At 73.3% G+C, this 55,827-nt stretch carries 55 protein-coding genes (1 of these 55 only partly in view); 22 read left to right on the forward strand and 33 right to left on the reverse strand.

The window, feature by feature from the left end; genetic code table 11:
• The first annotated feature begins 181 nt into the window (after positions 1-181).
• Positions 182-1,309, forward strand: a complete 1,128-nt coding sequence (locus ACL02O_RS11655; protein WP_412818033.1) for a TOMM precursor leader peptide-binding protein — start codon at positions 182-184, stop codon at positions 1,307-1,309.
• A complete protein-coding gene (locus ACL02O_RS11660) occupies positions 1,306-2,652 on the forward strand; it encodes an ABC1 kinase family protein (protein ID WP_412818034.1) in 1,347 nt (448 codons plus the stop codon). The genes ACL02O_RS11655 and ACL02O_RS11660 overlap by 4 nt, the downstream gene beginning before the upstream one ends.
• 302 nt (positions 2,653-2,954) lie before the next feature.
• On the opposite strand, the gene ACL02O_RS11665 is transcribed toward ACL02O_RS11660, so the two are convergent.
• From ACL02O_RS11665 to ACL02O_RS11675, 3 genes are all read right to left on the reverse strand, one after another.
• Positions 2,955-3,320 (reverse strand): WhiB family transcriptional regulator, encoded by a 366-nt coding sequence (locus ACL02O_RS11665; protein WP_091068617.1) that lies wholly within the window; start codon positions 3,318-3,320, stop codon positions 2,955-2,957.
• A 142-nt stretch (positions 3,321-3,462) separates the two neighbouring features.
• Positions 3,463-3,717, reverse strand: a complete 255-nt coding sequence (locus ACL02O_RS11670; protein WP_412818035.1) for a hypothetical protein — start codon at positions 3,715-3,717, stop codon at positions 3,463-3,465.
• Positions 3,718-3,853: 136 nt separating this feature from the next.
• Entirely contained in the window at positions 3,854-6,004 is a 2,151-nt protein-coding gene (locus ACL02O_RS11675; RefSeq protein WP_412818036.1) for an ATP-dependent DNA helicase UvrD2, read from the reverse strand.
• A gap of 93 nt (positions 6,005-6,097) precedes the next feature.
• Here ACL02O_RS11675 and ACL02O_RS11680 point away from each other — a divergent pair, with 93 nt between their 5' ends.
• Positions 6,098-6,340: a mycoredoxin gene (locus tag ACL02O_RS11680; RefSeq protein WP_412818037.1), complete on the forward strand. Its 243-nt coding sequence runs from the start codon at positions 6,098-6,100 to the stop codon at positions 6,338-6,340.
• Positions 6,341-6,407: 67 nt separating this feature from the next.
• Here ACL02O_RS11680 and ACL02O_RS11685 read toward each other — a convergent pair whose 3' ends face one another.
• Positions 6,408-7,679 (reverse strand): MFS transporter, encoded by a 1,272-nt coding sequence (locus ACL02O_RS11685; RefSeq protein ID WP_412818038.1) that lies wholly within the window; start codon positions 7,677-7,679, stop codon positions 6,408-6,410.
• A 232-nt stretch (positions 7,680-7,911) separates the two neighbouring features.
• Between ACL02O_RS11685 and ACL02O_RS11690 the strand changes: the two genes are divergently transcribed.
• The 3 genes from ACL02O_RS11690 (at position 7,912) to ACL02O_RS11700 (ending at position 9,841) form a co-directional block, all read left to right on the forward strand.
• Positions 7,912-8,889, forward strand: a complete 978-nt coding sequence (locus ACL02O_RS11690; protein ID WP_412818039.1) for a helix-turn-helix domain-containing protein — start codon at positions 7,912-7,914, stop codon at positions 8,887-8,889.
• Positions 8,890-8,963: 74 nt separating this feature from the next.
• On the forward strand, positions 8,964-9,203 hold the full coding sequence (locus tag ACL02O_RS11695; RefSeq protein WP_412818040.1) for a DUF397 domain-containing protein: 240 nt from the start codon (positions 8,964-8,966) through the stop codon (positions 9,201-9,203).
• Between the two features lie 368 nt (positions 9,204-9,571).
• Positions 9,572-9,841, forward strand: a complete 270-nt coding sequence (locus tag ACL02O_RS11700) for a hypothetical protein (RefSeq protein ID WP_412818041.1) — start codon at positions 9,572-9,574, stop codon at positions 9,839-9,841.
• 242 nt (positions 9,842-10,083) lie between these two features.
• Here ACL02O_RS11700 and nudC read toward each other — a convergent pair whose 3' ends face one another.
• The 10 genes from nudC to ACL02O_RS11750 form a co-directional block, all read right to left on the reverse strand.
• Entirely contained in the window at positions 10,084-11,031 is a 948-nt protein-coding gene (nudC, locus tag ACL02O_RS11705; protein WP_412818042.1) for an NAD(+) diphosphatase, read from the reverse strand.
• Positions 11,032-11,068: 37 nt separating this feature from the next.
• The gene (locus ACL02O_RS11710; protein WP_412818100.1) at positions 11,069-12,394 is read right to left on the reverse strand and encodes a M16 family metallopeptidase; all 1,326 of its coding nucleotides are present in this window, start codon (positions 12,392-12,394) and stop codon (positions 11,069-11,071) included.
• A 67-nt stretch (positions 12,395-12,461) separates the two neighbouring features.
• Positions 12,462-13,772 (reverse strand): M16 family metallopeptidase, encoded by a 1,311-nt coding sequence (locus ACL02O_RS11715; protein ID WP_412818043.1) that lies wholly within the window; start codon positions 13,770-13,772, stop codon positions 12,462-12,464.
• A 98-nt stretch (positions 13,773-13,870) separates the two neighbouring features.
• The gene (locus ACL02O_RS11720) at positions 13,871-14,068 is read right to left on the reverse strand and encodes a hypothetical protein (protein ID WP_412818044.1); all 198 of its coding nucleotides are present in this window, start codon (positions 14,066-14,068) and stop codon (positions 13,871-13,873) included.
• A gap of 114 nt (positions 14,069-14,182) precedes the next feature.
• Complete coding sequence (locus ACL02O_RS11725; protein WP_412818045.1) at positions 14,183-15,442, reverse strand: DEAD/DEAH box helicase; 1,260 nt, start codon at positions 15,440-15,442, stop codon at positions 14,183-14,185.
• A gap of 183 nt (positions 15,443-15,625) precedes the next feature.
• On the reverse strand, positions 15,626-15,829 hold the full coding sequence (gene cspE, locus ACL02O_RS11730) for a transcription antiterminator/RNA stability regulator CspE (protein ID WP_007464836.1): 204 nt from the start codon (positions 15,827-15,829) through the stop codon (positions 15,626-15,628).
• A gap of 203 nt (positions 15,830-16,032) precedes the next feature.
• Entirely contained in the window at positions 16,033-19,587 is a 3,555-nt protein-coding gene (locus ACL02O_RS11735) for an ATP-dependent helicase (protein ID WP_412818046.1), read from the reverse strand.
• A complete protein-coding gene (locus ACL02O_RS11740; protein ID WP_412818101.1) occupies positions 19,584-23,159 on the reverse strand; it encodes an ATP-dependent helicase in 3,576 nt (1,191 codons plus the stop codon). The genes ACL02O_RS11735 and ACL02O_RS11740 overlap by 4 nt, the downstream gene beginning before the upstream one ends.
• A gap of 142 nt (positions 23,160-23,301) precedes the next feature.
• A complete protein-coding gene (locus tag ACL02O_RS11745; RefSeq protein ID WP_412818047.1) occupies positions 23,302-23,847 on the reverse strand; it encodes an LOG family protein in 546 nt (181 codons plus the stop codon).
• Between the two features lie 3 nt (positions 23,848-23,850).
• Entirely contained in the window at positions 23,851-24,729 is an 879-nt protein-coding gene (locus ACL02O_RS11750; protein ID WP_412818048.1) for an LOG family protein, read from the reverse strand.
• 156 nt (positions 24,730-24,885) lie between these two features.
• Here ACL02O_RS11750 and ACL02O_RS11755 point away from each other — a divergent pair, with 156 nt between their 5' ends.
• Positions 24,886-25,047: a hypothetical protein gene (locus ACL02O_RS11755; protein ID WP_412818049.1), complete on the forward strand. Its 162-nt coding sequence runs from the start codon at positions 24,886-24,888 to the stop codon at positions 25,045-25,047.
• A gap of 62 nt (positions 25,048-25,109) precedes the next feature.
• Here ACL02O_RS11755 and dapE read toward each other — a convergent pair whose 3' ends face one another.
• Positions 25,110-26,183, reverse strand: coding sequence for a succinyl-diaminopimelate desuccinylase (gene dapE / locus ACL02O_RS11760; protein ID WP_412818050.1), 1,074 nt, complete (start codon positions 26,181-26,183; stop codon positions 25,110-25,112).
• Between the two features lie 138 nt (positions 26,184-26,321).
• Here dapE and dapD point away from each other — a divergent pair, with 138 nt between their 5' ends.
• Positions 26,322-27,281, forward strand: coding sequence for a 2,3,4,5-tetrahydropyridine-2,6-dicarboxylate N-succinyltransferase (gene dapD / locus ACL02O_RS11765; protein WP_412818051.1), 960 nt, complete (start codon positions 26,322-26,324; stop codon positions 27,279-27,281).
• A 136-nt stretch (positions 27,282-27,417) separates the two neighbouring features.
• Here dapD and ACL02O_RS11770 read toward each other — a convergent pair whose 3' ends face one another.
• The gene (locus ACL02O_RS11770) at positions 27,418-27,744 is read right to left on the reverse strand and encodes a hypothetical protein (protein ID WP_412818052.1); all 327 of its coding nucleotides are present in this window, start codon (positions 27,742-27,744) and stop codon (positions 27,418-27,420) included.
• A 36-nt stretch (positions 27,745-27,780) separates the two neighbouring features.
• Positions 27,781-27,918 (reverse strand): hypothetical protein, encoded by a 138-nt coding sequence (locus tag ACL02O_RS11775; RefSeq protein WP_412818053.1) that lies wholly within the window; start codon positions 27,916-27,918, stop codon positions 27,781-27,783.
• A 100-nt stretch (positions 27,919-28,018) separates the two neighbouring features.
• Here ACL02O_RS11775 and ACL02O_RS11780 point away from each other — a divergent pair, with 100 nt between their 5' ends.
• Positions 28,019-28,585, forward strand: a complete 567-nt coding sequence (locus ACL02O_RS11780) for a sugar O-acetyltransferase (protein ID WP_412818054.1) — start codon at positions 28,019-28,021, stop codon at positions 28,583-28,585.
• Positions 28,586-28,667: 82 nt separating this feature from the next.
• On the opposite strand, the gene ACL02O_RS11785 is transcribed toward ACL02O_RS11780, so the two are convergent.
• From ACL02O_RS11785 to fdxA, 5 genes are read right to left on the reverse strand one after another with little or no spacing between them, the layout of a single operon-like run.
• Entirely contained in the window at positions 28,668-29,315 is a 648-nt protein-coding gene (locus ACL02O_RS11785) for a nucleoside/nucleotide kinase family protein (protein WP_412818055.1), read from the reverse strand.
• Complete coding sequence (locus ACL02O_RS11790; protein ID WP_412818056.1) at positions 29,315-29,959, reverse strand: SIMPL domain-containing protein; 645 nt, start codon at positions 29,957-29,959, stop codon at positions 29,315-29,317. The genes ACL02O_RS11785 and ACL02O_RS11790 overlap by 1 nt, the downstream gene beginning before the upstream one ends.
• 37 nt (positions 29,960-29,996) lie before the next feature.
• A complete protein-coding gene (locus ACL02O_RS11795) occupies positions 29,997-31,076 on the reverse strand; it encodes a prephenate dehydrogenase (RefSeq protein ID WP_412818057.1) in 1,080 nt (359 codons plus the stop codon).
• A 7-nt stretch (positions 31,077-31,083) separates the two neighbouring features.
• Complete coding sequence (gene dapC / locus ACL02O_RS11800) at positions 31,084-32,190, reverse strand: succinyldiaminopimelate transaminase (protein ID WP_412818102.1); 1,107 nt, start codon at positions 32,188-32,190, stop codon at positions 31,084-31,086.
• Positions 32,187-32,513, reverse strand: a complete 327-nt coding sequence (fdxA, locus tag ACL02O_RS11805; RefSeq protein ID WP_089005361.1) for a ferredoxin — start codon at positions 32,511-32,513, stop codon at positions 32,187-32,189. The genes dapC and fdxA overlap by 4 nt, the downstream gene beginning before the upstream one ends.
• A 79-nt stretch (positions 32,514-32,592) precedes the next feature.
• Here fdxA and ACL02O_RS11810 point away from each other — a divergent pair, with 79 nt between their 5' ends.
• Positions 32,593-33,555, forward strand: a complete 963-nt coding sequence (locus ACL02O_RS11810; RefSeq protein WP_412818058.1) for a GNAT family N-acetyltransferase — start codon at positions 32,593-32,595, stop codon at positions 33,553-33,555.
• Positions 33,556-33,558: 3 nt separating this feature from the next.
• Here the strand turns inward: ACL02O_RS11810 and ACL02O_RS11815 are convergent, their stop codons facing one another.
• The 3 genes from ACL02O_RS11815 to mshB form a co-directional block, all read right to left on the reverse strand.
• Positions 33,559-34,023, reverse strand: coding sequence for a hypothetical protein (locus ACL02O_RS11815; RefSeq protein ID WP_412818059.1), 465 nt, complete (start codon positions 34,021-34,023; stop codon positions 33,559-33,561).
• 85 nt (positions 34,024-34,108) lie between these two features.
• Positions 34,109-34,582, reverse strand: coding sequence for a hypothetical protein (locus ACL02O_RS11820; protein WP_412818060.1), 474 nt, complete (start codon positions 34,580-34,582; stop codon positions 34,109-34,111).
• A gap of 17 nt (positions 34,583-34,599) precedes the next feature.
• Positions 34,600-35,523, reverse strand: a complete 924-nt coding sequence (gene mshB / locus ACL02O_RS11825) for an N-acetyl-1-D-myo-inositol-2-amino-2-deoxy-alpha-D-glucopyranoside deacetylase (protein ID WP_412818061.1) — start codon at positions 35,521-35,523, stop codon at positions 34,600-34,602.
• An 86-nt stretch (positions 35,524-35,609) separates the two neighbouring features.
• Here mshB and ACL02O_RS11830 point away from each other — a divergent pair, with 86 nt between their 5' ends.
• Positions 35,610-37,751, forward strand: a complete 2,142-nt coding sequence (locus tag ACL02O_RS11830; protein WP_412818062.1) for a S9 family peptidase — start codon at positions 35,610-35,612, stop codon at positions 37,749-37,751.
• Between the two features lie 83 nt (positions 37,752-37,834).
• On the opposite strand, the gene ACL02O_RS11835 is transcribed toward ACL02O_RS11830, so the two are convergent.
• From ACL02O_RS11835 to ACL02O_RS11855, 5 genes are all read right to left on the reverse strand, one after another.
• Complete coding sequence (locus tag ACL02O_RS11835) at positions 37,835-39,577, reverse strand: ABC transporter substrate-binding protein (protein ID WP_412818063.1); 1,743 nt, start codon at positions 39,575-39,577, stop codon at positions 37,835-37,837.
• 100 nt (positions 39,578-39,677) lie between these two features.
• Positions 39,678-40,664, reverse strand: a complete 987-nt coding sequence (locus ACL02O_RS11840) for an ABC transporter permease (RefSeq protein WP_412818064.1) — start codon at positions 40,662-40,664, stop codon at positions 39,678-39,680.
• A gap of 9 nt (positions 40,665-40,673) precedes the next feature.
• Positions 40,674-41,690, reverse strand: coding sequence for an ABC transporter permease (locus ACL02O_RS11845; protein WP_412818065.1), 1,017 nt, complete (start codon positions 41,688-41,690; stop codon positions 40,674-40,676).
• Positions 41,687-42,685, reverse strand: coding sequence for an ABC transporter ATP-binding protein (locus ACL02O_RS11850; protein WP_412818066.1), 999 nt, complete (start codon positions 42,683-42,685; stop codon positions 41,687-41,689). The genes ACL02O_RS11845 and ACL02O_RS11850 overlap by 4 nt, the downstream gene beginning before the upstream one ends.
• On the reverse strand, positions 42,682-43,785 hold the full coding sequence (locus ACL02O_RS11855) for an ABC transporter ATP-binding protein (RefSeq protein WP_412818067.1): 1,104 nt from the start codon (positions 43,783-43,785) through the stop codon (positions 42,682-42,684). Before ACL02O_RS11855 ends, ACL02O_RS11850 begins: the two co-directional genes overlap by 4 nt.
• 229 nt (positions 43,786-44,014) lie before the next feature.
• Between ACL02O_RS11855 and ACL02O_RS11860 the strand changes: the two genes are divergently transcribed.
• The 5 genes from ACL02O_RS11860 (at position 44,015) to ACL02O_RS11880 (ending at position 51,056) form a co-directional block, all read left to right on the forward strand.
• Positions 44,015-45,451, forward strand: a complete 1,437-nt coding sequence (locus ACL02O_RS11860; RefSeq protein WP_412818068.1) for a TldD/PmbA family protein — start codon at positions 44,015-44,017, stop codon at positions 45,449-45,451.
• On the forward strand, positions 45,448-46,845 hold the full coding sequence (locus ACL02O_RS11865; protein ID WP_412818069.1) for a TldD/PmbA family protein: 1,398 nt from the start codon (positions 45,448-45,450) through the stop codon (positions 46,843-46,845). Before ACL02O_RS11860 ends, ACL02O_RS11865 begins: the two co-directional genes overlap by 4 nt.
• 409 nt (positions 46,846-47,254) lie before the next feature.
• Positions 47,255-48,061 (forward strand): hypothetical protein, encoded by an 807-nt coding sequence (locus ACL02O_RS11870; protein WP_412818070.1) that lies wholly within the window; start codon positions 47,255-47,257, stop codon positions 48,059-48,061.
• Between the two features lie 11 nt (positions 48,062-48,072).
• Positions 48,073-49,986: a fumarate reductase/succinate dehydrogenase flavoprotein subunit gene (locus tag ACL02O_RS11875; RefSeq protein WP_412818071.1), complete on the forward strand. Its 1,914-nt coding sequence runs from the start codon at positions 48,073-48,075 to the stop codon at positions 49,984-49,986.
• Positions 49,986-51,056, forward strand: coding sequence for a succinate dehydrogenase/fumarate reductase iron-sulfur subunit (locus ACL02O_RS11880; RefSeq protein ID WP_412818072.1), 1,071 nt, complete (start codon positions 49,986-49,988; stop codon positions 51,054-51,056). Before ACL02O_RS11875 ends, ACL02O_RS11880 begins: the two co-directional genes overlap by 1 nt.
• Before the next feature lie 85 nt (positions 51,057-51,141).
• Here the strand turns inward: ACL02O_RS11880 and ACL02O_RS11885 are convergent, their stop codons facing one another.
• The gene (locus tag ACL02O_RS11885; protein ID WP_412818073.1) at positions 51,142-51,582 is read right to left on the reverse strand and encodes a (deoxy)nucleoside triphosphate pyrophosphohydrolase; all 441 of its coding nucleotides are present in this window, start codon (positions 51,580-51,582) and stop codon (positions 51,142-51,144) included.
• A gap of 184 nt (positions 51,583-51,766) precedes the next feature.
• On the opposite strand from ACL02O_RS11885, the gene ACL02O_RS11890 reads away from it, so the two are divergent.
• From ACL02O_RS11890 to ACL02O_RS11900, 3 genes are read left to right on the forward strand one after another with little or no spacing between them, the layout of a single operon-like run.
• Positions 51,767-52,075: a 4a-hydroxytetrahydrobiopterin dehydratase gene (locus tag ACL02O_RS11890; RefSeq protein ID WP_412818074.1), complete on the forward strand. Its 309-nt coding sequence runs from the start codon at positions 51,767-51,769 to the stop codon at positions 52,073-52,075.
• 33 nt (positions 52,076-52,108) lie between these two features.
• Positions 52,109-52,471: a PH domain-containing protein gene (locus ACL02O_RS11895; protein WP_412818075.1), complete on the forward strand. Its 363-nt coding sequence runs from the start codon at positions 52,109-52,111 to the stop codon at positions 52,469-52,471.
• Positions 52,472-52,489: 18 nt separating this feature from the next.
• Positions 52,490-53,230: a class I SAM-dependent methyltransferase gene (locus ACL02O_RS11900; protein ID WP_412818076.1), complete on the forward strand. Its 741-nt coding sequence runs from the start codon at positions 52,490-52,492 to the stop codon at positions 53,228-53,230.
• Position 53,231: 1 nt separating this feature from the next.
• Here the strand turns inward: ACL02O_RS11900 and ACL02O_RS11905 are convergent, their stop codons facing one another.
• The gene (locus ACL02O_RS11905; RefSeq protein WP_412818077.1) at positions 53,232-53,357 is read right to left on the reverse strand and encodes a hypothetical protein; all 126 of its coding nucleotides are present in this window, start codon (positions 53,355-53,357) and stop codon (positions 53,232-53,234) included.
• 210 nt (positions 53,358-53,567) lie between these two features.
• Here ACL02O_RS11905 and ACL02O_RS11910 point away from each other — a divergent pair, with 210 nt between their 5' ends.
• Positions 53,568-54,269, forward strand: a complete 702-nt coding sequence (locus ACL02O_RS11910) for a SanA/YdcF family protein (RefSeq protein WP_412818078.1) — start codon at positions 53,568-53,570, stop codon at positions 54,267-54,269.
• Positions 54,270-54,364: 95 nt separating this feature from the next.
• Positions 54,365-54,541: a hypothetical protein gene (locus ACL02O_RS11915; RefSeq protein WP_412818079.1), complete on the forward strand. Its 177-nt coding sequence runs from the start codon at positions 54,365-54,367 to the stop codon at positions 54,539-54,541.
• On the opposite strand, the gene ACL02O_RS11920 is transcribed toward ACL02O_RS11915, so the two are convergent.
• Positions 54,522-55,097, reverse strand: coding sequence for a TetR/AcrR family transcriptional regulator (locus tag ACL02O_RS11920; protein ID WP_412818080.1), 576 nt, complete (start codon positions 55,095-55,097; stop codon positions 54,522-54,524). The two genes, ACL02O_RS11915 and ACL02O_RS11920, sit on opposite strands and share 20 nt — an antisense overlap.
• Positions 55,098-55,266: 169 nt before the next feature.
• Between ACL02O_RS11920 and ACL02O_RS11925 the strand changes: the two genes are divergently transcribed.
• On the forward strand, positions 55,267-55,827 hold the 5' portion of the coding sequence (locus ACL02O_RS11925; RefSeq protein ID WP_412818081.1) for an alpha/beta fold hydrolase. Its footprint extends 273 nt past the window's final position; only the first 561 of its 834 coding nucleotides appear in the window; its start codon is at positions 55,267-55,269; its stop codon lies off the right edge, out of view.

The following is a 55,827-nucleotide window of genomic DNA, read 5'->3' on the forward strand; positions in this document are numbered from 1 at the left end:
CCCCCCCCCCCCCCCCCCCCCCCCCCCGCGCGTGTCCGCCCCCTGACTGTCGGCTCGCCGACACCGGTTACCGGCCCGCTGTGGACAACCTCGGGTCTTCCTGTGGACAACCCTGGGCGGGAGCGGGCGCACCTGTGGACAACGATCGACGGATAGCAGGGACACGGTCACGATCCGTGTCATGGCCCAGCCGATTCCGCTCCCCCGCCCCACCCTCCTGCCCGGCCTGATCCGCCTCTGGCGGGACCGGCACACCCTCCAGCTCGGGGTCGAGCCCGGCCGGGCGGTGCTGCTGGAGGTGGCGAACCCGCGGGCCACCCGGCTGCTCGACCTGCTGGACGGCACCCGCAGCGAGCGGGCCGTGCTGGCGCACGCGGCCACGGCCCAGGTGCCGTCCGAGGACGCCCGGGCCCTGCTCGACACGCTCCGGGCCGCCGGCCTCGTCGTGCCGGCACACAGCCTGCTTCCCCGCGACCTCGCCGGTCCGGTCCGGGCGCGGCTCGCCGAGGAGGCGGACGCCCTGGCGCTGGCCGCGCCGGGACCACCCGCGACGCCGGCCCAGGTGGTGCGCCGGCGCCGGGCCGCCCGGGTGCTGGTCACCGGCGCCGGCCGGCTCGGCGCGGCAATCGCCGTCGGGCTGGCCCAGGCCGGCGTCGGACACGTGACGCCCGAGCTGGCCGGTCCGGTCCGCCCGGCCGACCTGGTCGGGACCGGGCTCACCGCCGCCGAGGTGGGGCGGCCGCTGGCCACGGCGGTCCGCGGCGCGCTCGGCCGGTGCGCCCCCGGCACGGCCACCGCCCCACTCCGGCGCAGCCGCCTCGACCTGGTGGTCCGGCTCGGTACCGACCGACCCGCCGCCCTGCTGGCCACCGGGTACGCCCAGCGCCGGCAGCCCCACCTCCTGGTCGACCTGCGCGGCGGCGTACCGGTGATCGGTCCGCTGGTCCGGCCGCCGGTCGGCCCCTGCCTGAACTGCCTCGACCTGCACCGGGTCGACCGGGACCCGGCCTGGCCCCGGCTCGCTGCCCAGCTCGCCGCCGACGACGGTGGACGCGGCTGCGCCACGAGCACCCGACTCGCGGCGGTGGCGTACGCGGTCGCCGAGGCGCTGGCCCAACTCGACGGGGGCACCCCGGAGACCCTCGGCTGCGCGGTCGAGATCGCCGGGGCGGGCCGCTTCCGGCGCCGCCAGTGGCCACCGCACCCGTCCTGCCGATGCTGCGGACGTCGCCCGATCCGGGGCCGCCCCACCCGCTCCCGGCTTCGTAGCAGCAGCGGGCCCACCGAGTCGGTAACAATGACCAGGTGACCGACATCCCGCGCCGGGCCGTGTCCCGGACCGCCAAGCTCGCCGCTCTGCCGCTCGGCTTCGCCGGTCGAACCGTACTCGGCATGGGCAAGCGGGTCACCGGGCTCGCGTCCGACGTCATCTCCGCCGAGATCCAGCAGCGCACGGCCGAACAGCTCTTCAGCGTGCTCGGCCAGCTCAAGGGCGGGGCGATGAAGTTCGGCCAGGCGCTGTCGGTCTTCGAGGCGGCACTGCCGGACGAGATCGCCGCGCCCTACCGGCAGGCACTAACCAAGCTCCAGGAGGCCGCCCCGCCGCTGCCGGCCGCCACCGTGCACAAGGTGCTGCTCGAGCAGCTCGGGCCGGAGTGGCGGGACCGGTTCGTCGAGTTCGACGACACGCCGGCCGCCGCGGCCAGCATCGGCCAGGTGCACCGCGCAATTTGGCGCGACCCCGGTTACGGCCCGGACGGCGCCCCGAACCATCGGGACGTGGCCGTGAAGATCCAGTACCCGGGTGCCGGCGACGCCCTGCTCGCCGACCTGAAGCAGCTCTCCCGGCTGGGCGGCATGTTCCGTGCGATCCAGCCCGGGCTGGACGTCAAACCACTGCTGGTCGAGCTGCGTGAACGGATCACCGAGGAGCTGGACTACGAGCTGGAGGCCGAGTCGCAGCGGGCCTTCGCCGCGGCGTACGCCGACGACCCGGACATCCACATCCCCGCGGTGCTGGACGCCTCGCCCCGGGTCCTGATCACCGAGTGGGTCGAGGGAACGCCGCTGGCGGAGATCATCCGGTCGGGCACGGAGGAGCAGCGCGACGAGGCCGGGCGGCTGATGGCGGAGCTGCACCTCTCCGCGCCGATGCGGGCCGGGCTGCTGCACGCCGACCCGCACCCGGGCAACTTCCGGCTGCTGCCCGACGGCCGGCTCGGGGTGATCGACTTCGGCGCGGTGGCGCGGATGCCGGAGGGCACACCCGAGCCGATCGGCCGGCTGGCAGGGCTGGCGCTGCGCCGCGACGCGGACGCGGTGGTAGCCGGGTTGCGTGAGGAGGGCTTCGTCAGCCAGAGCGAGCCGATCGACGCGCCGGCCCTCCTGGACTGGCTGCAACCGATGCTGGCCCCGGTCGCCGAGGAGGAGTTCCGGTTCACCCGGGCCTGGCTGCGCGGGGAGGCGACCCGGCTGGCCAGCCCCCGGTCGCCCGCGTTCCAGCTGAGCCGGCAGCTCAACCTGCCGCCGGCGTACCTGATGATCCACCGGGTGACGCTCGGCTCGATCGGGGTGCTCTGCCAGCTGGAGGCGAAGGCGCCGTACCGGGCGATCCTGGAGCGCTGGCTGCCCGGCTTCGCCCCGGTGGGCTGAACGACGGACAAGCCGCGGGGGCGGCGGCCATCCGGCCGCCGCCCCCGTCGTGTTCGGTAGTGATCTAGAGAGCGCCCAGGTCGCGAGCCGCCTGGCTGCGGCTGCGCATCGCGACGGTACGGGCGGAACGGGTTGCCTCAGTGCTCGTGGTGGTGCGACCGGCCTGAGGCCGGCGCATTCGAGCCCGGGACAGCGCTTCGTGGATTAGTTGCATCTCGGTTCCGTTCGGCAGGTGCAGCATCGTTTCGACTTTCTCGCTCGGCCGGTGGGATACCGGCGGGACGGATGGAACGCAGGTTGTGTCAGGCTGCCAGCCGGACCGCGCTGCGCGACTCGGACAGCCCGCTGGCCGCCAGTCGCGCCTCGGCCTCGACCCGGAGCTGGGCGTCACGGGCGAGGTCCTCCTTGCGCGGACGGCCACGGGGCCGCTTGCGCGGGACGACCGCGCCACGCTCGAAGATCTCGCCGCCCCAGACGCCCCAGGGCTCGGCCCGCTCCACCGCGCCGGCCAGGCACTCGACGCGCAGCGGGCAGTCCCCGCAGAGCGACTTGGCCAGCTCGAGCTCGGTGGGCGAGTCGGAGAACCACAGGTCGGGGTCGAACTTCCGGCAGGGCAGGTTCGCCTCCACCTCGACGCTCACGTCGAGCGGGGCCAACGCCAGACTCATCCTCCGGTCACCTCTCTCTCACTTCGATCTCGTGGATCGCATTTCCGACGTACTTCGGCACTACGGCGGTGCAAAAAAACTGAGGCCGCGGATCCCGGTGTGCGGGTTCCGCGGCCTCGAGGTGAGCCGGTGGTCTGGTGGATCAGACCGGTCTACCTCGAGGTGGAACACCGCGGACATCCGTACGCTTCTTGGCGACACCGATGCCCATGCCCGTGAAGCCACTGGTCCCTTCGACTCCAGTCAGGAGCGCCACGGTCAGGTTCAGCTCGGCCTGAACCCGGACCTGGTGCACCTGCGGAACCGACGGTCGAGCGGCAAGGGCCACCCGGACAGCCGACAGCGGAGCGCAGGCAGCTGGCATCGCCGCCGGACGCTCGTAGATGTAGGTCTCCATTGATGCCACCTCCCTGACTTTCCTCGTGCCGACCATGGACTCGCCCCCCTTGAGCAGCCAGAATGGCGCTGCTCGCGAGGTGTGCCATGAGGCTATTCCTCGCTCGTGGGCGAGGGCAAACGAATTACGGCCAGATTTAGAAACTTTTCTGCGGGCAGACCTCGTCCACCTCCGCGCCGGCCACCAGGGCCAGCACGGTATCGCCGTAAAGTCCCAGTTTGCGGGGGCCGATGCCGGCGATCGCGATCAGCTCCTCGGTGCGGCCCGGCTTCCGCTCGGCCAGCGCGGTGAGCGTCGCGTCGGTGAAGACCACGTACGCCGGGACCTTCTGCGCCCCGGCCACCCGCTGCCGCCACTCGCGCAGCCGCTCGTACAGCTCCTCGTCGATGTCGGACGGGCAGGTCGGGCAGCGGCCCAGCTTCCGGTCCGCCCCGGCGAGCAGGGTTGCACCGCAGATCCGGCAGGAGACCACCTGGGTGCGCCGCCGCTCGGTCCGCCGGGCCGCGCCGGCGCCGGCCCGCTCGGTGCCGCCGCCCGAGCGGTCGAGCTGCGGCAGGAAGCGGGAGGGTCGGCGGGCCCGGCCACCCGGCGAGCGGGCCCCGGCGTACGACAGCCAGAGCCACTCCCGCGCCCGGGTGATCCCGACGTAGAGCAGCCGCCGCTCCTCCTCGACCTGCTCGGGGGTCTTCGCGTACGTGGTGGGCAGGGTGCCCTCGGCCAGGCCGACCAGGAAGACGGCGTCCCACTCCAGGCCCTTCGCCGAGTGCAGCGAGGCGAGCGTCACCCCCTCCACGGTGGGCACGTGCTGCTGCGCCGCCCGCCGGGCCAGCTCCTCGTTGAAGTCCGCGAGGGTCACCGGCCGCTCGATCGCGGCGGCCTCGCCGATCGGGGTGACCTCCGGCGTCGCCGCGTACTCCTCGGCGAGCTGGAGCAGGGCGGCGAGTGCCTCCCACCGCTCCCGTGCAGCGCCGCCGGCCGGGGGCGCGTCGGGGGCCCAGCCGACCGCACCGAGGCCCTCCACCACGGCGGCCGGCAGCGGGGTCTCCCCCGGGATGGAGCGGGTGGCGGCCCGCAACGCCACCATCGCCTGGCGCACCTCGGGCCGCTCGAAGAAGCGTTCCGCCCCCTGCACCACGTACGGCACCTCGGCCTCGGTGAGCGCCTTCTCGTACGCCTCGGACTGCGCGTTGGTGCGGAACAGCACGGCGATCTCCCGCGCCGGGGTGCCCCCGTCGATCAGCGTCCGGCAGCGGGCGGCGACCGCGTTGGCCTCGGCCGGCTCGTCAGTGAAGATCCGCAGCTCGGGCTCCGGCCCGGGCGGACGCTGGCCGTGCAGCTCCAGCCGCAGCCGGGCCTCGGCGCCCCGGGCCTGCGAGATCACCGCGTTGGCCAGCCCGACCACCTGCGGGGTGGAGCGGTAGTCGCGGACCAGCCGGACCACGGTGGCGCCGCGGTACCGGCGCGGGAAGTCGACCAGGTACGACGAGGTGGCCCCGGTGAACGAGTAGATGGTCTGGCTGGCGTCGCCGACCACGGTGAGATCGTCCCGGCCGCCGAGCCACGCCTCCAGCAGCCGCTGCTGGAGCGGGTTGACGTCCTGGTACTCGTCGACGACGAAGTGCCGGTACTGACCGCGTACCTGCTCGGCGACGTCGGCGTGCTCCTCGATGCCCCAGACGGCGGCGCGCAGCATGTCCTCGAAGTCGATCACGCCATTGCCGCGCTTGAGCTTCTCGTACGCGGCGAAGACCTCGGCCACCTTCGCCGGCTCGTACGGGGTCTCCCGCAGTGCCTTGGCCGCGGCCACCACGTACTCGGACGGCTCGACCAGGGCCGACTTCGCCCACTCGATCTCGCCGGCCAGGTCGCGGGCGGCGGCCCGGTCGGCGCGCAGGCCGACCTTGGCGGCGGCCAGGGTGACCACCCGCACCTTGCTGTCCAGCAGCTCGGGCATGGCCCGCCCCTCCAGCAGCCGGGGCGCGAAGTAGCGGACCTGGCGCAGCGCCGCCGCGTGGAAGGTGCGGGCCTGCACGCCGGCGACGCCCAGCGCGGTGAGCCGGGCCCTCATCTCGGCGGCGGCCCGCGCGGTGAAGGTGACCGCCAGCACGTGCCGGGCGGAGATGTCCCCGGTGAGGGCGCGGTGGGCGATCCGGGAGGTGACCGCCCGGGTCTTGCCGGTGCCCGCGCCCGCCAGGATGCAGACCGGGCCGGCCGGTGCGGTCACCGCGGACCGCTGCTCCGGATCCAGTCCGGCCAGCACCCGTTCCGCCGCTGAGTGAACCACCACAGCCAGGAATCATCCCAGCCCTCGCCGATGTTGCAGCGGTTAGCCTGGCCTGAATCGGACCGGGTGCGAGCCATCCCCTTGGAGGACCTGACCATGTTGACGATGTATTCCACCCCGTGGTGCGGCTACTGCCACCGGCTGAAGTCGCAGCTCGACCGGGAGGGCATCGCGTACCAGGTGGTCGACATCGAGCAGGACATGAAGGCCGCGGAGTTCGTGATGAGCGTCAACGGCGGCAACCAGACCGTCCCGACCCTGCGCTTCGCCGACGGCAGCGCGCTCACCAACCCGTCGATCAACCAGGTCAAGCAGCACCTCGCCGCACTCCCCGGCTGACCCGTTCCGGACCTGCGGAAAGCGGCCGCCCCCCACCGGGCGCGGCCGCTTTTCGTCGCTCGTGGCGTCATCGCGCGTGGCGGCGCGTCCCGGCGACGACGTCCGGATCGACGGCCGCCAGCGGGCGGCGCGGACCCGGGACGCGGACCACGGGGCGCGGCGGTGGGGTGAGCCGGCGGCCGTACCAGAGGTAACCACCGGCCACCGTCGTGACCACCCCGACCAGGGCGAAGAGCAGGCGGTAGTCGAAGACGCCGACGAGCAGCGCGCCGACGCCGATGGAGAGCGCCTGCGGACCGCTGACCAGCGCCTCCGAGGCGGCGGCGACGCGGCCGAGCAGCCCGGGCGGGGTGCGCCGCTGGACCAGCGTGTTGAGCCCGACCATGGTCAGCGGCAGGGACATCCCCGCCAGCAGCAGCGCCAGCACGCCGAGCCAGAGCCGGGGGTACGCCAGCGCCAGCGCGGCGGGCCCGAAGAAGGTCACCCCGGCGGCGAGGGTGCCCACCTCCCCGACCCGGCGCACCACTGTCGCGGAGAGGAGCCCGCCGGCCAGCCCGCCGATCCCCTGCACGGTGACCAGCACGCCGACGAACGCGACGTCCCGGCGCAGCCCCTGGTCCACGTACGCGAAGATCAGTGACTCGGTGAAACCCATCACCAGCGAGCCCAGCCCGTAGCCGAGCAGGGCCCGGCGCAGCGCGGGCTCCCCGGCCAGGTGCCGCAGTCCGGCGCCCAGCTCGGCCGGCCAGCGCAGGCTCGGGCCGGACGGCGCGGTCTCGGTGGCCCGGAGCAGGCCGACAACGGCGGCGGCGGTGACGAAGCCGGTCATCGCGATGGCGACCAGCAGCCAGCCGCCGACGGCGGCGTAAACCCCGGCCCCGGCGAGCGGGCCGACCAGCCGGAGGCCCTGCCGGACGGTCTGCAGCACACCGTTTGCGTCGGCCAGCAGCTCGCTCGGGACCAGGTGCCGGATCAGCCCGCTCAGTACCGCGCTCAACGTGATGTACGACAGGCCGTACAGGGCCGCCACCACGTAGATGACCCGGACGTCGGCCCGGTCGCGAACCACGAAGAGCGGGCTGAGCAGCACGGCCGCGCCCAGGTTGGCGGCCACGAAGAAGGGCCGGCGGCGGTACCTGTCGACCACCCAACCGACCAGCGGGGCGAGCGTCATCGGCGCGATGATGGCGAAGATGGTCGCGCCGGCCATCCCGTCCGACCCGGTCAGGTCCTTCACCCAGACGGCGAGAGCCAGCAGCAGGACCGACTCGGCCGCCATGCTGGCGACCACGGCCACGAAGAGTAGACGGAAGTCGGGGCGACGCAGGACGGTGCGCATCGGGTTTCCTCCCGAGGGGCGGCGCCCGCGGCGGGCGCGTCGGGGACGGGCGCCGGGCCCCGGACCTGCTGGTCCGGGGCCGTGGGCGCCCCTCCACAGTCCTCTTTTTTGTCTCGTGACACGCCCTCGCCGGAACCTCCGACACCGGTCACGCCGTCCATACTGACCGTGGGGGGCGAATTTCATACAGTTACCGTCGCGTCCTGCGACGGTCGACGGAGAAGAGGACAGAGTGCCTCCTACCGCACCAGGCCCGATCCTGCGCCGACGCCGGCTCGGGACCGAGTTGCGCCGACTGCGCGAGCAGGCCGGCCTCACCGGGGACCAGGTCATCGAACGGATCGGCTGGGCCTCGGCGTCCAAGCTGTCCCGACTGGAGAACGGGCGCAGCCGCCCTGACCCGGACGACGTGGCCGCCCTGCTCAGCCTCTACCGCGCCGGGGACGGGCAGCGCGACGAGCTGCTGGCGATCACGCACGAGGCCGGCGACATGCGCGGCTGGCTGCGCAACTTCCCGGTGATGACCGAACAGCAGCGCGCGTTCGCCGAGCTGGAGGCGGGCTGCTCGGAGATCTCGGAGTACAACCCGGTGCTGGTCCCGGGCCTGCTCCAGACCCCCGGGTACGCCCGGCACCGGATCGTCTCCGCGGCGCGGGTGACGGAGCAGGCCGGCGACCCGGAGGGCGGCGAGAAGCCGGAGACCGAGGTACGCGCACGCCAGGCGCGCCAGTCCCTGCTGACCCGTCCCGACGCGCCCCGCTACACGGCGGTGCTGGAGGAGGCGGCGCTCGGCCGGCGGGCCGGCCCGCCGGAGATGCTGCACGAACAGCTCGTCCACCTCTGCGAGCTGGCCATGCTGCCGAACGTCACCCTGCACCTGCTGCTGCGGGACACCCGGATCGGCGACGGGTACCTGCCGCCGACCGCCTTCTCGGTCTACCGGTTCGCCGATCCCCTCGATCCGGAGACGCTCGCCATCGAAGGTGGGTTCACCGACGTCATGTCGACCGAGGTAAACACCCTAAATCGCTATAAAGTGGTGTTCGAGTGGCTATGCTCGGCGGCGCTCTCCGCATCGGACACCCTCTCCTGGCTCATCGAGGGGACGGGACGGCCCGACACGGCAGTCGAGTCCACAGTGACGTTCGGGCCGGCAACGGCGCCGGCCCAGCGCCGCCGCGACCCGGGGCGCCTGACCACGGACCGGTGATCCACGCCGGACCGCCGGTCCGGCCCACGGCGTCACTCGTCCCCATCGGAGCACTCCAGACCAGGAGCAGAACCATGAACGAGATCCGCAGCAGCTCGCCCGACCTCGCCCAGCAGCTCACCGCCGCCGCCTGGCACAAGAGCACCCGGAGCCAGACCTCGAACTGCGTGGAGGTCGCGCCGCTGCGTACCGGGCCGGCGGCGGTGGCGCTCCGGGACAGCAAGGACCGCGGCGGGCCGGTACTGCTGTTCAACCGGGCCGGATGGCTGGGCTTCATCGCCGGCGCGAAGAACGGTCAGTTCGATCTGAACTGATCCACCCGGGGCGCGCTGCCGGCGACTCGCCGGTGCCGAGGCCCGCGCGACGTCCGGCACGCTGGAGGTCCGTCCGGGTACCGGCGAACATCCGGACGGGCCGACGCCGCCGCCACTCGTCGGCCGGGCCGGGCGCGGCCGGGCAGCGTCCCGGGAAACCCGCCCCACATCTCGGGGGCCGTCGGCATCGGACCGGCGGCCCCTTCGCGCGTCCACCCACGACAACGGTGCTGACCTGTGATCCCCCGATCGGTCTACGGCCGCGAACAATCGTCGAGTTTCACTTGCTGGGACAGTCACCGGGCGTAACATGTCGAAAGAGTGACGTGGAAATTCCAGCGCGTATCCGTCCGTACCGGGGGACACTCATGCGGTTCCTGATCGTCCGCACCGAGATCCGTGCCGTCGCCGAGACCGACATCGCCGCCGCGTGGACGGGCGGTGGCCGGCTGCGGGACGAGACCACCGCGCCGGAGCCACGCCGACAGGTCGTCCACGCCGAGGACCGGGACGCCGCGCTGCTGCTGGCCCGGGCGCTGGCGTCGGTAGGTGCCGTCCGCTGCGGCCGGCACCGGGTCAAGGTGCTGCCGATCGACGATCAGAACCTGGCGTACCCGTACCGCTGGAGCGGCGGTTGACCCGCATCTGACGTCCGTCGTGGCCGGCCCGGCTCCCCCGCCGCGTTCCTCGCCCAACCCGGCCACGACGGGCCGTGTTCCCGGCCCGTGACCGCCGCGGCAACGACGGTCACGGGCCGGGCCGCGTCTTCGACCAGGATCGTGTCGGCGACCCGAATCCCTACCGCGCGTTCCTGCCGGGTCGCCGACCCGACCGGGCACGACGGACCGGCCCGCCGGATCGACGCCGTGCGCCGGGGCGGTCAGCAGTGGCCGTCGAGCCAGCGGTGGACCAGGAACAGCGCGATCGAGGAGGGCGGCGGGAGCACCAACCGGTCGCCGCCGTCCACCGTGACCGGCTCCCCGGCCAGCGCGGCGCCGATCTCCCGGCGGGTGAACCAGCGGGCGTGCGCGATCTCGGCCGGGTCGACCCGGATCGGCTGGTCGGCGTCGGCCCGAGCCAGGAAGCCGAGCATCAACGAGCCGGGGAACGGCCAGGACTGACTGCCCGCGTACCTGATCTCCCCGACCCCGACGCCGACCTCCTCGCGGACCTCGCGGAGCACCGCGGCCTCGGCGGACTCCCCCGGCTCGACGTAGCCGGCCAGGCAGGAGTAGCGGCGCTGCCCCGGGCTGCGCGCCCAGGTGGCGTTGTTACCGAGCAGACAGCGCCCGTCCGGTCCGTCCACCCCGTCGTGGATCAGCACGATCATCGCCGGGTCGGTGTGCGGCCAGACCCGCTCGCCACCCGGGTCGATCCGTGACCAGCCGGCCTCGTCGACCTGGGTCCGGTGCCCGGTGACCGAGGAGTAGCCGTGCCGGACGTGCCAGTTCAGCAGGGCCAACGCGGTGGTGAAGAGGCCCGCGTCCCGGTCGACCAGGAGGTGGCCCACCTCGCGCAGGTTGGCCCGCCGGGTGTCGGGCAGCTCCGGCAGCGGCGAGTCCACCGCGAAGACCGGTACGCCGTCCGGCTCGACGCCGAGGAACATCGGCACCGAGCGGGGCACCGCGGGCAGCTCGCCGGACCCGATCAGCACCAGCTCCGGCGGGGCCGCCTCGCCGCGGACCAGCGCCCGGCCGTCGTCGGCCGAGTCGAGCACCAGCACCCGGGCCCGTTCCCACGCCTCGGCGAGCCAGTCCGGGTCGGTACGCCGGTGCGCCGCCCGGTTCAGCGTGGCCCGGGCCAGCGGCGGGGCCGTCTCGCCACTCACGCCGCCGCCTCGTCGCCGAGCCACCTGGTTCGCCCGCTCACGCCGACTCCGTCCGGACCGGGGTCAGCGCGGCGAGCGGGTCGGCGACGCGCTCGGCGTCCCCGAGCACGACGGTGACCGCCTTCGCCGGGGCGAGGTAACGCGCGCCCGCCTCGGCCACGTCGTCCACGGTCGCCCTGGCCAACCGGGCGGCGTGCTCGGCGAGGAAGTCCAGGCGCAGCCCGTTGCCGGCGTACGCGCTGGTCAGCGAGGCCAGGCCGGCCTGGGTGGACATGCCGAGCTGGAGCGTGCCGAGGGCGTACTGCCGGGCCTGCTCCAGCTCGTCCGGCTTCGGTGGCAGGGCGGCCAGGCGGCCCAGCTCGTACCTGGTCTCCAGCAGCACGGGAGCGGTCACCTCGGTGGCCACCTCGGCGGCGGCGACCAGCACCGATCCGGCGACCGAGTGCTCGACCACCGAGTGCGGCCCGTACGTGTAGCCCTTGTCCTCCCGGATGTTCTCCACCCAGCGGGAGGAGAAGTAGCCGCCGAAGACCAGGTTGGCCAGTTGCAGCGCGGCGTGGTCGGGATGGGTGCGGGGCACCGCGGGCAGGGCGATCCGCAGCGAGGACTGCACCGAGCCGGGCCGGTCGACCAGCAGCAGCGGGCCGGGCTCCAGCGGTGGCGCGGGCGGCAGCTCGGCCGCCCGCCCGTCGCCGTTCCAGCCGGCCAGCGCCCGCTCCGCGGCGTCCAGGGCGCGCTCCGGCTGCACGTCGCCGACCAGCACCAGCACCGCGCCGGCCGGATGCACCCGCTCGGCGTGCAGTTTGCGCAGGGCGGGGGGCTTGACCGCGCGGACCTGGTCCGGCTCGGGTGTCTGGATCGCGTACGGGTGCCGGCCGTAGATCCGCTTGAGCAGCGCGGTCCGCGCCAGGTGCGCGGGCTGGCTCTGGGCGACCTGGATCCGGTCGACCAGCCGGTCCCGCTCGGTCTCCACCCAGTCGGCCGGGTAGCTGGCCCCGGTCAGCACCTCGGCGAGGATCTCCAGCATCCGGTCCAGGCCGGTGACCAGGCCCGCGCCGGAGAGCATCAGCCGGTCGGGGTCGACCCCGGCGGAGAGCCCGCCGCCGACCTTCTGCAGCTCGGCGGCGATCTGGTTGGCGGTCATCGTGGCGGTGCCGGCGAGCACGGTCTGCGCCAGCACCGCGCCCCGGGCCAGGTGGATCCGCCCGAACGGCATCCAGAGCCGCAGCTCGACCAGGGGCACCGCAGGCCGGCGTACGGCGATCACGGTGAGCCCGTTGCCGAGCGTGCGCTCGGCCTGGCTGGGCAGTTTGAGCCGGCGGTTCGGGCCGAGCGGCGGCAGCGGCCGGGTCCCGGTCTCCATGGTTGCCGTCACTGAGCCTCCTTTGTTCGCGACTGCGGTGCTCGCAACCCCGGCTCGCTCCTCGCGCTCACCCGGCACCTCCGGCGATGACCTCGATGGACGCGCGGCGCTCCGGCCGCAGGGTGGCGGCGGCGGCCCGGACCTGCTCCTCGGTCACCTCGCCGACCAGCCGGGGCAGCTCGTTGAGCAGCCCCGGTTCGCCGCGCTGCTGTTCCAGGACGGCCATCCGCAGCGCCCGGCCGAGCACCGCGTCGGTGTCCCGCAGCAGGTGGGTGGCCATCCTGGCCTGGGTACGGGCGAGCTCCCCCTCGGCCAGCCCGTCGGTGGCCAGCCGGTCAAGCTCCTCGTCGACGGTGCGCAGCACCTTCTCCACGTCCCCGCCGGGCGGCAGGTGGGACTGGAGCAGCAGGGCGGTGGGGTCGCGGACGTCGAACGGGTCACCCATGAAGCCGAGGTAGCCGCCGACGCTGGTCACCGACCGGTCCCGCTGGACCAACCGCTCGACCAGCCGGGAGGCGTCCCCGTCGGTGAGCACCTCGGCCAGCACCACGTACGGCAGGTAGCCGGCGAAGTCGGTCACCGGGTCGGGCACCCGCCAGGCGCCGGCCACCGCCGGCAGCGGAGCCAGCTGGTCGGTGTACGAGGTGCGTCGCTCGGCGGTCAGGTCCGGCTCGGCGAAGTCGGGCCGTTCCGGGGCGGGGCGGGCCGGCACGTCCCCGAAGTGCCGCTCGATCAGCGTGGTCGCCTCGGCCACGTCGAGGTCGCCGCTGACGGCGAGGACCGCGTTGCCGCTGGCGTAGTAGCGGCGGAAGAAGTCGGCAGCGTCGGCGACGGTGGCCGACTCCAGGTCGTCGAAGGAGCCGTAGCCGTCGTGGGCGTTGGGGAAGGTGTCGAACATGACCGGCGGCAGGGTCAGCCAGGGGAAGCCGCCGTACGGCCGGTTGAGCACATTGACCCGGATCTCCTCCTTGACCACGTCGACCTGGTTGCGCAGGTTCTCCTCGGTCAGCCGGGGGCCGCGCATCCGGTCGGCCTCGAGGAACAGCGCCCGTTCCAGCGCGTTGCTCGGCAGGGTTTCGAAGTAGTCGGTGTAGTCCAGGTGGGTGGAGCCGTTGAAGGTGCCGCCGGCGCCCTGGACGTGCCGGAAGTGGGCCAGCTTCTCCAGGTTCTCCGAGCCCTGGAACATCAGGTGTTCGAAGAGGTGGGCGAAACCGGTGCGGCCCCCCGGCTCGGACCGGATGCCGACGTCGTAGACCACCGCCACCCCGATCACCGGGGCGCTGCGGTCGGGGGTGAGCACCACCCGCAGGCCGTTGTCGAGGGTGAACCGCTCGACCGGGTACTTCGTCGCTGGAATTCTCGCTCTCCGCGTCGGCACGAGATCGACCCTACTGCGTCGGCACCGCCCGCACCCGCGGTGTGGCGCGGCACTCTCCGCGACCGTCTCCCGAGTGACCCGGGGCCGGGACGTCCCGCTCAGCCGGTGGCGGTGGGGCCGGCCCCGGCGGGGCTGCTCGGCGCGTGGAGACCGACCAGCCCGGCGGGCGCGGTGCCCCCGGGTACGGGGTGCCACGGCGCGAAGGCCGCGACCATGGCGAGCGCCAGACCCGCCCCCGCGACCGCGAGCACCAGCAGCAGCTCGCGGGTCGCCCCCGAGCCGTCGTCGCCCGCCATGGTCACCCCTCCCGGGCGGCCGGCTCTCCCGGCCGCGTGTCCCCCGCCCCAGCATCACCGGCCGGGCACGGAGAAACAGTCGGCCATCGGACCCACCGGGCGCCGATCCCCGACTCAACGACGACGCGGGCGCCGGGAGCGCGGAGGGCGGGCGGAGTGCGCGGGCGAGGGCTGGGGCGGCGTGGCGATGGTGACCGGGACCCCGGACGGCTCGCGGGCGCCGGTGACCCGGCTCAGCTGCGCATCGCCGGGGCGTACCTGGGCCGTCCGAGGGGTGATCCCGGCGACGCTCATCAGCCGGGAGACGTCCCGGCGCTGCTCGGGCAGGACCAACGTGACGACCGTGCCGGACTCCCCCGCCCGGGCGGTGCGCCCACCCCGGTGCAGGTAGTCCTTGGCCTCGGTCGGCGGGTCGGCGTTGACCACCAGGTCGAGCCCGTCGACGTGGATGCCCCGGGCCGCCACGTCGGTCGCGACCAGCGCGGTGACCTGCCCGGTGCGGAACTGCTCCAGGATCCGGGTGCGCTGCGGCTGGGTCTTGCCGCCGTGCAGGGCGGCGGCGCGTACGCCCTTGGCGAGCAGTTGGCGGGCCATCCGGTCGGCCCGGTGCTTGGTCGCCATGAACAGGATGGTGCGCCCCTCGCGGGCCGCGATGTGGGCCAGCGCGGCCGGCTTGTCCGCCGCCTCGATGTGCAGCACGTGGTGGGTCATCGCGGTCACCGTGGCGGTGCCCGGGTCGACGGAGTGCGTGACCGGGTCGGTGAGGAAGCGGCGGACGAGCTTGTCCACGCCGCGGTCCAGGGTGGCCGAGAAGAGCAGCCGCTGCCCACCCGGGGCGACCTGATCCAGCAGCTTCGCCACCTGCGGCAGGAAGCCCATGTCGGCCATCCGGTCCGCCTCGTCCAGCACGGTGATCGCCACCTGGTCCAGCCGGGCGTCACCCCGGTCGATCAGGTCGTGCAGCCGGCCCGGAGTGGCCACGAGCACCTCGGCGCCGGCGCGCAGCGCGTCCGCCTGTCGCTGGAGGGAGAGCCCGCCGACCACGGTGGCGCAGCGCAGCCCGACCGCGCGGGCGTACGGGCCGAGGGCCGCGGTGACCTGCTGGGCCAGTTCCCGGGTGGGCACCAGCACCAGGGCGAGCGGCCGGCCGGGGCGGGCCCGGTGGCCGGCCGTGCGGTGCAGCAGCGGCAACCCGAAGGCGAGCGTCTTGCCCGAACCGGTCCGGCCGCGGCCGAGCACGTCCCGGCCGGCCAGCGAGTCGGGCAGCGTCGCCGCCTGGATCGGGAACGGCTCGGTGATGCCCTGTGCGGTCAGCTCGGCGACCAGCGCGGTGGCCAGGCCGGTGGCGGCGAAGGTGGGGACGGTCATGGTCATGCGGTGGTGCCTTCCTCGACGCGGCACGTGTCGAGGAAGGGCGCCGGGAGCGGCGCGTCACCGGCGTGGCCGGTGGTCACAAGCACGAACCGAAAGCGGTACGGGCCGGTCCGCCGCGCGGCGGACCGGCCCGGGCCACCGCGGCCCCGAGGGCGCGGTGGGTGGTACTGGATGATCCGGAGATCAGAGCGGGCGGATGTTCTCCGCCTGCGGGCCCTTCTGGCCCTGGGTCACCTCGAACTCGACCCGCTGGTTCTCGTCCAGGCTCCGGTAGCCGGAGGACTGGATCGCGGAGAAGTGGGCGAAGACGTCGGCGCCGCCGCCGTCCGGGGTGATGAAGCCGAAGCCCTTGTCAGCGTTGAACCACTTGACGGTGCCAATTGCCATTTGTTCGTCTCCTTGACGGAACGTTCGGACCCGCACCTGTTGCGGGCCGAAGGTGAGTGCGTCGCGCGGAGGTGCGCGGTGCACCTGTCGCTGCTGGTCGCCCCGCCCGGAGAACTCCGGACACAACAAAGAGCGCCTGGGGCCACAATCCGCCAGGCGCACACAGAGTCTCTGGAAACCAAAACTGCAACGCAGCAACAGTATCACGAACCGCGCGCCTCCGAACCCACCACCGGCGCTTCCGGCACGCCGGCGACCAGCGCGGCCAGCCCGTCGGCGTCGAGCAGGTCCGCCGGCCGGACGGTGACCCCGTCCCGGACGTAGTGGAAGGCGGCCCCCATTCGCTCGACCGGCACGCCGGCCAACTCGGCCCAGGCCAGCCGGTAGACGGCGAGCTGCACCGCCGCCGCGTCGGCCTCCCGCCCGGTGGGCTGTCGGCCCGTCTTCCAGTCGACCACGTCGTACCGGCCGCCGGGGCGGGCGAAGACGGCGTCCATCCGGCCGCGCACCACCACGTCGGCGATCACCGTGGCGAAGGGCACTTCCACCTCCACCGGCACCCGGTCCGCCCACTCGCTGGCCAGGAAGCGCTCCTGAAGCTCGGTGAGCGCCTCGTCCGGGGCGGCGTCCTCGTCCGCCGCGCCGGGCAGCTCGTCCACGTCGAGCAGCCGGTCGGCGCCGAACCGCTGCTCCAGCCAGGTGTGGAAGGCGGTGCCCCGCCGGGCGTACGGGTTGGGCTCGGCGGGCATCGGCCGGCGCAGCGCCCGGGCCAGGGCCTCCGGGTCGCGGCGCAGCGCCACCAACTGGGTCACCGAGAGGTGCTCGGGCAGCTCGACCTCGACCGCCTCGGCCCCGCGCAGCAGTTCGGCCCGTTCGGCGAGGAGCAGCTCGGCCTCCCGCCGCCAGCGCGCCACCTCGGGGTCGTCGGCGGGGTGCCCGACGGCTCGGGCCGGCCCGACCGGCTCCCCGCGGGCACCGGAGGCCGGACCGTCCACCGGTACGCCGCCCCGGGACGCCGGCCCACCCTCGGTCGCCGGTCCGCCGCCGGTGGCGGGTGCACCGTCCGGGACGGGCCGCGCCGCCGCGCCGGCCGCCAGGACGGCCTCCTCGCGGCGGGCCGCGTCGGGGTCGGCGAGGTAACGGCGGACCAGGGCGGCGGCCTCGGCCAGAGCCGGTCGGCGCGCGCCGAGCGGGTCGGCCGGCCACTCGGCCCGGAGCACCTGCTCGGTGGTCGGATTCACCGCGTCCCCGGCCGGCTCGGGCGCCCACTCGTCGACCAAGTGCCCGTCGGCGCCGTCCAGGCAGGCGTCGTGCACCTCGCGCAGGAAGACCGAGGGGCCGCGGAACTTCTTCGTCCCCTCCCCCCACCAGTAGCCGGAGCAGAGCAGCAGCCGCCGGGGCCGGGTCACCGCCACGTACGCGAGCCGCCGCTCCTCCCGCTCGTCGTGGGCCCGCCAGGCGTCGGTGAAGTCCTCCAGCGCCCGGGCCACCCCGCGCTGGTCCTCCGCCCGGGCCAGGCCCAGCTCCGGGAGCCCGTCGGCGTCGCCGCGCAGCGGGAACGGCAGCACGCCCAGCCCGCCCAGCCAGTGGTCGGAGTTGCGCACCGGCCCCGGCCAGACGCCCCGGGTCAGCCCGGCGACCGACACCACGTCCCACTCCAGCCCCTTGGCGGCGTGCGCGGTGAGGATCTGCACCGCGCCTTCCACCACCTCCACCTCGCCGGGGGTGAGGCCCCGCTCCTCGTCCTCGGCGGCGGCCAGGTAGGCGAGAAACCCGGCGAGCGTGGCACCGGGCGTCTCGCCGCTGAACCGGGCCGCCACGTCGCCGAGCGCGTCCAGGTGCCCCCGGGCCAGGCCGGCGTCGCCGGTGCCGTCCCGGCCGGCCCGGACCGCCACCTCCACGTCCAGGCCGATGGTCCGCTCGATGTCCGCGATCAGCTCCGGCAGGGACTGGTCCAGCCGGTAGCGCAGCAGGGCCAGCTCCATCCCGTACGCGCGCAGCCGGGCGTACCCCTCCGCCGAGTACGCCTGCGCCGGGCCGAGGTCGGCGAGCGCCTCGACCAGCGTCGCCTCGTCCAGCGCGTCCACAGTGATCTCCGGCCCGTCCCCGCCGGCCAGTTCCCGCCGGGCCCGGGCGATCGCCTTGGCCCGCCGGTGCAGGGCGACCAGGTCGCGTGGCCCGATCCGCCACCGCGCGCCGGTGAGCAGGCGCAGCAGCGCCGCGCCGTCGGTCGGGTCGGCGAGCACCCGCAGCGTACAGACCACGTCGCGGACCTCGGGGGTGTCCAGCAGGCCGCCGAGCCCGACCACCTCGACCGGTAGGCCCCGGGCGCGCAGCGCGGACTCGATCGCGGGGATCTGGCTGCGCAGCCGGACCAGCACGGCGGTGGTGGGGCGCTGCGGCACCGGGATGTGCTCGGGCAGTGCGCCCGGCGTGCCGGCCGCGCCGCGCCAGGCGGCCAGCACGCTGTCCGCGATCCAGTCGGCCTCGTCGGCGTACGTGTCGAGCAGCGCGCAGTGCACGGTGCCGGCGGCCCGGCCGCGCGGGCTGCGGTGCGGGATCGGCTCGCGGACGCTGAGCGCGGCGTGCAGCTCGGGCACCCGCGCGCCGGCCGCCCGCAACGGGACCGAGAGCGCGTTGGCGACGCCGAGGATCTCCGGCCGGTTGCGCCAGCTGGTGGTGAGACTCAGCACCTGCGCGGCGGTGCCGTCGGCGCAGGCGAACTCGGCCGGGAACCGGTCCAGCGTGCCCGCGCTGGCACCGCGCCAGCCGTAGATGGACTGACAGGGGTCGCCCACGGCGGTGACCGGGTGGCCGCCGCCGAAGAGCGCGTTGAGCAGCACCACCTGGGCGTGGCTGGTGTCCTGGTACTCGTCGAGCAGCACCACCCGGAAGCGGTCCCGCTCGATCACCCCGACGCCGGGGTGGTCCCGGGCCACCCGGGCGGCCCGGGCGAGCTGGTCGGCGAAGTCCATCGCCTCGAAGTCGTCCTTGCGCCGGGCGTACGCGCGGACCAGGGGCAGCAGCTTCAACCGGGTCTGCTGGAGTTGCAGCGCCCGGCGCGCGTCGGCGTAGACCCGGCCGGGTCGGGACTGCACGTCGGCGAAGAAACGGCCGGTCCAGGCGGCCAGGTCGTCCGGGTCGACCAGGTGCTCGTCCAGCTCCCCGGCCAGCGCCAACACCGCGTCGGTGATGGTGCTGGGCATCCGGTCCACCTCGGACATGTCCCCGTCGTAGTTGCGGACCAGCAGGTCGACAAGCTGCCAGCGGGACGCCTCGGTGAGCAGCCGGGTGGTCGGCTCGTAGCCCGCCCGCAGCCCGTGCTCGGTGACGATCCGCCCGGCGTACGAGTGGTAGGTGGAGACGGTCGGCTCGCCCGCGAGGGGGTCGTCGTGCGGGTCCCGGCGCTGCCGGCCGAGCCGGCGGATGAGCTGGTCGAGCCGGGTCCGCACCCGGTGCGCCAGCTCGCCGGCCGCCTTGCGGGTGAAGGTGAGGCCGAGCACCTGCTCGGGCCGGACGTACTGGTTGGCGACCAGCCACACCACCCGGGCGGCCATCGTCTCGGTCTTGCCGGAGCCGGCACCCGCGACCACCAGCAGCGGTTCGACCGGCGCGGCGATGATCGCGGCCTGCTCCCGGGTGGGGGCCGGCAACCGCAGCAGCTTCGCCAGCTCCACCGGGGTGTAGCGGGGACCGGCGTCGGCGGTGCGGGGCGCCGGGGTGGCGCCGCCGCTGAACAGGGTCGGCTGGGTGGTCACGGCTGCTCCGTGGGTGGCTCGACGACCTGCCGGCCCTGCCCGGACACCGGGCAGCTGGTCCGCACCGGGCAGACCCGGCACTTCGAGTTGGCGACCGCCGCGAAGGTGGCGGCGGCCATCGTATCCGCGGTGCGCCGGACCAGCGCGGTGGCCCAACCGACCTCGGGGCCTTCCCCGGCGGCGGCCTGGGCCTGCTCCTTGGCGTCCCTGGCCCCGGTGCCGAGCTGCACCAGCGCGGCGCCCCCGGACTCCTCGCCGAACTCGGCGAACGCCCCCGCTTCGACCGCCGCCTGGTACGCCCCGAGCTGCGGGTGCTCGGCGACCTCCCGCTCGGTGACCGCGGTGGACTTGCCGGTCTTCAGGTCGATCACCACGAGTCGCCCCTCGGCGTCGACCTCCAGCCGGTCCACCCGGCCGGTCAGCTCGATCGGGCGGGTCGGGTCGTCCAGCCGGACGGCGAACTCGTGCTCGATGGCGAGCAGCCGGCGCGGGTTGCCGGCCAGCCAGCGGAGCAGCTTGTCCACCATGGCCTCGGCGCGCTGCCGTTCCGGGCCGACCATCCAGCGGGCGGCCAGCTCGATCGCGTCGAACCGGGCGGCCACGTACTCCAGCAGGGCGGTCCGGTCGACGCTGGCGTCCTCGGCCAGCATCGCGGCGGCGTGCACCAGGTTGCCGACCCCCTGCGCGGCGCTGGCCGGGCCGCTGCCGCCGTGCCGTTCCAGCAGCCAGCGCAGGCTGCACCGGAGCGCGCTCTCCATGGCGGACGGGGTGACCCGGACCGGCTCGCCCTCGTCGACCAGCGGCCGGTCGTCGGAGAGCCCGCGCAGCCCCCACCAGTCGTCCGGGTGCGCGCCGGGCACCCCGGCGGCGGCCAGCCGGGCCAGCTCGGCCGCCGCCGCGCGCCGCCGGCTGACCGGCACGCCCGGGTCGGTGACCGCGGTACGCAGCTCCGCCACCAGCGCGGACAGGGTGAGCCCGCGCGGCGGCAGGGTCACCGGGAGGGCGACCGGGGCGGTGTCCTGCGGGTCGTCGACCACGGGCACCGGCCCGTCCGACGCCCCGGCCGGCGCGGCACCGGCGCCGGGCCGACCCCGGCCGCCGCGCGCCCGGCCGGCGGCGGCGTCGGTCGACGTGGCGGCGTCGGTCGACGTGGCGGCGTCGGTCGGTCCGACCGGCTGCGGGCCGGGTCCGGCCGGCGCTCCTGCGTTCCCGGTCGGCGGCGGCTCGGGGGCGGCCAGCTCGTGCAGGAAGCGGCTGGGCTGCTCCTCGTGGTCGTCGCCGCCGACGGCCGCCGAGGCGACCGCGGTGACCAGCAGCCGGCGTCGGGCCCGACTGACCGCGACGTGGAAGAGGCGGCGCTCCTCGTCGAGCAGCGCCGAGGTCTGTCCGACCAGGCTGGCCCGGACACCGGTGCCGTCGGCCCGGCCGGCGAGCACGTCGACCAGCCGTTCGGAGCCGAGCAGGCTGCCGCGCAGCCGCAGGTCCGGCCAGACGCCCTCCTGCACCCCGGCGACCGCGACCAGGTCCCACTCCAGGCCCTTGGCCGCGTGGGCGGTGAGCAGGCGGACCGCCTCGCCCCGGTCGGCGCTGGCGGCGAGCGTGTCGGCGGGCAGGTCCTGACCGAGCACGTGGTCGAGGAACACCTCGGTACGCGCGCCGGGGAGCCGGTCGGTGAACCGGGCCGCCGCGTCGAAGAGCACCAGCACCGCGTCGAGATCCCGGTCGGCCGCCTCGGCCCGCCAGCGCTGCGCGGTCTCGTGCTCACCGGTGGCCGCCCGACCCCGGGTGATCGCCCCGGCCCAGCGCTCGGCCAGACCGCTGGCCCGCCACACCGCCCAGAGCACGTCCTCGGCGGTCGCGCCCGGGTTGGCGGCGGCCTGCCGGGCGGTCTCCAGCAGGTGCGCCACCGCCTGCGCGGGGGCCGCCCAGCGCCGCTCGACGGTGGCCAGCTCCGCCGGGTCGCGCAGCGCCTCGACGATCAGCTCGCCGGAGGGGCGGCGGTCGCCGCCGGCCAGCGCCAGCGCGCGGAGCCCCTGCCGCAACCGGCGCTCGGCGAGCGGGTCGGCGCCGCCCAACGGCGAGTGCAGCAACGCGACGGCGGCCTCCTCGTCCAGCCGCTCGGGTTCGAGGGCGCAGCGCAGCAGGAGCAGCAGCGGGGCCACCCCGGGCTGGAGGTGCAGCGGCAGGTCCTCGCCGTGCACGACGGTCGGCACCCCGGCGGTGTGCAGGGCGCGTTGCAGTGACGGCAGCTGCCGGCCGGTGGAGCGGACCAGCACCGCCATCCGCGACCAGGGCACCCCGTCGAGCAGGTGCGCCTCGCGCAGGGCGTGGGCCAGCCAGGCGGACTCGCTGGTGGCCGAGCGGAAGATGCGTACCTCGACGGTGCCGGGCGGGGCGTCGGGCAGCGGGTGCAGCCGGCGGTGCGCCGCCGGGCCGCGCAGCCGGCGGGCCAGCCGGGCGGTCGCCGCCAGCAGCTCCGGCCCGGCCCGGTACGACGTGGTCAGCGTGACCTGGGCGGCGGGCGCCCCGGAGGCGGTCCGGAACCGGTGCGGGAAGGTGCTCACGCCGGCCGGGTCGGCGCCACGGAAGGCGTACGTGGAGGAGTCCGGGTCGGCGAACGCGACCAGGGACTTGCCGCCGCCGGCCAGGACGGCGAGCAGGTCGAGCTGGGCGGGGTCGGTGTCGGCGAGCTCGTCCACGTAGACGTGGGCCAGCCGGCGGCGCTCGGCCGCCAGCAGCTCCGGGTCGTCGAGCAGCATGCCGGTGGCGGCCCGGACCAGCTCGGCCGGGTCGTACGCGATCGAACCCCGGTTGCTGACGTCGCGCAGGGCCAGGACGGCGACGTACTCGCGGAGGAAGCGGGCGGCGGCCGGCCAGTCGGCGCGGCCCAGCTGCTCACCCAGCCGGGCCAGCTCGACCGGGCCGACGCCCCGTTCGGCGGCGCGCATCAGCAGGTCGCGGAGCTGCTGGGCGAAGGCCCGGGTGCGCAGTGCCGGGCGCAGGTCCTCCGGCCAGCCCACCGGGTCGTCGTCCGGCTCCTCGCCGACCACGTCCAGCAGCTCGCGGATGATCAGATCCTGCTCGGGGCCGGTGAGCAGCCGCGGCGACGGCTCGCCCCGCTCGGCGGCGGCCCGGCGGAGCAGGCCGAAGGCGTACGCCGGGAAGGTGCGCACGAGCGGCTCGCGGACGACGCGGTGACCGGCACCGGCGATCCGTGCCTCGATCCGGTGGCGCAGGTCGGTGGCGCCGCGCCGGTTGAAGGTGAGCACCAGGATGTGTTCCGGGTCGACGCCCGCGGCCACCCGGGCGGCGACCGCCTCGACCAGGGTGCTGGTCTTGCCGGTGCCCGGGCCGCCGACGACCAGCATCGGCCCGTCGGTGTGCGCGACGACCTCGGCCTGCACCGGGTCCGGCCGGTGCGTCGGGTGCGCGCCATCGCCCGCCGACCCCCCGGACCGCGGCTCCGCTTCGGCCGGCCCGCCGGACCGACCACCCCCCTGCCCCGCCCCGGTGGTGTGGGAGACCCCCGTCGCCACCCCACCGGGCCGGCGCACCAACCGGTACGCCTGCATCACCGACATCCCACCACGCCGGTACGACACCTCGGACCCGGCCACCGCCCCGGGGCGCCCCAGCTCACGTCGTCGAGGAAGCCGGCGGCGCCCGCGGAGATCGACTTCGCCACCAACTCCATCATCGATGCGGCCGGGCGGGTCAGGTGAGGTGGGATTCGAGGAGGTTCAGGGCGGCGGGAACGGTGGGGGCGACCAGGAGGAGGTCAAGACCGGCCGGCTTCAGGAAATTGCGGTCGGCGAGGGTGCCCAACCAGTCGAGCAGCGGACGGTAGAAGCCGTCCGCGTCGACCAGCACCATCGGCTTGCCGTGCATGGCCAGGGTGGCGGTGGTCCACACCTCGAAGAGCTCGTCGAGGGTGCCGAGCCCGCCGGGCAGCGCGACGAAGGCGTCCGACTTCTCGATCATCAGGGTCTTGCGGCTGGCCATCCCGTCGGTGACCAGCAGTTCGTCGGCGGCCAGGTCGGCGACCTCCAGGTCGACCAACGCCTGCGGGATCACGCCGAGGGTGCGCCCGCCGGCGGCCCGCGCCCCGTCCGCCACCGCGCCCATCATGCCCACGCAGCCGCCGCCGCTGACCAGCGTGTGCCCACGCCGGGCCAGCTCCGCGCCGGTCTCGGTGGCGAGCTCCAGCCAGCGGGCGTCGAGGGTACGGGAGGACGCGCAGAACACGCAGATCGCGGCCACGCCTCAGCCCTCTCCCGCCGGACGCGGGTCCGACCCGTCGGGCGCTACGTCGGCGGCGGCCCGCTGGTCGGCGGCGACCCGGGCGACCGCCTCCGCGCGGATCGCCTCCTGCTCGGCGGAGAGCACCGCCTCGGCCTCCACGATGTGCCGGACCGCCTCGTTGACGTCGTCGGTGAGGCAGATGAGCTCCAGGTCGGTGGGACCGATCTTGCCTTCGGCGGCCATCGCGTCGCGCAGCCAGTCGAGCAGCCCGCGCCAGTAGTCGACGCCCATCAGCACCACCGGGAAGCGGGTGACCTTGCCGGTCTGCACCAGGGTGAGCGCCTCGAAGAGCTCGTCCATGGTGCCGAAGCCGCCGGGCAGCACCACGAACGCCTGCGCGTACTTGACGAACATGGTCTTGCGGGCGAAGAAGTAACGGAAGTCGATCGCCAGGTCGACCCAGTCGTTGAGGCCCTGCTCGAAGGGCAGCTCGATGCCGAGCCCGACGGAGAGCCCGCCGGCCTCGCTGGCGCCCCGGTTGGCCGCCTCCATCACGCCCGGTCCACCGCCGGTGATCACCGCGTACCCGGCCCGGGCCAGCGCGCCACCCAACTCCTCGGCCATCCGGCACTCGGCGCTGTCCGGCTTGCTGCGGGCCGACCCGAAGACGCTGACCGCGGGTGGCAGGTCGGCCAGGGTGTCGAAGCCCTCGACGAACTCCGACAGGATGCGCAGCGCCCGCCAGGCGTCCTTGGTCTTCCAGTCGCCCCTGCCCCGGGAGTCCAGCAGCCGCTGGTCCGCGGTGCTGGTCGGGATGGCCCGGTTGCGCAGCGTGACGGCGCCCCGGTGCCGCTCCGCGCCCGGGCCGCGGCCGGGTGGCCGCCCGTCGCTCTGGCTCATGCAGCCACCGTAGTGGAGGCGGGTCGGACGGGTGCGGAGGCCGGCCAGCCGACGAAATTCTTCGCGATCTTGGGCAACTAATTCGGTCGCCCGTACGTCTTACTATTCACATACGGGGTATGCCCCGGCGCGTTGCCTTCGGGGGAGGAGCAAGCGTTGATCAGCAACACCGAGATGGTCCGGATCCGCCGGCAGATGCAGCGGCGGATCCGCGACGTGGTGGCCGAGCGCCGCCGTGCCCGGATGATGGAAGCCCACCACACCGAACTCACCGGCGAGTCCGCCGAGACGGACGCCTCGCTGGGTACGGCCGTCTGACGGCCGGCCGGCACGACCTGGGGGTCCGCGTCACCGACGCGGGCCCCCGTCGCATCCCGGCGTCAGGCCGAGGCGAGCCAGCGGTGCAGGGTGGCCGCGCCGTCGCGGATCTTGGCCAGCTCGACGTGCTCGTCCTTGTGGTGGGCCAGGTTGGGGTCACCGGGGCCGAAGTTCAGCGCCGGAGTGCCCATGGCCGCGAACCGGGCCACGTCCGTCCAGCCCAGCTTGCCGATCGGGGCCGCGCCCACCGCGGCCAGGAACTCCTGCGCCGGCGGGTTGTCCAGCCCGGGGGCCGCGCCGGCTGCCGCGTCGGTGACCGCCAGGTCGAAGCCGGCGAAGACCTCACGCAGGTGCGCCTCGGCCGCCGCCGGGTCGCGGTCCGGGGCGTACCGGTAGTTGATCTCGATCTCGCAGTGGTCCGGGATGACGTTGCCGGCCACCCCGCCGGTGATCCGCACCGCGTTCAGGCCCTCGCGGTAGTCGCAGCCCTCGATGGTCACCCGGCGCGCCTCGTAGGCGGTCAGCCGGCGCAGCACCTCGCCCGCGCCGTGGATCGCGTTCACCCCGTACCAGGACCGGGCCGCGTGGGCCCGCTCGCCGTGCGTGGTGACGATCGCCCGCATGGTGCCCTGGCAGCCGGCCTCGACGATCCCGTACGTCGGTTCCAGCAGCACCGCGAAATCGGCCTGGAGCCACTCCGGATGGGCCTGGGCGACGAGCGTGAGGCCGTTGTACCTCGACTCGATCTCCTCGGCCTCGTAGAAGAAGTACGTGACGTCGTAGCGGGGGTCGGGCAGGGACACCGCCAGGTGCAGCGCGAAGGCCACCCCGGACTTCATGTCGGAGGTGCCGCAGCCGTACATCAGGTCGCCGTGCATGGTCGACGGGAAGTTGTCGTTGAGCGGGACGGTGTCCAGGTGGCCGGCGAGCACCACCCGCTGCGCCCGGCCCAGGTCGGTACGCGCCATGACGGTGTTGGAGTGCCGGAACGTGGTCAGGTGCGGAACGCCCCGCAGCACCTCCTCCACGCAGTCGGCGATCGCCTTCTCGTTGAGCGAGACGGACTCTATGTCGACCAGCGCGCGGGTGAGCGCCACCGGATCAGCCAGGACCTCGGGGGTCAACGGGTTCTGCATGTGTGGCACGGTACCGTCAATTGCGGCGAGCGCGAGGAGTGAGCTGGGGAGACCCTTGCGCGAGCGCGAGGAGCGAGCTCGCCAGCCCGGCAGTCGCGAGCAGAGGCGGGCGCAGCCGCCAGAACGAGAGGTGCAACAGTGACGTCCGCAGCATCCGCCTGGGGCATCGGCCTGGCCACGGTCACTGCCGACGACCAGGTGCTCGACACCTGGTACCCGACCGGCAAGCTGGGACTGGGCGAGCTGCCGCTGGTCCCCGGTGAGGACCAGGCGGACGTGCTCGACCTGCCGCCCGGCGCGATCGGCGAGCGGGCGCTGCCCGGCCTGCGTACGGTCCAGGTGGTCACGGTGATCGGCTCGCTGGACGACCCGATCAAGGATGCCGCCGACGCGTACCTCCGGCTGCACCTGCTCTCCCACCGCCTGTTCCGGCCCAACGAGCTCAACCTGGACGGCATCTTCGGCAAGCTCGCCAACGTGGCCTGGACCTCGGCCGGGCCGTGCCCGCCGGAGCGGGTGGACGAGCTGCGCGTCATCGAGCGCGCCGCCGGCCGCCACCTGGCCGTGTACGGGGTGGACAAGTTCCCCCGGATGACCGACTACGTGGTCCCCGCCGGCGTGCGGATCGCCGACGCGGACCGGGTCCGGCTCGGCGCGCACCTGGCCGCCGGCACCACCGTGATGCACGAGGGCTTCTGCAACTTCAACGCCGGCACGCTGGGCACCTCGATGGTCGAGGGGCGGATCGTGCAGGGCGTGGTGGTCGGCGACGGCTCCGACATCGGCGCGGGCGCCTCGATCATGGGCACCCTCTCCGGCGGTGGCACCGAGAAGGTGCGCATCGGTGAGCGGAGCCTGGTCGGCGCGAACGCCGGCATCGGCATCTCGCTCGGCGACGACTGCGTGGTGGAGGCCGGCTGCTACGTCACCGGCGGCTCCAAGGTGACCCTGCCGGACGGCCGGGTGGTCAAGGCCCGCGAGCTCTCCGGCGTGGACGGGCTGCTCTTCTGGCGCAACTCGGTGACCGGCGCGCTGGAGGCGAAGCCGCGTACCGGCAGGGGCATCGAGCTGAACGCCGCGCTGCACGCCAACGACTGATCGCGGACCGGGCCGGGGCGAGCGGCCCCGGCCCGGTCCGCGGCCCCGGCCCGCGGCGGGGAGACCGCGGACCGGCCGCTTCCGGCAACTCCAGCTCGCCGCGGCCCGCCGCGCCGAGACCTGGAGCCGCCGCGACTCACCGCAGGCGGTACGCCTGGATGACCCGCCTGGTCACGGTGTTGCCGGCGCTGTCCCGGGCGGTGACCCGCAGCGGGACGTACCCGGGGCCGGCGGGGTGCCGCACCACGACCGCCCAGCCGGCGCCCTGCCGGTGCAGGTCGGCCTTCCGCCAGGTCTGCCCGCCGTCGTACGACACCTCGACGGTGAGCGCCCGAATCGTGGTGGCCGGCGCGCCGGCCTGCCGCTGCACCGTCACCGGGATGGTGAAGGTCCGGCCGGACGGTGCGCTGTTGTCGACGGCCAGCGGCGGCGCGAAGCGGACCGCCATGGCGGGCAGCCGCACCGGGTCGTCCCCGGGGACGTGCCGGGACTGGAACGTTCAGCTCGCCGTGACCTCGGTGCTCAGGTCGGTGAAGCCGGCCGCGTAGGCGGCCGGCGCGCCGATCTGCGGCACGCTGTGGTCCAGGGTGACCCCGCGCCGGCCGTCGAGCCAGATCCGGTCGGCGCCCCCCGCCACGTCGACCCGGGCACCGGACCGCCCGGAACTACATACCGGGCATGCAACAGGAAGTCGTCGACCCGACAGACCCCCGGCCGATCCGGGGCATGATCTGTCGATGGCCTCCATGAGGGAACGCATGCTCGCCGGCGAGCTCTACATCGCCGACGACCCGGAAATCATCGCCGATCTGGACCGGGCGGCCCGGCTCACCGAACGGTTCAACGCCAGCGCCGCCGACGACCCCGAGGGGCGACTCGCCGCACTGCGCGAACTGCTCGGCTCGGTGGGCGAGGGCACCTGGGTCCGCCCGCCTTTCCACTGCGACTACGGCTGGCAGACCCACATCGGACCGCGCAGCTTCGTCAACTTCAACGCGGTCTTCCTCGACGTCGCCCGGATCACCATCGGCGCCGATGTCCAGCTCGGACCGAACGTCCAGCTCCTCACCGCCACCCACCCGGTCGAACCTGCGGCGCGGCGGAACAAGTGGGAGGCGGCGAAGCCGATCACCATCGGCGACAACGCCTGGCTCGGCGGCGGAGTGATCGTGCTGGCCGGGGTCACCATCGGGGAGAACACGGTGGTCGGAGCCGGGGCCGTGGTGACAAAGGACCTGCCACCAGACGTCGTCGCGGTGGGTAACCCCGCCCGCCCAACCCGCTCCCTAGAACAGACCGCTTGACCTGCCGTCGCCTGGACCAACTTCTGTGGAGTTCAGCCGGGAACAGGCCGTGATGGCCCGGCTGCCGCGCCGGATCGTCCCGTCACCCCGGCAACGGGTCGGCCAGCCGGACCACCAGGTCGGCGTGCCCGGCGGTCCCCGCGACCCGCGCCGCGTTCGCCTCGTCGCTGCCCAGCGTCCAGGCACGCGCCTCCTCCGGGGTCTTCCCGAACGCCTCGTGCCGGGCGGTCAGCCGGCGCACCCGCAGCTCGGCGTCGAGATCCAGGAACCAGACCTCGTGCACCAGCGTCCGGACCTCCTCCCACGGATCGTCCCGCAGCAGGAGGTAGTTGCCCTCGGTCACCACCAGCCGCACCTCGGGCGGCACCTCGATGGCCCCCGCGACCGGCTCCTCCAGGTCCCGGCGGAACAGCGGCGCCCAGACCGAGGTCGGCTCCAGCCGGCGCAACCGGCGCAGCATGGAGACGAACCCGTTGGCGTCGAACGTGTCCGGTGCGCCCTTCCGCGCCGCCCGGCCCAGCCGGACCAGCTCCGACTGGGCCAGGTGGAAGCCGTCCATCGGCACCAGCCGGGCCACCGGCCCGACCTCGGCGACGATCCGCTCGGCCAGGGTCGACTTGCCCGCGCCGGGTGCGCCGGCGATGCCGAGCAGCTGCCGCGGCCCGGCGTCGGCGAGGGCACGCGCCCGGGCCACCAGGTCGTCGAGGGGGAGCACCCGCGCCGGCGGCATCAGCCGAGCACCGGCTCGCTGATGGTGAACCGGGCCTCGACCGCCGCCTGCACCGGCTGCGGTCGCGGGTCCAGCTCCAGCTCTGGCGGGGCGCCGGCGGCCCCGCCGCGGGGCGCGGCGGCCCGGGCCATCATCGGCGGGGCGGCGGACAGGCCGGTATCGGCCAGCTCCACCAGGGCGGTCACCCGGGCGCCCAGCGCCTCCGCGTACTCCCGGGCGCGGGCCAGCGCGTCCGCGATGGCGGCGTGCCGCGCCTCCCGGTACGCCGGGCTGTCCGGCCGCAGCGACCACCAGGGACCGGCCACCTCGACCTGGTCGTGGTCGGCCAGGCGGAGCATCAGCTCGCCGAGCGCGGTGAAGTCGTCGACGGTCACCGTGGTGCTGACGCTGCCGTGGTACGCCACCACCCGCTCGCCGGACCGCTTCGTCTCCGGCCAGACCCGGAGCTGGCCGGTCTCCCGCCGCGTCACGGCCGGCCCGGCCGTGTCCAGCAGCACCCGGACCGTGGCGGCCCGCTCGGCCAGCCGGGTCAACGTGGCCTCCCGGTCCCGGTCCCGGGCGGCCGCGGTCACCGTGAACCGGGCCAGCTCGGGCGCCACCTCCTGGTATGCCTCGCCACGTACCGCCACGACCGGTGCGTCCATGCCCTTCACCCTAGGCCCTGGCCGATCACGGTGGCGGTCACCCGCTCCGGGCCGGATCGACCGTCTGCGGCAGCTGTCCGGTGTACGTGACCGCGCCGGCCGTCAACCGGCAGCCGGTGAGGTGGCCGCCGGCCGCCCCCAGCTGGCGCAGGTAGGCCAGCTCCCCAGCGTGGTCGGTACCGGCCGGGAACTCCCGCTGGTGGGCGGCGAAGGTCCGTTGCACCAGCGCCGCGCGGGCGGTCCGGCCCTCCGCCAGCCGTGCGGTGAGCGTGGCGGCGTCGCCGGCCCGCAGTGCGTCGGCCAGCTCGTCGAGCATCGCCCGGGCGTCGGCCAGGCCGGCGAGCACCCGCCCCCGGTTGCCGAGCAGCATGTTGGCGGTTCGCTGCGGCGGGCCGCCGGCCACCCGGGTGCCGTCGGTGAAGCTTCCGGCGGCGAGGGACAGCACGGCGTCGCGCAGCTCGGACCGCTGCACCGCCCCGGCCAGTGCACCGGCCAGCAGGTGCGGCACGTGGGAGCTGAGGGCGGCCACCGCGTCGTGCTCCGGCGCGGACATCGGCACCACCCGCACGCGGAACACCTCGATGAGCAGCGCCGCGAGCCGGCGGAACGCGGCCAGCCCGGCCGGCCCCGGGCAGAGCACCCAGGCAGCCCCGACGAGCAGCCCGGGATCGGCCGCGGCCGACCCGGCCCGGTCCGCGCCGGCCATCGGGTGGCCGGGGACGAAGCGGTGACCGAGACCTTGGGCGGAGGCGGCGGCAGCCACCTCGGCCTTCGTGCTGCCGACATCGGTGAGCACGCAGTGCTCCCCGGTGGCGGCGCCGACCCGGGCGAGCATGCCCGGCAGGGTGGGCAGCGGACCGCAGAGGAACACCACGTCCCGACCGGCCACCGCCTCCTGGACGGCGTCCGGGCAGGGGACACCCCACCCGCGCACGTGTCCCCGGGTGGTCGGGTCCGGATCCCAACCGGTCACGTCGAGCCCGCCGTCCCGCAGCCGCAGCAGCAGCGAGCCGCCGATCAGCCCGGTGCCGACCACCGCGACGCGGACACCCGGCCCCGCGGGGCCGACGGTGGCCGGGCCGTCCCGCCCGGTCCCGCCGTCGGTCACCGCCGCCACCCGAGGATCAGTCGCGCAGCCGGTCGGCGACCGCGGCCACGTGCTCGTCGGACTCGGTCAGTGCCACCCGGACGTGCCGGGCGCCGGCCGGGCCGTAGAAGACGCCGGCGGCGACCAGGATGCCCCGCCGGGCCAGCCAGTCGACGGTGTCCCAGCAGTCCTCGTCCCGGGTCATCCACAGGTAGAGCCCGGCCTCGGAGTGCTCGACGGTGAAGCCGGCGCCGGTGAACGCGGCGTACAGCCGCTCGCGCCGGGCCCGGTACCGCTCCCGCTGCTCGTCGGCGTGTGCCTGGTCACCCAGCGCGGCCACCATGGCGGCCTGCACCGGGGCGGGCACGATCATACCGGCGTGCTTGCGGATCTTGAGCAGCTCGGCCACCAGCGCCGGGTCGCCCGCGACGAATCCGGCCCGGTAGCCGGCCAGGTTGGAGCGCTTGGAGAGCGAGTGCACGGCCAGCACGCCCTCGTACGACCCGCCGCACACCTCGGGCGAGAGGATCGAGACCGGCTCGGCGTCCCAGCCCAGCGGCAGGTAGCACTCGTCGCTGGCGACCACCGCGCCGCGCTCCCGGGCCCAGTCGACCACCTTGCGCAGGTGGGCGGCCGGCAGTACCCGGCCGGTCGGGTTGCCGGGCGAGTTGACCCAGACCAGCCGCACCCGTGGGTTCGGCCCGAGCGCGGTCAGCGAGTCCGTGCGCACCGTGGTGGCACCGACCAGCCGGGCCCCGTCCTCGTAGGTGGGGTAGGCGATGGACGGCACCACGACCACGTCACCGGGGCCGACGCCGAGCAGCGTGGGCAACCAGGCCACCAACTCCTTGGAGCCGATGGTCGGCAGCACGCCGAGCCCGTCGACGCCCGCGCCGCAGGCCCGGGCCACCCAGGCCGCGATGGCGTCCCGCAGCGCCGGGGTGCCCGCGGTCAGCGGATAGCCCGGGGCGTTCGACGCCTCGGCCAGTGCCTGCCGGATCACCGGGGGAACCGGGTCGACCGGCGTGCCCATCGAGAGGTTGATGAGACCACCCGGGTGCGCCGCGGCCGTCGCGGCCGCGGCGTCCAGGGTGTCCCAGGTGAAATCGGGCAGCCGCGACGAGACCGGCGCGGGCCGGCTCAGTGGCCCTCTCCGCGCGGCGGCTGGGCGGCTACGAACGACGCGTCCTTCTCCACCTTGCCGATCTTGGAGGCGCCACCGGGCGAGCCGAGATCCTCGAAGAACTCGTAGTTCGCCCCGGTGTAGTCCTTCCACTGCTCCGGGACGTCGTCCTCGTAGAAGATCGCCTCCACCGGGCAGACCGGCTCACAGGCACCGCAGTCGACGCACTCGTCGGGGTGGATGTAGAGCATCCGGTTGCCCTCGTAGATGCAGTCGACCGGGCACTCCTCGATACATGCCTTGTCGAGCACGTCCACGCAGGGCTCGGCGATGATGTAGGTCACCGGTCTTCTCCTCCGCAAGACTCGTCGCGATCACCGCGACCGGTAAGAGCCTAGTATCTCGGCGGGGAGGAGGTCGATCGTGCTCCGACAGCAGGACGTAGGACACCGGATCGTGGTCCGCCGGATTGTGGGGATTCGCGAAGGCCGGCCGCTGTTCACCGACGCCCTCGGGGAGCTTGTCGAGCTGAGCGAGAGCCACATCACCCTCGCCACCGACAGGGGTCGGCTCCGGGTCCCGATAGGGGAGGTCCACCGGGCCAGGCGGGTGCCGGCGGCGCGCCGGCCGACCGCCGCCGCGGTGGTCGCCCTCGAACTCGCCGCCGACGAGGCGTGGCCCGCGCCGGTACGCGGGCGGCTCGGCGACTGGCTGCTGCGCGCCGCGGAGGGCTGGACCGGCCGGGCCAACTCGGCGCTTCCGGTCGGCGACCCGGACCGCCCGCTGCCCGCCGCGCTGGACGCGGTGGAGCGCTGGTACGCCGACCACGGCCAGCCGGCCCTGGTGAACACCCCGCTGCCGCTCGCCGCGCCGATCGGCGCGGAACTGGACGCGCGAGGCTGGACCGCCCGGCCGCCGGTGCTGGTGCAGACCGCGGCGCTCGCCGCGCTGACCGCAGCCGCCCCGGCCGGGCGGGCCGACCTGCCGCCGGTCGAGCTGGCCGGCGCCCCGTCGGACGCCTGGCTGGCCACCGCCGAGGCCCGCAAGGGCGGCCTGCCGGAGGTGGCCCGGCACGTGCTCACCGCCGTGGACAGGATCCGCTTCGCCCACCTGTACGCGGACGGCCGGCTGCTCGCCGCCGGCCGCGGCACGGTGACCGGAGACGGCCGCTGGCTGGGCCTGACCTCGATCGAGGTGGTGCCCGAGGCGCGCCGGCAGGGGCTCGCCGGCCGGGTGGTCCGCGCGCTGGTCGAGTGGGGCCGCGCGGAGGGCGCGACGCACGCCTTCCTTCAGGCCGAGCAGCGCAACACCCCGGCCGTGACCCTCTACCGGAGCCTCGGCTTCACCACCCACCACACCTACCTCACCCGGGTCGCCCCGGGCTGACCGTCAGCGGCGGACCACCTTGCGCGGTTTCGCGGCCTTCCGCTCGGCGTACCGCTTGAGCTGCTGCGAGCGGTAGTCGCGGCCGAGCGTGGTGAGGATCAGGAAGCCCACCAGCACCCCGGCCGCGGTGGCGGCCAGGTAGAGCCAGATCTGGGCGAAGAAGAGGCCCGCGCCGCCCCCGAACGGGTTCTCCCCGACCAGCAGCGGAGCGACGAACACGGTCAGCGCCAGCGCCACCGCCACCGCCGCACCCAGGTCGGCGGCCCATCGGCCCACCGGCCGGTCACGGCCCCAGCGGAACGCCATCACGGCGAGGATCAGCCCGATCGCCGCGAACATCAGCCAGGAGATCCGGTCCGCGGCGGCGTCGTCGTCCGGGAACCCGAATCGAATGACCAGCCGTGCCACCACGTTGACCAAGAACAGCGCCGCCGCCAGCACGCCGATCGCGCGCCACCGCTCCCTCATCGCACGCCTCCCGTGGTACGCCCACCCCTGCGGCAGGCTCCTGGCAGGAATGTCTATCACCGCGACCTGTGTGCCGTCTGTACCCTCAGGGCCCGGGCGGCGGCACCACGAGCTGCCGGAAGCCGAGCACCGCGAAGGTGACCGCGCCGGCCACCACCAGGCCGAGGCCCAGCACGTTGTCGCCGGTGAGCGCGAGATCCCCCTCGGTGGTCCGGAAGCCACCCGCGACGATCACCAGGAACCAGGGCAGGGCGGCCAGGGCCGCCGCCCACCGGGTCCCCACGGCGGCGTGCGCGAACCAGCCCACCAGGACCGTCAGCGCGACCACCCCGGCGATACCACCCACCGTGGCCGAGATGCCGACCACCGTCTTCGACAGCCCGTCCGGCCGGCCCTTGACCAGCTCCCAGGATCCGGTTGCGAAGATCAACTCAAGCACCGCGGCGAGCACCCCGGCCCAGACCACCACCACGCCACCGGCGATCCGCAGGGCGACGTCGAGCGCCCGCGACGGCCCTTCGGGCGGCGCGGCGGGCTGCTGCTCGGGGGCGACCGACATCGGTACGGCCGGCAGCGTCACCGGAGACCGGCCGCCGCGACCGGGGACCGGTCCGACCCGTCCAGCGCCAACCCGGCGAAGAGGTCGTCCTCCCAGCCGTACGGACCGCCGCCCGGGCCCTGCTCGCCAACCGCGAGGGTGAAGTACTCCACGCCCATGAACTCCGCGCCGAAGTTGCCGGCGATCGAGTAGAGCCAGGAGGTGGCCGGGATCTGGGTGGCGTGCGCCCGCATCGCCGCCTCCTTGGCGGCGTGCTGCTCGGTGGCGTCGATCCGCGCGGCGATCTCCGGGTCGGGGGTGCCGAAGGGCAGCTCGTCCACGCTGTCGATACCGGCGAAGGGGTTGTCCGAGGACTCCACGAAATGGTTCAGCCCGGCCTCCAGCACGCTACGCGGCATCGCCGTCCAGTAGACCTTGGCCGGGGCGATCCCCCCGGCGTCGGCCAGCTCCACGGCGCGCATCGCCACCCGGTGCGCCTGGATGTGGTCGGGGTGGCCGTAGAAGCCGTTCGGGTCGTACGTGACCAGCACCTGCGGACGGATCTCCCGGATGATCTCCACCAGGTGGCCGGCGGCCTCGTCGAGGTCGGCCTGCCAGAAGGCCCGGGGGTGCTCGTTGGTGGCGAGACCCATCATGCCGGAGTCGCGGTAGCGGCCGGCGCCGCCGAGGAAGCGGTGGTCGGTGACGCCGAGCGCGGCGCAGGCGGCGGCCAGCTCGCCGATCCGGTAACCGCCGAGCTGGTCCGCCTCGGCCGCCGCGAGCTGGGCCAGCTCCGGTACGTGGATCTCGCCCTCCTCCCCGAGCGTGCAGGTCACCAGGGTGACGTGGGCGCCGGACGCGGCGTAGTGGGCCATCGTCGAGCCGGTGCCGATGGACTCGTCGTCGGGGTGCGCGTGGACCAGCAGGAGGCGTCGATCGGGCAGCGTCGTCACGACCGTCACTCTATCCGGCGGTCCTGTCCCACCAAGGGTTACGCGTCCACGCAGGTCGGCCACATCACCCCGGGCGCGCGCCTACGATCCGAGACGTGGACTTTCCCGAGCTGGCCGCCCGCACCCGTCGGTTCAGCCACGGGGCGCCGCGCGCCGTCTCCGTCCCGGACGACGGCTCTCGGGTGATCTTCCTGCGCTCGTCGGGACCGGAGGACCCCGCCGACGCGCTCTGGCTGCTCGACGTCGGCTCCGGCGAGGAGCGGCTGGTCGCCGACCCGGCGGTGCTGCTCGGCTCGGACGGCGATCCGACCGCGCTCTCACCGGGTGAGCGGGCGCTGCGCGAGCGGCTACGGCTGGCCTCCGCCGGCATCGGCTCGTACGCCCTGGACGCGGCCGGCCGGGTGGCCGCGTTCGCCCTGGCAGGCCGGTTGTTCCGGGCCGACCTGGTGCACGGCGACGTGATCGAGGTGGCCGCGGTGGGGCCGGTGCTCGACCCGCGCCCCGACCCGACCGGGGAGCGGCTGGCGTACGTCACCGACGCCGCCGAGGGGGTCCGCCGGGGCCAGCTGCGGGTGGTGGAGCCGGACGGCACGGACAACCTCCTCGCCGGTGAGGACAACGGCGTGACGTGGGGGCTCGCCGAGCACATCGCGGCGGAGGAGTTCCACCGGTACCGAGGCTACTGGTGGGCGCCGGACGGCCGCGCCGTGCTGGCCGCCCGGGTGGACGAGTCGCGGCTGGTCCGGTGGCACCTGCACGACCCGGCGGACCCGGAGAGCCCGCCGACGACCGTGGCGTACCCCCGGGCGGGTGGGCCGAACGCGCAGGTCAGCCTCCATCTGCTGGATCTGGACGGCGGCTGGGTCGACGTGCACTGGGACCGGGAGACCTACCCGTACCTGACCTCGGTCGACTGGGCGGACGGCGGACCGCTGATCACGGTGCTGCGCCGGTCGCAGCAGCACGGGCTGGTGCTCGCCGTGGACCCGCGCACCGGGGAGACCCAGGTGCACGCCGAGCTGGCCGACCCGCGCTGGGTCGAGCCGATCCCCGGCACCCCGGCGCACCTGCCCGACGGACGGGTGCTGGTCGGCGGCGAACTGGCCCACGACGGTTACGACGCCCGCTGCCTGTTCGCCGACGGCACCCTGCTCACCCCACCCTCGCTCTACGTGCGCCGGGTGGTGGGACGGCTGCCGGCCGGCGGCGCCCCGGCGGACCTGTTGGTGGAGGCGAGCGAGGGGGAGCCGAGCCAGCGGCACCTCTACCGGGTCCGGACGGTGATCGGCGGCGGGGTGGACGCCCGGCGGATGGGCAGCGACCCCGGCTGGCACACAGCCGCGATCGGTGGCGCGACGCTGGTGGTCGGGACGGCCTCGCTGGAGCACGTGGGCACCCGCTGGCGGGTGTGGCACGGCGACCGCGAGGTGGGCGAGCTGCGCTCGCTGGCCGCGCACCCGCCGTACGCGCCGCGGCCGCTGCTGGTCCGGGTGACCGACCGGCGGCTGCCGAGCGCGGTGCTCTACCCGGCCGAGCACGTGAAGGGCACGAAGCTGCCGGTGCTGCTGGACGTCTACGGCGGGCCCGGGCACCAGGAGGTGGTCGCCGCACGGGCCGCCTGGCTGGAGCGGCAGTGGTGGGCGGACCGGGGCTTCGCGGTGGTGACCGTCGACAACCGGGGCACCCCGGGCATCGCCCCGTCGTTCGAGAAGGCGATCCACCGGCGGGTGGCCGACGTGATCCTCACCGACCAGGTGGACGCGTTGACTGCGCTCGCCGGCAAGCACCCTGACCTGGACCTGGAGCGGGTCGCGGTGCGCGGCTGGTCGTTCGGCGGCTGGCTGGCCGGGCTGGCGGTGCTGCGCCACCCGGAGCTGTTCCGCTGCGCGATCGTCGGCGCCCCGGTCACCGACTGGACCCTGTACGACACCGCGTACAGCGAGCGCTATCTGGGGATGCCGGACGACGGGATGGACATCTACGCCCACCACTCGCTGGTGGAGCTGGCCGCCGAGCCGGTCGGCGACCCGGCCCAGGCCCGGCCGATGCTGCTGGTGCACGGCCTGGTCGACGACAACGTGGTGGCCGCGCACACGCTGCGGCTGTCGGCGGCGCTGCTGGCCGCCGGGCGGCCGCACGCGGTGCTGCCGCTGACCGGGGCCAGTCACATGGCCGCCGGCGGGGTCGCCGAGCGCCTCCTCCGGCTGGAGCTGGACTTCCTACGCCGGCACCTGTGAGGCGGGGCCCGCTTGACGGCTGGCGTAGTAAGGAGCCCCTCCTTAACGCCTGGCGTCAAGAAGGGGCCCCTGCTGTCAAGCGGTTACTGCTTGGCGTACGCGTTCACGAAGGACACGTTGCCGAAGATGCTCTCGATGAAGAGGCCACCGGCCTTGGAGCCGTAGAGGTTGAAGGACACGTCCACATAGAGCGGCACCGCCGGGGCGACCTCCTCCATGATCTTCTTGTCCAACTTGGCCCACTCGGGCGCCTGGGCGGCCGGGTCCATGGCCAGCACCCGGTCGAACTCGGCGTTGATCGCGTCGTTGTTCACGTACGACGTGTTGCTGTTGCCCGCGGGCTTGATGTTGCGCCCGTCGAAGAGCACCGGCAGGACCGCCGCGCCGCTGGGCCAGTCAGCCGCCCACGAGTCGAGGTAGATGTCCCACGCGTTGTCCTTCTTCTTGACGTCGTCCAGGTAGGAGTCCGCGGGGGTCGTCTTTACCGTGATCTTGAAGCCGGCCTTCTCCAGGTTGTTCTTCAGCTGGGTGCCGAGCCGCTGGTTCAGGTCGTCGTCCCGCACGGCGAGCACCAGCGGGACCTCCTTGCCGCCGAGCAGCTCCTTGGCCTTGTCCGGGTTGCCGTTCGGGCCAGCCGGATAGACGTCGGACTTCTCGTAGCCGAGGGTGGCCGGCGGCAGCAGCGTGGTCAGCGGCGACGCGACGGCCTCGCCGCCGAGCGCCTTGATCAGGCCGTCCCGGTCGATCGCGTAGTTGAGCGCCTGGCGCACCTTGAGGTCGGTGACCCGCTGGGTGTTGATGGTGAGCCGGTTGCCGCTCGGCGTGGGGGCGAGCAGCGAACGGCTCTTCAGCGCGGCGTCACCGAGCACGCGCGAGATCAGCGAGGCGGGCACCGTGTTGAAGGCGACCGCGCTCTGGTCCGGGCCGTTGTCGGCGATCATCCGGTTGGCCTGCGCGTCCGGAGTGGTGCCGAACGACCAGACGAACTTGTCCGGGTACTGGTGGCGCACCGGGTCGGTCTTCGGGTCCCACTGGTCGTTGCGCTCCAGCACCACCTCGACGCCCGGCGTCAGCTTGGTGATCTTGTACGGGCCGGAGGAGAACGGCTGGTTGTCCACGTTGACGCCGGTGTCCTTGTCCGACGGCAGGGGCGCGGTGGCCGGCAGCGACGCGGCGAAGGGCAGGTCGCAATGCGCCTTCTTGAACTCGAACCGCAGGGTCTTGCCGTCCGGCGTGGTCAGCCCGGGGGGCAGGGAGCCCTTGTTGGCCTGGAAGTCCCAGACGGTGTCGTACTGCGGGCTGTCGGCCAGCCACTCCTGGATGTAGGTCGGGCCGCCGGTGAGGTCGGGGTTGAACGAGCGGGCGATGCCGTACGCGATCTCCTTGCTGGTGATCGGCCGACCGTCCTCGAACTTCAACCCGTCCTTGATCTTGAATTCCCAGACCTTGCAGTCGTTGTTGACGTTCGTGCCCGGGGTCTCGGCAAGGTCACCGACGAGGGTCAGGTGGCCCTTGCCGTCGTCCTTCCACGTGGTCAGGTAACGGGCGTAGAGCGGGGCGGCCATCAGCCCGGCAAAGGAGTAGACCCGCTGCGGGTCCATGTGCGAGATCTGCGTTTCACGCAGGATGGTGAAGGTGCCACCCTTGGTCGCCCCCGGCACCTCGGCCGCCGGGCCGAGCGAGTCCTTAGGGTCGGTCGCGATGACCCCGGTGGTCTGCCGCTCGTTGTCCACATCCGTCTTGGTGCCCGTGTTCTTGCTGCACGCGCCCAGCGCCAACGCCAAGGCGACGGCACTGCCCGCGGCAGCGACCACTCTGGCTCTCATGATTCCGTTCCTTCCGATCTTCCAATATGAAGGAAAGCTTCGCCTAGTAGCCCACGAAGGTAAATTTCAATCGAATAACGGGCCGACAACAATCCCCCGATCACCCGAGCCGGACGCGGGGATCGATCGCCGCGTAGAGCAGGTCCACCACGATGTTCGCCAGCACGATGAAGAACGCGGAGATCAACACCGTGGCCATGATGGTCGGCAGGTCACCGAGCCGGACCGCATCCACCGCCGTCCGCCCCAGACCCCGGATGCCGAACGTGGTCTCGGTGATGACCGTGCCACCCAACGCCGAGCCGAGATCCAGCCCGGCGATCGTCACCATCGGGGTGATCGCCGCGCGCAGCGCATGCCGGCCGTACACCTTCCCCTTGGCCAGCCCCTTCGCCCGGGCGGTGCGGACGAAGTCCTCCGAGAGCGTCTCCAGCATCTGCGCCCGGGACAGCCGGGTGTAGATGGCGGAGAAGAGGAAGGCCAACGACCACCAGGCCAGCACGAGGCCGCTGGCCCACTTGAGCGGATCCTCGAATATCGAGGTGTAACCCGGCGTCGGCAGGATGTGCAGGGTGTAGACGAAGACGAGCTGGAGCACCGCGCCCACGAAGTAGAGCTGCAGCGAGGCGCCGGTGAGGGAGAAGCCGACCGACAGCCGATCCAGCACGGTGCCCTTACGTAACGCGGAGACCATGCCGAGGCCGATACCGAGGAGGAGCCAGATGACCGCCGCCGGGATGACGATACTCAGGGTCACCGGCAGCACGCGGGCGAACGTATCGCTGACCGCCTCGCTGTTGACGTACGAGTAGCCCAGGCACGGCGCGTCGCACTGCCCGCCCTGCGCACTGCCCAGGTCCCGGCCGACGAAGATGCCCTTCATGTAGTTGACGTACTGCTCGGGCTTGGGGTCGTTGAGGCCCAGCTCGTCGCGGACCCGCTCCAGCCGCTCGGTGTTGCAGTTCTTCGGGCACATCCCGGTGACCGGGTCGGCCGGGAGCGCGAAGAACATCAGGAACGCGACGATGCTGACCGCGGTCAGGGTCAGCACCGCGGTGAGGATGCGCTTGATCAGGAATCGCACCATGTCACACCTCTAGCGGGACGACTTCGGGTCGAGCGCGTCACGCAGCGCGTCACCGAACAGGTTGAAGGCGAAGACGAGGACGAAGATCGCGACGCCGGGGAAGAAGAGGTACGCGGGATCGGTCTGCATGAAGTCGATGCTCTTGAAGATCATGGCGCCGAAGTCGGGGGTCGGGTCGACCATGCCGACGCCAAGGAACGAGAGGGCGGCCTCGCTGGTGATGTACGCCGGCAGCGCCAGCGAGAAGGAGACCAGGATCGGGGCCCAGATGTTCGGCAGCAGTTGCCGGAACGCCATGTGCAGCAGCCCCGCACCGCTGGCCCGGGCCGCCTCGACGAACTCCCGCTCGCGCAGCGAGATCACCTGGCCGCGTACCAACCGGGCGGTCGCCGTCCAACCGAAGGCCGCGAAGATGCCGATGATCACGGTCATCTTGAACCAGTCCGGCGGATTGTCCCGCGGGCCGTAGAACCGCAGTGCCGCGGTCGGCACCACCGCCAGCGCGAAGATCAGGTACGGCAGGGCCAGCGTGAAGTCGATGATCCACCCGATCACCGCGTCCACCCAGCCGCCCAGGTAGCCGGCGACGACGCCCAGCACGACGCCGGTGCCCGCGGTGATGATCGCGGCGACGAAGGCGATGAGGAGCGAGGTACGGATCCCGTAGACCAGCCGCATGAAGATGTCCCGGCCCAGTTGCGGCTCCAGGCCGAACCAGTGCTCGCCGGAGATCCCGCCGGCATAACCGAGCGGCATGCCCGCCCCGTCGAGCTGGTCCTGGAACTGCTGGTACGGCCCGACCCCGTACAGCCGCTCGATGAGGGGTGCGGCAAGCGCGATGACGAGGAAGAGCACCACCGTCACGCCGCTGATCATCGCGGTACGGTCGCGCCGCAGCCGGGTCCAGGCGAGCTGCCCGGGCGAACGGCCGACGAACTCCTTCGCCGCCGCCTCCCGCACCGCGTCGCCGGGTGCCTGGGGCCCCGCCTCGGCCAGCGCCGCCTCGTCCATTGGTGACAGGCTCATCGCGTCCCCCCAGCACTGTCCTGGCCGTCGGGCCCCGGGAAGTGGCAGGCGACCGCCTGCACCCCGCCGTCCCGCGGCACCAGCGTCGGCTCATCGGTGGCGCAGCGCTCCTGCGCCTTCCAGCAACGGGTACGGAACCGGCAACCCGACGGCGGGTTGAGCGGAGTCGGGACGTCACCCACCAGCCGGATCCGCCCCGAGGGGTCGGTCTGCGTCACGTCGGGCACCGCGGAGAGCAGCGCCCGGGTGTACGGGTGCTGCGGGCGGTGGTAGATGTCGTCGCGGTCGCCGACTTCGACGATCTTGCCGAGGTACATGACGGCGACGCGGTGGCAGAAGTGCCGGATCACCGCCAGGTCGTGGGCGATGAACACGAACGCCAGGTCCAGGTCGCGTTGCAGCTCGCGCAGCAGGTTGATGACCTGGGCCTGGATGGAGACGTCCAACGCGGAGACCGGTTCGTCGGCGACGATGAGCTTGGGGCGCAGGGCCAGGGCACGGGCGATGCCGATGCGCTGGCGTTGCCCGCCGGAGAACTCGTGCGGGTAGCGGTTGTAGTGTTCCGGGTTCAACCCGACCAGTTCCAGGAGTTCCTGGACGCGTTTCTTGATGCCGCCCGGCGGGTCGATCCGGTTGACCTGCAACGGCATCGCGACGATCCGGCCGACGGTGTGGCGGGGGTTCAGCGACGCGTACGGGTCCTGGAAGATGATCTGCAGGTCCTGACGCAACGGCCGCAGCTGACGCCGCCGCAGATGGGTGATGTCCCGCCCGGCGAACTCGACCGACCCGGACGTCGGCTCCAGCAGGCGTACCAGCATCCGCCCCGTGGTGGTCTTCCCGCACCCGGACTCCCCGACCAGGCCGAGGGTCTCCCCCGGCCGCACGTCGAAGTCCAGCCCGTCGACCGCGCGGACCGCCCCGCTCGCACGGAACCCGTCCCGGACCGGAAAATGCTTGGTCAGGCCCCGCACCTTCAAGAGTGGTTCGGTCATCGGGCGACTCCCACCTGGGCGATGTCCTGCTGGTAGAGCCGGGTGCGCTCCTCGGCCGGCAGGTGACAGGCGACCAGGTGGCCGGCCTCCCCCGCCGCGCGCAGCTCCGGCACGACGGCGCGGGAGCGGTCGCCGTTGCGGCCCGCGTAGCGGCAGCGCGGGTGGAACGCGCACCCCGACGGCAGGTTGATCAGCGAGGGTGGGTTGCCGTTGATCGGCACCAGGTCCGCGTCCGCGTCGCCGTGCAACGACGGCACGCTCGAGAGCAACCCCCACGTGTACGGATGCTGCGGCCGCCGCAACACCTGCGCCACGCTCCCCCGCTCGACCGCCCGACCCCCGTACATCACCAGCACGTCGTCGGCCACCTGCGACACCACGCCCAGGTCATGCGTGATCAGGATGATCGCCGAGCGGAACTCCTGCTGCAGGTCGGCGAGGAGGTCCAGGATCTGCGCCTGCACCGTCACATCCAACGCCGTGGTTGGCTCATCGGCGATCACCAGATCCGGATCGTTCACCAACGCCATCGCGATCATCGCCCGCTGCCGCATGCCGCCGGAGAACTCGTGCGGATACTGGTCGTACCGCTTCCCCGGCTGCGGGATGCCGACCCGCCCCAGCATGTCCACGGCCCGGTTGCGGGCCTCACGCTTGCCGGCCTTCGGGTGGTGCACCCGGTACGCCTCCGCGATCTGCTTGCCCACCGTGTAGTACGGATGCAGCGCCGACAGCGGATCCTGGAAGATCATCGCCATGTCCCGGCCGCGCAGCCGCCGTACCTCCTCCTCCGGCAGCCCGACCAGCTGACGGCCGCCGACGGAGATCTCCCCGCTGATCGTCGTGCGCTTGGCGTTGTGCAAACCGAGGATGGCCAGCGAGGTGACGCTCTTGCCCGACCCGGACTCCCCCACGATGCCGAGGGTGCGACCCCGCTCGACCGCGAACGACACCCCGTCCACCGCCCGGACCACACCGTCCTCGGTGTCGAACCGCACCCGCAGGTCCCTGACCTGCAGATACGGGTCCGCGCCGGAGCGCTGCTCCGGCACCTCGGGGCGGTCCGGTTCCCCGGACGGCACCGACTCCGACCTGCCCATGACCGCCTCCCCCTCGGTGACGAAGAGAACCTACAGGAAACCTCTGGAGGCGAAAATAAGCTACAAAGGCGGAAGCTGTCAGCGGCCTCAGCGTAACGACTGGGTTTCCGGACTGAACAGTCCTCACCTGCGCGTCGCCAGGTCACGGCGCGGGTGCCGACGCCGTCGTCGCCGACCGGAGGATCTCGTCCGCTGACGGATGTCGGTCGGCTCGCCTAGGGTCGGGCGCATGACCGAGTTCGACGCGGCCGCCGCCGCCGTCCAGGCCGCCCTCGACGCGGGAGCCCGGTACGCGGACGCCCGGGTGATGCACCGCCGCTACGAGTCGATGTCGGCGCGCAACGGCGACATCGAGGAGCTGACCCAGGACGAGAGCATCGGGCTCGGCATCCGGGCACTGGTCGGATCCAGTTGGGGCTTCCACGCCGTACCCGAGTTGTCGGACACCGCGGCCCGCGAGGCCGGCCGGCGCGCCGCGGCGACCGCCACCGCGAGCGCACGAGTCCCCGGCCCGCCGGTCGACCTGGTCCCGGTCGAGGCCACGGTGGCGAGCTGGGCCTCCGAATGCGCGGTGGACCCGCTCGGTGTCCCGCTCTCCGACAAGGGTGATCTGCTCGTCCGCGCCACGGAGACGATGCGGGCGCACGGCGCCGACCTGGCCGAGGGGCTCTATCAGGTCTGGGACACCGCCAAGTGGTTCGTCTCCAGCGAGGGCCACCGGATCGACCAGCGGATCCGGGAGTGCGGCGGGGGCATCTCCGCCACCTCGATCGGCGACGGCGAGACCCAGCGCCGGAGCTGGCCGAGCTACCGCGGGCAGTACGGCACCACCGGCTGGGAGCTGGTCAACTCGCTCGACCTGGCCGGGCACGCCGCCCGGATCGCCGAGGAGTCCCGGGAACTGCTCACCGCCCCGGAGTGTCCGGCCGGCGAGACCGACCTGATCCTCGGCGGCGAGCAGCTCGCCCTGCAGATCCACGAGTCGGTGGGGCACGCCATCGAACTGGACCGGATCCTCGGCTGGGAGGCCGCCTTCGCCGGCACGTCCTGGCTGGACCTGGCCCGGCTCGGCTCGCTGCGCTACGGCTCCGAGCTGATGAACATCACCATCGACCCGACCATCCCCGGCGCACTGGGCAGCTTCGGCTTCGACGACGAGGGTTCCCCCGCGGTACGGCGGGACGCGGTCCGCGCCGGCCGCTGGGTGGGGGTGCTCGCCGGCCGCGACTCGGCCGCCGTCGCCGGTCTCCGTTACGGCGGCAGCGTCAGGGCGGACGGCTGGGCCCGGCTGCCGATGGTGCGGATGACGAACGTGGGCCTGGAACCGGGCCCGCACACGCTCGACGAGATCGTCGACGCCACCGACGACGGGGTGCTGATGGACATCAACCGTTCCTGGTCGATCGACGACAAACGGCTCAACTTCCAGTTCGGCTGCGAGATCGGCTGGGAGGTGAAGAAGGGCCGGCGGGGCCGGATGCTACGCAACCCGACGTACACCGGGATCGGTCCGGTCTTCTGGCGCTCGATGGACATGCTCTCCTCCGAGATCGTCCCGTGGGGCACGCCGAACTGCGGCAAGGGGCAGCCCGGGCAGGTCGGGCACACCGGCCACCCGGCCGCCCCGGCCCGCTTCCGCAACGTCCGGGTGGGGGTGCGGGCATGAGCGCCGAACTGGACCTCGCCGGCCGGGTGGTCGAGCTGGTCCGCCGGATCGCCGGGCCGGACGCGCAGGCCGAGGTGGTAGTGACCCGGTCCGACCTGGCGCTGACCCGGTTCGCCAACTCGTTCATCCACCAGAACGTCGCCGAGTCGGGCACCACGGTCCGGCTGCGGCTGCACGCCGACGGGCGTACCGCGGCCGGCAGCGGCAGCCTGGTCGACCCGGACGGGCTGGCCGCGCTGGTCGAGCGGACCCTGACCGCGGCCCGGCTCGGCCCGCCCGACCCGGCGTGGCCGGGGCTCGCCCCACCCGTGCCGGTCCCGTCGGCCACGGTCTTCGACGAGGCCACCGCGCACGCCTCGCCGGACGAGCGGGCCACCCGGGTACGCGCCTTCGTGGACGCGGTCGGCGGGCTGGAGGCGGCCGGCTACTGCCGGACGGCGTACCGGTCGGGGGCGTTCGCCAACTCGGCCGGGCACTCGGCGGTGGGGCGGACCGCGGAGGCGGCGATGGACGGCATCGCCCGTACCGGCGGCGCCGACGGGGTGGCCCGGCGCTGCGCCGACCGGCTAGCCGACGTGGACGGTGCGGCGCTCGGCGCCCGGGCCGCGGCGAAGGCGCGGGCGGCGGCCGACCCGGTGGAGCTGGCGCCGGGCCGGTACGACGTGGTGTTCGAACCGGCCGCCGTCGCCGACCTGTTGCAGAACCTGGCCTGGTTCGGCTTCAACGGCAAGCGGTACGTCGAGCGGCAGTCCTTCGCCGAGCCGGGCGCGGCCCAGTTCGACCCCGCGGTGACCCTGCTGGACGATCCGCTGCACGGCTCCGGGCTGCCGTACGATCTGGAGGGTACGCCCCGCCGGGCGTTGCCCCTGGTGGAGGCGGGCACCACCCGGGCGGTGGCGCATGACCGGCGCAGCGGCGCCGAGGCGGGCACCGGGTCCACCGGGCACGGGATGGTCGGCGGGTCGACCTTCGGCCCGATCCCCCGCAACCTCCGCCTGCTGCCGGCCGGCGGCGGGCCCGACGTGCTTGCCGGGCAGGTGAGCAACGGGGTCACCGGGGCGGTCGCCGACCCGGACACCGCCGCGCTGGTCGCCGGGGTGGCGCGGGGCCTGCTCGTCACCGACTTCTGGTACACCCGGGTGCTCGATCCGAAGCGCCTGGTCATCACCGGCCTGACCCGCAACGGGGTCTGGTTGGTCGAGGACGGGGTGCCGACCCGGGCGGTCCGCGACCTCCGGTTCACCGAGTCCTACCCCCGGGCCCTGGGCCCGGGCCGGGTGCTCGGCCTGGGCCGGACACCGGTGCGCCAGCCCGACCGGGTCGACGGCGCGTGGTGGGAGGCGCCACCGGTCCGGCTGGCCTCGTGGAACTTCACCGGCGGCGCGTCCGGCTGACCCGGCACCGCCTCGCCCAGCCGGCACAAGTGTCCGCGGTCGCTACGAACTTGATGACGTCGACGATTCACCGGCCCGCCGGTTCATGCTCGCCAGCAAGCGATTCATGCTCGTCATCAAGTCCGTAGCGCCGCCGACCGCACGCCCCGCGCCGGTCGGCGCACCGTCCACCCCGCCAAGAAGTTGATCATGGCTTGGGTCTTTCCAACGTGCGGGACACACGGGACACTGCGTTGCGCGGCCGGGCCGCGAAGATCGGCGTAACGTGTGTCACTTAGCTGCGTCGGTTCGCCGGCGCGGTCGCATGCGTGCGCAAGACGTGGCAGTGGACGCGGTCTCGCCGGTCCGCTGACCGGTATCGGAAGCTGATCCGCCGCCCCGCGAGGGCGCCGTCAGGGAGACGACTCGAATGACATCAACGGCAACGAGGCCGCGAGGGGCGCGGGCGCGCGCCGCGATAGCGGCGAAGACGTTGCGAACGGACCGCTGGTGGTTCCAGCCACTGATCACCGTCGTCGGGCTCAGCGCCTGGGTCATCTACGCGACGGTCCGGGTCTTCATGCACAAGTGGTACTGGGTGGACCAGTATCACTACCTGACGCCGTTCTACTCGCCCTGCGTCACCGACCGGTGCGTCGAGGGCTCGTCGCACTTCGGCGCCTTCCTGCCCGGCTGGTGGATCATCCCGGACGCGGCGCTGACCCTGCCGTTCCTGCTGCTGTTCCGGCTGACCTGCTACTACTACCGCAAGGCGTACTACCGGTCGTTCTGGCTCTCGCCACCGGCCTGCGCGGTCCCCGACGGGCACCAGGCGTACGGCGGTGAGACCCGCTTCCCGCTGCTCGGCCAGAACCTGCACCGCTACTTCTTCTACGCCGCCGCGATCATCTCGATCATCAACACGTACGACGCGATCTACGCCTTCCACTCCCCGAAGGGCTTCGGCTTCGGGCTCGGCAACCTGATCCTGCTGGGCAACGTGGTGATGCTCTGGGCGTACACCGTCTCCTGCCACTCCTGCCGGCACATCATCGGCGGCCGGTTGAAGCACTTCTCCAAGCACCCGCTGCGCTACCGGGCCTGGACCGGCGTGTCCTGGCTGAATGTGCGGCACATGCAGCTCGCCTGGATCACCCTCGGCACCCTGGCGCTCACCGACTTCTACGTCATGGCGGTCGCGGCCGGGTGGTTCAACGACCTGCGGTTCATCAACTGAAGGCCCGGGACATGACTGAGACGCGAATCGAACGACACCACTACGACGTCGTCGTGATCGGGGCCGGCGGCGCCGGCCTGCGGGCGGCGATCGAGGCCCGGCTGGCCGGCAAGAAGACCGCGATCATCTCCAAGTCGCTGTTCGGCAAGGCGCACACGGTGATGGCCGAGGGCGGCGCCGCGGCGGCGATGGGAAACGTGAACGCGCGCGACAACTGGCAGGTGCACTTCCGCGACACCATGCGCGGCGGCAAGTTCCTCAACAACTTCCGGATGGCCGAGCTGCACGCGAAGGAGGCGCCGCAGCGGATCTGGGAGCTGGAGACGTACGGTGCGCTCTTCGACCGCACCAAGGACGGGAAGATCTCCCAGCGGAACTTCGGCGGCCACGAGTACCCCCGGCTGGCGCACGTCGGCGACCGGACCGGGCTGGAGCTGATCCGCACCCTCCAGCAGAAGATCGTCTCCCTGCAGCAGGAGGACAAGCGGGAGTACGGCGACTACGAGGCCCGGATCAAGGTCTTCGCCGAGACCACGATCACCGAGCTGCTGCTCGACGGCGACCGGGTCGCCGGCGCGTTCGGCTACTACCGCGAGTCCGGCGAGTTCATCCTCTTCGAGGCCCCGGCGGTGGTCCTGGCGACCGGCGGCGTCGGGCGCTCCTACAAGGTCACCTCGAACTCCTGGGAGTACACTGGGGACGGTCACGCGCTGGCGCTGCGCGCCGGGGCGACTCTGATCAACATGGAGTTCCTCCAGTTCCACCCGACCGGCATGGTCTGGCCGCCCTCGGTGAAGGGCATCCTGGTCACCGAGTCGGTCCGCGGCGACGGCGGGGTGCTGAAGAACTCCGAGGGCAAGCGGTTCATGTTCGACTACGTCCCGGACGTCTTCCGCAAGCAGTACGCGGACAACGAGGCCGAGGCGGACCGCTGGTACAAGGACCCGGACAACAACCGGCGCCCGCCCGAGCTGCTGCCCCGCGACGAGGTCGCCCGCGCGATCAACAGCGAGGTCAAGGCGGGTCGGGGTACGCCGGCCGGCGGCGTCTACCTGGACATCGCGTCCCGGCTGCCGGCCGAGGAGATCCGCCGCCGGCTGCCGTCGATGTTCCACCAGTTCAAGGAGCTGGCCGACGTCGACATCACCAAGGAGCCCATGGAGGTCGGCCCGACCTGTCACTACGTCATGGGCGGCGTCGAGGTGGAGCCGGACTCCGGGGCCGCGTACGGCACTGTGCGGGGGCTGTTCGCCGCCGGTGAGGTTTCCGGCGGGATGCACGGCTCCAACCGGCTCGGCGGCAACTCCCTCTCCGACCTGCTGGTCTTCGGCAAGCGGGCGGGCGGCCACGCCGCCTCGTACGCCGACCAGCTCACCGCCCGCCCGAAGGTGTCGGTGCCGGCGGTGGAGGCCGCGGTGGAGACGGCGCTGGCCCCGCTGCAGCGGGACACCGGGGAAAGCCCGTACACCCTCCAGCAGGACCTCCAGGCGGTGATGGGGGACCTGGTCGGCATCATCCGGCGGGAGGGCGAGCTGGCGGACGCGCTGCGGCGGCTCGCGGAGCTGCGCGAGCGGGTGGCCAAGGTGAGCGCGGCCGGCGGCCGGCGCTACAACCCCGGCTGGCACCTGGCGCTGGACCTGCGCAACATGCTGGTGGTCTCGGAGTGCACGGCGAAGGCCGCCCTGGAGCGGCAGGAGTCGCGCGGCGGGCACACCCGGGAGGACTTCCCGGCGATGGACCCGATGTGGCGGCGGGTGAACCTGGTCTGCTCGCTGGACGGCGACACGGTCCGCCTGGAGCGCAAGCCGCTGCCGAAGCTGCGCCCGGAGTTGATCCAGCTCTTCGACCGGGCCGAGCTGGCCAAGTACCTGACCGACGAGGAACTCGCCGAGTTCGACGCCCTCACCGAGGAGGCGAGCAAGTAATGGGTGCCAAGCGACAGTTCCGCATCTGGCGGGGCGACGAGGCCGGCGGCGACCTGCAGGACTACACCGTCGAGGTCAACGAGGGCGAGGTCGTCCTCGACGTGATCCACCGCCTCCAGGCCACCGACGCGCCCGACCTGGCGTGCCGGTGGAACTGCAAGGCCGGCAAGTGCGGCTCCTGCTCCATGGAGATCAACGGCAAGCCGCGGCTGAGCTGCATGACCCGGATGTCGACGTTCGAGGAGGGGGAGACCGTGACGGTCACCCCGCTGCGGACGTTCCCGGTGATCCGGGACCTGGTCACCGACGTCTCGTTCAACTACGAGAAGGCCCGGGAGACCCCGGCGTTCGCGCCGCCGGCCGACGTGGCCCCCGGCGACTACCGGATGCAGCAGGTGGACGTCGAGCGCTCGCAGGAGTTCCGCAAGTGCATCGAGTGCTTCCTGTGCCAGAACGTCTGCCACGTGATCCGCGACCACGAGGAGAACAAGCAGGCTTTCTCCGGTCCCCGGTTCTTCATCCGGGCCGCCGAGCTGGACATGCACCCGCTCGACGCGAAGACCGACCGCAAGGATTACGCGCAGGCCGAGATGGGTCTCGGCTTCTGCAACATCACCAAGTGCTGCACCGAGGTCTGCCCCGAGCACATCAAGATCACCGACAACGGGATCATCCCCATGAAGGAACGGGTCGTCGACCGCAGGTACGATCCCCTCGTGTGGCTTGGTAGCAAGATCTTCCGGAGGGGTCAGGTGCCTCAGACCAGCGCGACCAGCGGGCATTCCAGCGGTGCCGTGACCGCCAGCGCCGCCCACGGCGGAACGCACTCGCACGCCGGCGGCTCGCACGACACGCGCGCCGAGGCTCAGGCGCAGCAGGGCGTCAACTGGCACCGCGAGGTGCCGCATCCGACCGCTCCGGCGGTGGACGCCAACGGCAAGCTGCCGCTGACCGAGTTGACCTTCGACCGGGCCGCCGCGCCGTCGCCGTTCGGCGACGACGTGACCTTCCCGCTGCCGCCCGGGCACCTCAACTTCGCTCACCCGCAGCAGGACGAGCCGAAGCACTGATCAGCACGGACAGGACGACGACGGGGGCCGCGGCGAATGCCGCCGGCCCCCGTCCCGTTTTCGCCCCGGTGTCTGCTTTTCCGGCTCAGCCGTCGCTGAGCAGGGGACGCAGCGCGGCGACCACCGGCGCGTCGGCGGGGAGCCAGGGCACGCTGTCGAGTTCGGCGGCGGAGAGCCAGCGCAGGTCGGAGTGCTCGAGGGCCTTCGGCTGGTCACCATGGAGGAGGCGGGCCACGTACACCCGGAGGACGGAGCGCCCGTGGGCCATCCGGACGTCGCGGCCGACCCGCGCGCCGATCTCCACCCGTACGTCGAGTTCCTCGGCGCACTCTCGGACCAGCGCGGCGACCTCGCCCTCGCCCGGCTCGACCTTGCCGCCCGGGAACTCCCAGCGGCCGGCCACCTCGGGCGGCGCGGAGCGGGCGCAGGCCAGCACCCTGCCGTCCGCGATGATCGCCGCCCCGACGACCACCTTCGGTTCCCGTCGCTCGGCCTGCCCGTTGCCGCTTGCCCGTTCGGTCCGCACGGCCGTCCAGCGTGCCAGATCAATCGGCGGTTTGGGTACCTGAGGGCGACGTCAGGCCAGGAATACACGGAAGTGTGGGCGTGGACACACCATCCGTGCGACGACAGACTAGAGGGCGTCGACGAGGACACGGGATGGCGACGATTTGGCCACAAGCCGGCAACGACGCCTGGGAGGTGCGGTGATGCGCGTGCTGTTCAACAGCAGGTCGAAGCACGACTACCTCAGCGACGCGCTCGCCCTGCTGTCCGGGTGGACCCGCGAGGGTGAACAGATCCGCCGCATCCTCGTCCTGGACGACACCCAGCACGCCGCGCTGACCGAGCGGGTCGCGGTGGTCGCGGACGCGCTGCGGCTGCGTCCCGAGATCAGCCGCCGGGCCGACCGTACGCAGATCAAGGTGGGTCACGGCGACGGCGAGCCGCTGACCGAGGGTGAGGTCCTGCTGGCCGCCCGGATCGAGGACGCGGTCCGCGCGGTCACCGAGCCCTGAGCCGGCTGGCACGCGCCACCTACCGTCGGATGCATGGCAAGTCCGACGTACGACCGCAAGGAACAGTTCCAGCAGATCCAGAGCGGCCTACTGGCCGGCGAACAGATCATCGCCGTCTACGACGCGATCGGCACGGGCACCGGGTTCATCGGCCTGACCGACCGGCGGGTGATCATCCAGGACCGCTCCTTCGTCGGCAAGCGGTACGCCATCACCAGCATCCCATACTCCAAGATCACCAGCGTGAGCGTGGTGAGCAACAAGTCCTGGGGCGGGTCTTTCTTCTCAACGGGTGCGATCGCCATCCACGTCGGCGCCCACACCTATGAGGTCGAGTTCCGGGGCGCGCAGAAGAGCCATCACGTGCACAACGTGATCCTCCATTACATCTCCTGACCGCTACCCTGACCGGTCGTGACGGCACAGCTGGCGGCGCTCTACGACGTGGAGAACCCGTGGGGGCGCGACGACGAGTTCTTCCTCCGCCTCGCGAACCGGACCCCGGCGGCGCGCGTGGTGGACCTGGGCTGCGGCACCGGCCGGCTCACCCTGGCCCTGGCCGCCGCCGGGCACTCCGTCACCGGGGTCGAGCCGGCGCGGGCGTCCCTGGACGCGGCCCGGGGCAAGCCCGACGGCGGGCGGGTGACCTGGATCGAGGGCATCGCCGCGGACCTGCCCGCCGCCGCGTACGACCTGGCCCTGCTGACCAGCCACGTGGCGCAGGAGATCCGGGACGACGCCGAGTGGGCCGGTACCCTCGTCGAGCTGCGCCGGGCCCTGGTCGACGGGGGTCGGCTGGCGTTCGACTCCCGGGACCCGGCGGCCCGCCGCTGGGAACGCTGGAACCCGGCCCACTCCCGCCGCCGGCTCGCCCTGCCCGACGGCACCACCGTTGACGCCTGGACCGAACTGACCGAGGTACGCGACGGCCAGGTCAGCTTCCGGCACCACTACCGCTACCCGGACGGGAGGGAGCTGCGCAGCGCGGGCACGCTGCGGTTCCGGACCGAGGCGGAGCTACGGGCGTCCCTGACGGCCGCCGGCTTCACCGTCGATCGAATGTGCGGCGGCTGGGCCGGGGAGCCGGTCGGCGCGAGCCAGGACGGTGAGCTGATCGTCGTCGCCCGCGCGGCTGACCACTGTCAGCGGCGGTAGGTCAGCGCGAGGTCGAGTGCCAGTCCGCGCCGGCCGCGGACCGCTCCCAGCGCCCGTCGATGGTGTCCCCGTCGCCGCTGAGCGTCCCCACGAACCGCTGGTTGAATCCGGGCGCGACCCGCCACATCCGCCAGACAGCGTCGGATGCCGCTGCCTCATGGCGCCGCCTCCTCACGTCGAGATGCTCACGCTAGTGCCGCAGGTTCCGCGGCCATGGGACCAACCGCTGCCTTTCGAGCTGATGTCGCAGGCGAATCACCGACGGCTGGCATCCGGAGCCGGGCGCCGGCCTGCGGCGGGACCACCGCCCACGCGCGCGTCGGTGATAATCGTGCACATGCGGGGATGGATCGCGGTGACCAAGCGGTTGACCCGCAAGCCTCCGGTGCGCCGCGCGCTCCTCGCCGTCGCTGTCGGCGCCGTGGTGCTGAGCGGTGTCGCCGGCGCCAGCGCGGCGTGGATCCGCGGTGCCGCGGACGGGCACCTCTTCACCGAGACCGACGTGCCGGCGGCCCCGGTCGCTCTGGTCCTGGGCACCAAGGTGAGCGCGGACGGCACGCCCTCGCCGTTCCTCACCGGACGGCTGGAGATCGCGCAGCGGCTGTTCGACGCCGGCAAGGTGCGCGCCATCCTGGTCTCCGGCGACAACATGAACGCCGACTACAACGAGCCCGACGCGATGCGGCGTTGGCTGGTCGACCGGGGCGTGCCGGGCGACAAGGTGGTGCTCGACTACGCCGGCTTCGACACGTACGACTCGTGCGCCCGGGCGAAGCGGATCTTCGGGGTGGACCGGGCGACCGTGGTGACCCAGTCCTTCCACCTGCCTCGTGCCGTGTCGCTGTGCCGGCACCTCGGCATCGACGCCAACGGTGTGGGCGACGACACCGCCCGTCGGTACGCGCAGCGCTGGTGGATCAGCTCCACCCGCGAGTACGGCGCCTGCGTGAAGGCGGCGGTGGACGTGCTCTCCGGCCGCGACCCGGTGCACCTCGGCCGGCACGAGACCGGCGTCGAGGACGCCCTCAGGGACGGCTGACGACGGCGGTCCGCGGCCCATCCCGGGCGTGCCCTCATCTCGGTCCACTGGGCGGGTAGCCGAATCCCGGGGCCGGGCGCCGTGGCAACGGCTGGGTGGCCAACGGCAGGCCGTACCTCGGTGGTGAGCGTTACGCGGGGCCCTTCGGCGCGTACGACGACCACATCCCGCCCCGCCGGCGGGGCGGGATGAACCAGCCCGCCGTCGAGCTGGTCGAGCAGTCCGGGATCGACGGCTGGAAGATGGAGGTTGTCAGCCGATCGCGGCGTTGATCAGTACCTCGGCGGCCTGCCGGGCTTGTTTCGCGGCGTCGCTGGTCCCGGCGATGGCCGCCGTGGTCTGCGCGCCCTCGGCGAGGATGGCCAGATGTGCGGCCAGGGGCGGTGGCCCGCCGGCCTCGGCGACGAGTTCGGTCAGCCGCGCCTGGAACCCCGCCTTGTGCTCCCGCACGATCTCGGCGACGCGGGGCGCGGTGGTGCCCAACTCGCCGAAGGAGTTGATGAAGACGCAGCCCCGGAAGTCGTCCTGGTCGAACCACTGGGCCAGCGCGTCGTAGATGGCGAGCAGCCGCTGTCGGGGATCGTCACCACTGACGGCCTCCTCGATCAGGCGGTGCCACATGTCTCGCCGGTTGAGCAGGACCTGCTCGACGATGGCTTCCTTGGACGGGAAGAGTCGGTAGAGCCGTTTGAGTGGCACGCCCGACTCGGCGCGCAGGTCGTCCATGCCGACGGCGTGGACGCCGAGGTGGTAGTAGAGCCGGTCGGCGGCGGCGAGCACCCTGGCCCGGGCCTCGTCGTCACTGATTCTCTCGTTCTGCCCGCTCACTGGTTCCCTCCGCGTTCGCGTCGTATTCCCGCCGGCTCCACCCCGTGCAGTGACACTTCCCACCACCCCGACCCGGCACTGGAGGATGCGGCGAGAACGATCGTTCTCTAGGCTACAGCCAGCACGAGAGAACGATCGTTCTCTTCTCGTTTGGCTGGAGGCCCAGAGCATGCCATTCGTCACCGTCGGCTCCGAGAACCGCACCAACATCGACCTCTACTACGAAGACCACGGCACGGGCCAGCCCGTCGTCCTCATCCACGGCTACCCCCTCGACGGGCACTCGTGGGAGAAGCAGAGCGCGGCGCTGCTCAAGGCCGGCTACCGCGTCATCACCTACGACCGCCGGGGCTTCGGCCGGTCGAGCCAGCCCACCGCCGGCTACGACTACGACACCTTCGCCGCCGACCTGAAGATCCTGCTGGACACGCTCGACCTCACCGACGTCGTACTGGTCGGCTTCTCGATGGGCACCGGCGAGGTCGCCCGCTACCTCAGCACCTACGGATCGGCACGGGTGGCCAAGGCCGCGTTCCTCGCCTCGCTGGAGCCGTTCCTGCTCAAGACCGAGGACAACCCGACGGGTGTGCCGCAGGAGGTCTTCGACGGCATCCTCGCCGCCGTCACCAACGACCGGTACGCCTACTTCACCGACTTCTACCGGAACTTCTACAACACCGACGAGAACCTCGGCACCCGGCTGTCGGAGGAAGCCCTGCGCAACAGCTGG

The organism is Micromonospora mangrovicola (assembly GCF_047200535.1).
Classification (GTDB): Bacteria; Actinomycetota; Actinomycetes; order Mycobacteriales; family Micromonosporaceae; genus Micromonospora.

What these genes read in the sequence shown, in the direction of transcription:
- ACL02O_RS11870 (WP_412818070.1), top strand. Translation starts at nt 47,255, where the DNA reads ATGACATCAACGGCAACGAGGCCGCGAGGGGCGCGGGCGCGCGCCGCG.
- ACL02O_RS11895 (WP_412818075.1), top strand. Translation starts at nt 52,109, where the DNA reads ATGGCAAGTCCGACGTACGACCGCAAGGAACAGTTCCAGCAGATCCAG.
- ACL02O_RS11875 (WP_412818071.1), top strand. Translation starts at nt 48,073, where the DNA reads ATGACTGAGACGCGAATCGAACGACACCACTACGACGTCGTCGTGATC.
- ACL02O_RS11850 (WP_412818066.1), bottom strand. Translation starts at nt 42,685, where the DNA reads ATGACCGAACCACTCTTGAAGGTGCGGGGCCTGACCAAGCATTTTCCG.
- ACL02O_RS11750 (WP_412818048.1), bottom strand. Translation starts at nt 24,729, where the DNA reads ATGAGCCAGAGCGACGGGCGGCCACCCGGCCGCGGCCCGGGCGCGGAG.
- ACL02O_RS11685 (WP_412818038.1), bottom strand. Translation starts at nt 7,679, where the DNA reads ATGCGCACCGTCCTGCGTCGCCCCGACTTCCGTCTACTCTTCGTGGCC.
- ACL02O_RS11780 (WP_412818054.1), top strand. Translation starts at nt 28,019, where the DNA reads ATGGCCTCCATGAGGGAACGCATGCTCGCCGGCGAGCTCTACATCGCC.
- ACL02O_RS11845 (WP_412818065.1), bottom strand. Translation starts at nt 41,690, where the DNA reads ATGAGCCTGTCACCAATGGACGAGGCGGCGCTGGCCGAGGCGGGGCCC.
- ACL02O_RS11700 (WP_412818041.1), top strand. Translation starts at nt 9,572, where the DNA reads ATGCGGTTCCTGATCGTCCGCACCGAGATCCGTGCCGTCGCCGAGACC.
- ACL02O_RS11815 (WP_412818059.1), bottom strand. Translation starts at nt 34,023, where the DNA reads ATGAGGGAGCGGTGGCGCGCGATCGGCGTGCTGGCGGCGGCGCTGTTC.
- ACL02O_RS11695 (WP_412818040.1), top strand. Translation starts at nt 8,964, where the DNA reads ATGAACGAGATCCGCAGCAGCTCGCCCGACCTCGCCCAGCAGCTCACC.
- ACL02O_RS11740 (WP_412818101.1), bottom strand. Translation starts at nt 23,159, where the DNA reads ATGCAGGCGTACCGGTTGGTGCGCCGGCCCGGTGGGGTGGCGACGGGG.
- ACL02O_RS11785 (WP_412818055.1), bottom strand. Translation starts at nt 29,315, where the DNA reads ATGCCGCCGGCGCGGGTGCTCCCCCTCGACGACCTGGTGGCCCGGGCG.
- ACL02O_RS11860 (WP_412818068.1), top strand. Translation starts at nt 44,015, where the DNA reads ATGACCGAGTTCGACGCGGCCGCCGCCGCCGTCCAGGCCGCCCTCGAC.
- ACL02O_RS11840 (WP_412818064.1), bottom strand. Translation starts at nt 40,664, where the DNA reads ATGGTGCGATTCCTGATCAAGCGCATCCTCACCGCGGTGCTGACCCTG.
- ACL02O_RS11855 (WP_412818067.1), bottom strand. Translation starts at nt 43,785, where the DNA reads ATGGGCAGGTCGGAGTCGGTGCCGTCCGGGGAACCGGACCGCCCCGAG.
- ACL02O_RS11720 (WP_412818044.1), bottom strand. Translation starts at nt 14,068, where the DNA reads ATGGCGGGCGACGACGGCTCGGGGGCGACCCGCGAGCTGCTGCTGGTG.
- ACL02O_RS11890 (WP_412818074.1), top strand. Translation starts at nt 51,767, where the DNA reads ATGCGCGTGCTGTTCAACAGCAGGTCGAAGCACGACTACCTCAGCGAC.
- dapE (WP_412818050.1), bottom strand. Translation starts at nt 26,183, where the DNA reads ATGCAGAACCCGTTGACCCCCGAGGTCCTGGCTGATCCGGTGGCGCTC.
- ACL02O_RS11670 (WP_412818035.1), bottom strand. Translation starts at nt 3,717, where the DNA reads ATGGAGACCTACATCTACGAGCGTCCGGCGGCGATGCCAGCTGCCTGC.
- ACL02O_RS11665 (WP_091068617.1), bottom strand. Translation starts at nt 3,320, where the DNA reads ATGAGTCTGGCGTTGGCCCCGCTCGACGTGAGCGTCGAGGTGGAGGCG.
- ACL02O_RS11710 (WP_412818100.1), bottom strand. Translation starts at nt 12,394, where the DNA reads ATGGAGACCGGGACCCGGCCGCTGCCGCCGCTCGGCCCGAACCGCCGG.
- ACL02O_RS11820 (WP_412818060.1), bottom strand. Translation starts at nt 34,582, where the DNA reads ATGTCGGTCGCCCCCGAGCAGCAGCCCGCCGCGCCGCCCGAAGGGCCG.
- ACL02O_RS11725 (WP_412818045.1), bottom strand. Translation starts at nt 15,442, where the DNA reads ATGACCATGACCGTCCCCACCTTCGCCGCCACCGGCCTGGCCACCGCG.
- ACL02O_RS11790 (WP_412818056.1), bottom strand. Translation starts at nt 29,959, where the DNA reads ATGGACGCACCGGTCGTGGCGGTACGTGGCGAGGCATACCAGGAGGTG.
- ACL02O_RS11835 (WP_412818063.1), bottom strand. Translation starts at nt 39,577, where the DNA reads ATGAGAGCCAGAGTGGTCGCTGCCGCGGGCAGTGCCGTCGCCTTGGCG.
- ACL02O_RS11880 (WP_412818072.1), top strand. Translation starts at nt 49,986, where the DNA reads ATGGGTGCCAAGCGACAGTTCCGCATCTGGCGGGGCGACGAGGCCGGC.
- ACL02O_RS11655 (WP_412818033.1), top strand. Translation starts at nt 182, where the DNA reads ATGGCCCAGCCGATTCCGCTCCCCCGCCCCACCCTCCTGCCCGGCCTG.
- cspE (WP_007464836.1), bottom strand. Translation starts at nt 15,829, where the DNA reads ATGGCAATTGGCACCGTCAAGTGGTTCAACGCTGACAAGGGCTTCGGC.
- ACL02O_RS11905 (WP_412818077.1), bottom strand. Translation starts at nt 53,357, where the DNA reads ATGTGGCGGGTCGCGCCCGGATTCAACCAGCGGTTCGTGGGGACGCTC.
- ACL02O_RS11865 (WP_412818069.1), top strand. Translation starts at nt 45,448, where the DNA reads ATGAGCGCCGAACTGGACCTCGCCGGCCGGGTGGTCGAGCTGGTCCGC.
- ACL02O_RS11910 (WP_412818078.1), top strand. Translation starts at nt 53,568, where the DNA reads ATGCGGGGATGGATCGCGGTGACCAAGCGGTTGACCCGCAAGCCTCCG.
- ACL02O_RS11680 (WP_412818037.1), top strand. Translation starts at nt 6,098, where the DNA reads ATGTTGACGATGTATTCCACCCCGTGGTGCGGCTACTGCCACCGGCTG.